Source organism: Luteibacter sp. ME-Dv--P-043b, assembly GCF_030209605.1.
In the GTDB taxonomy this organism is placed as follows: Bacteria; Pseudomonadota; Gammaproteobacteria; order Xanthomonadales; family Rhodanobacteraceae; genus Luteibacter.
Genome location: NZ_JARVRT010000045.1, coordinates 1 through 56,802 on the forward strand (window position 1 = coordinate 1; position 56,802 = coordinate 56,802).

46 protein-coding genes are annotated in these 56,802 nt (G+C 65.8%); 13 read left to right on the forward strand and 33 right to left on the reverse strand.

Features of this window, described 5'->3' with window-relative positions:
• Positions 1 to 906 precede the first annotated feature (906 nt).
• Positions 907 to 2,733, forward strand: coding sequence for a hypothetical protein (locus tag QRN34_RS18390; RefSeq protein WP_285406792.1), 1,827 nt, complete (start codon positions 907 to 909; stop codon positions 2,731 to 2,733).
• A 552-nt stretch (positions 2,734 to 3,285) separates the two neighbouring features.
• Here QRN34_RS18390 and QRN34_RS18395 read toward each other — a convergent pair.
• Genes QRN34_RS18395 through QRN34_RS18405 form a run of 3 tightly spaced genes read right to left on the reverse strand, consistent with a single transcriptional unit; the run spans position 3,286 to position 7,544 of the window.
• Positions 3,286 to 4,056: an NrdJb gene (locus QRN34_RS18395; RefSeq protein WP_285406794.1), complete on the reverse strand. Its 771-nt coding sequence runs from the start codon at positions 4,054 to 4,056 to the stop codon at positions 3,286 to 3,288.
• A gap of 59 nt (positions 4,057 to 4,115) precedes the next feature.
• Entirely contained in the window at positions 4,116 to 5,375 is a 1,260-nt protein-coding gene (locus QRN34_RS18400; RefSeq protein WP_285406796.1) for a hypothetical protein, read from the reverse strand.
• A 21-nt stretch (positions 5,376 to 5,396) separates the two neighbouring features.
• Positions 5,397 to 7,544, reverse strand: coding sequence for an adenosylcobalamin-dependent ribonucleoside-diphosphate reductase (locus QRN34_RS18405; RefSeq protein WP_285406799.1), 2,148 nt, complete (start codon positions 7,542 to 7,544; stop codon positions 5,397 to 5,399).
• A gap of 365 nt (positions 7,545 to 7,909) precedes the next feature.
• Here QRN34_RS18405 and QRN34_RS18410 point away from each other — a divergent pair, with 365 nt between their 5' ends.
• The 4 genes from QRN34_RS18410 to QRN34_RS18425 all read left to right on the forward strand — a co-directional run bounded on the left by QRN34_RS18410 (position 7,910) and on the right by QRN34_RS18425 (position 13,088).
• Complete coding sequence (locus QRN34_RS18410; protein ID WP_285406802.1) at positions 7,910 to 9,280, forward strand: Do family serine endopeptidase; 1,371 nt, start codon at positions 7,910 to 7,912, stop codon at positions 9,278 to 9,280.
• A 151-nt stretch (positions 9,281 to 9,431) separates the two neighbouring features.
• On the forward strand, positions 9,432 to 10,943 hold the full coding sequence (locus tag QRN34_RS18415) for a substrate-binding domain-containing protein (RefSeq protein ID WP_285406804.1): 1,512 nt from the start codon (positions 9,432 to 9,434) through the stop codon (positions 10,941 to 10,943).
• Positions 10,944 to 10,946: 3 nt separating this feature from the next.
• Positions 10,947 to 11,645 carry an HAD family hydrolase gene (locus QRN34_RS18420; RefSeq protein WP_285406807.1) on the forward strand — a complete coding sequence of 233 codons (699 nt, stop codon included), beginning with the start codon at positions 10,947 to 10,949 and terminating at the stop codon, positions 11,643 to 11,645.
• 66 nt (positions 11,646 to 11,711) lie between these two features.
• Positions 11,712 to 13,088 carry a leucyl aminopeptidase family protein gene (locus tag QRN34_RS18425; protein WP_285406809.1) on the forward strand — a complete coding sequence of 459 codons (1,377 nt, stop codon included), beginning with the start codon at positions 11,712 to 11,714 and terminating at the stop codon, positions 13,086 to 13,088.
• Here the strand turns inward: QRN34_RS18425 and QRN34_RS18430 are convergent.
• Entirely contained in the window at positions 13,079 to 13,396 is a 318-nt protein-coding gene (locus QRN34_RS18430; protein ID WP_285406810.1) for a hypothetical protein, read from the reverse strand. The genes QRN34_RS18425 and QRN34_RS18430 overlap by 10 nt on opposite strands.
• A gap of 99 nt (positions 13,397 to 13,495) precedes the next feature.
• Between QRN34_RS18430 and QRN34_RS18435 the strand changes: the two genes are divergently transcribed.
• Positions 13,496 to 14,494, forward strand: coding sequence for an alpha/beta hydrolase (locus tag QRN34_RS18435; RefSeq protein ID WP_285406812.1), 999 nt, complete (start codon positions 13,496 to 13,498; stop codon positions 14,492 to 14,494).
• A gap of 4 nt (positions 14,495 to 14,498) precedes the next feature.
• Here the strand turns inward: QRN34_RS18435 and QRN34_RS18440 are convergent, their stop codons facing one another.
• From QRN34_RS18440 to QRN34_RS18475, 8 genes are all read right to left on the reverse strand, one after another.
• Positions 14,499 to 15,176 carry a hypothetical protein gene (locus QRN34_RS18440; protein WP_285406814.1) on the reverse strand — a complete coding sequence of 226 codons (678 nt, stop codon included), beginning with the start codon at positions 15,174 to 15,176 and terminating at the stop codon, positions 14,499 to 14,501.
• An 86-nt stretch (positions 15,177 to 15,262) separates the two neighbouring features.
• On the reverse strand, positions 15,263 to 16,738 hold the full coding sequence (gene trpE / locus QRN34_RS18445) for an anthranilate synthase component I (RefSeq protein ID WP_285406817.1): 1,476 nt from the start codon (positions 16,736 to 16,738) through the stop codon (positions 15,263 to 15,265).
• Positions 16,739 to 16,945: 207 nt separating this feature from the next.
• Positions 16,946 to 18,943 carry an ATP-binding protein gene (locus tag QRN34_RS18450; protein WP_285406819.1) on the reverse strand — a complete coding sequence of 666 codons (1,998 nt, stop codon included), beginning with the start codon at positions 18,941 to 18,943 and terminating at the stop codon, positions 16,946 to 16,948.
• Between the two features lie 10 nt (positions 18,944 to 18,953).
• Entirely contained in the window at positions 18,954 to 19,643 is a 690-nt protein-coding gene (gene pdsR / locus QRN34_RS18455) for a proteobacterial dedicated sortase system response regulator (protein ID WP_285406821.1), read from the reverse strand.
• A 435-nt stretch (positions 19,644 to 20,078) separates the two neighbouring features.
• Positions 20,079 to 20,843 carry a hypothetical protein gene (locus QRN34_RS18460; RefSeq protein ID WP_285406822.1) on the reverse strand — a complete coding sequence of 255 codons (765 nt, stop codon included), beginning with the start codon at positions 20,841 to 20,843 and terminating at the stop codon, positions 20,079 to 20,081.
• A 121-nt stretch (positions 20,844 to 20,964) separates the two neighbouring features.
• A complete protein-coding gene (rpe, locus tag QRN34_RS18465) occupies positions 20,965 to 21,639 on the reverse strand; it encodes a ribulose-phosphate 3-epimerase (protein ID WP_036139632.1) in 675 nt (224 codons plus the stop codon).
• 386 nt (positions 21,640 to 22,025) lie between these two features.
• The gene (djlA, locus tag QRN34_RS18470; protein WP_036139630.1) at positions 22,026 to 22,838 is read right to left on the reverse strand and encodes a co-chaperone DjlA; all 813 of its coding nucleotides are present in this window, start codon (positions 22,836 to 22,838) and stop codon (positions 22,026 to 22,028) included.
• Complete coding sequence (locus tag QRN34_RS18475) at positions 22,835 to 23,149, reverse strand: c-type cytochrome (RefSeq protein WP_285406826.1); 315 nt, start codon at positions 23,147 to 23,149, stop codon at positions 22,835 to 22,837. Before QRN34_RS18475 ends, djlA begins: the two co-directional genes overlap by 4 nt.
• Positions 23,150 to 23,605: 456 nt before the next feature.
• Between QRN34_RS18475 and QRN34_RS18480 the strand changes: the two genes are divergently transcribed.
• The 4 genes from QRN34_RS18480 (at position 23,606) to QRN34_RS18495 (ending at position 25,782) form a co-directional block, all read left to right on the forward strand.
• Positions 23,606 to 24,502, forward strand: a complete 897-nt coding sequence (locus tag QRN34_RS18480) for a phosphoribosylaminoimidazolesuccinocarboxamide synthase (protein ID WP_285406828.1) — start codon at positions 23,606 to 23,608, stop codon at positions 24,500 to 24,502.
• A gap of 112 nt (positions 24,503 to 24,614) precedes the next feature.
• Positions 24,615 to 25,082 carry an Mpo1-like protein gene (locus QRN34_RS18485; protein WP_285406830.1) on the forward strand — a complete coding sequence of 156 codons (468 nt, stop codon included), beginning with the start codon at positions 24,615 to 24,617 and terminating at the stop codon, positions 25,080 to 25,082.
• Between the two features lie 13 nt (positions 25,083 to 25,095).
• Complete coding sequence (locus QRN34_RS18490; RefSeq protein ID WP_036139622.1) at positions 25,096 to 25,509, forward strand: hypothetical protein; 414 nt, start codon at positions 25,096 to 25,098, stop codon at positions 25,507 to 25,509.
• 90 nt (positions 25,510 to 25,599) lie between these two features.
• Positions 25,600 to 25,782 carry a DUF2061 domain-containing protein gene (locus tag QRN34_RS18495; RefSeq protein WP_285406834.1) on the forward strand — a complete coding sequence of 61 codons (183 nt, stop codon included), beginning with the start codon at positions 25,600 to 25,602 and terminating at the stop codon, positions 25,780 to 25,782.
• On the opposite strand, the gene QRN34_RS18500 is transcribed toward QRN34_RS18495, so the two are convergent.
• Together QRN34_RS18500 and QRN34_RS18505 are read right to left on the reverse strand one after the other, a co-directional pair.
• A complete protein-coding gene (locus QRN34_RS18500; RefSeq protein ID WP_285406836.1) occupies positions 25,765 to 27,891 on the reverse strand; it encodes a beta-agarase in 2,127 nt (708 codons plus the stop codon). The genes QRN34_RS18495 and QRN34_RS18500 overlap by 18 nt on opposite strands.
• A gap of 63 nt (positions 27,892 to 27,954) precedes the next feature.
• Entirely contained in the window at positions 27,955 to 29,274 is a 1,320-nt protein-coding gene (locus QRN34_RS18505) for an amino acid permease (protein ID WP_285406839.1), read from the reverse strand.
• A gap of 225 nt (positions 29,275 to 29,499) precedes the next feature.
• Between QRN34_RS18505 and QRN34_RS18510 the strand changes: the two genes are divergently transcribed.
• A complete protein-coding gene (locus tag QRN34_RS18510) occupies positions 29,500 to 29,988 on the forward strand; it encodes a transposase (protein WP_285406842.1) in 489 nt (162 codons plus the stop codon).
• 240 nt (positions 29,989 to 30,228) lie between these two features.
• On the opposite strand, the gene lpdA is transcribed toward QRN34_RS18510, so the two are convergent.
• From lpdA to QRN34_RS18585, 15 genes are all read right to left on the reverse strand, one after another.
• Entirely contained in the window at positions 30,229 to 32,064 is a 1,836-nt protein-coding gene (lpdA, locus tag QRN34_RS18515; protein WP_285406845.1) for a dihydrolipoyl dehydrogenase, read from the reverse strand.
• Between the two features lie 15 nt (positions 32,065 to 32,079).
• Positions 32,080 to 33,840 (reverse strand): dihydrolipoyllysine-residue acetyltransferase, encoded by a 1,761-nt coding sequence (aceF, locus tag QRN34_RS18520; RefSeq protein ID WP_285406848.1) that lies wholly within the window; start codon positions 33,838 to 33,840, stop codon positions 32,080 to 32,082.
• A gap of 253 nt (positions 33,841 to 34,093) precedes the next feature.
• Positions 34,094 to 35,008, reverse strand: coding sequence for a mechanosensitive ion channel domain-containing protein (locus tag QRN34_RS18525; RefSeq protein WP_285406851.1), 915 nt, complete (start codon positions 35,006 to 35,008; stop codon positions 34,094 to 34,096).
• Positions 35,009 to 35,134: 126 nt separating this feature from the next.
• Positions 35,135 to 37,465 (reverse strand): carboxy terminal-processing peptidase, encoded by a 2,331-nt coding sequence (locus QRN34_RS18530; RefSeq protein WP_285406853.1) that lies wholly within the window; start codon positions 37,463 to 37,465, stop codon positions 35,135 to 35,137.
• 31 nt (positions 37,466 to 37,496) lie between these two features.
• On the reverse strand, positions 37,497 to 38,495 hold the full coding sequence (gene lipA / locus QRN34_RS18535; protein WP_285406856.1) for a lipoyl synthase: 999 nt from the start codon (positions 38,493 to 38,495) through the stop codon (positions 37,497 to 37,499).
• Between the two features lie 13 nt (positions 38,496 to 38,508).
• The gene (lipB, locus tag QRN34_RS18540) at positions 38,509 to 39,177 is read right to left on the reverse strand and encodes a lipoyl(octanoyl) transferase LipB (RefSeq protein WP_285406858.1); all 669 of its coding nucleotides are present in this window, start codon (positions 39,175 to 39,177) and stop codon (positions 38,509 to 38,511) included.
• Between the two features lie 191 nt (positions 39,178 to 39,368).
• A complete protein-coding gene (locus tag QRN34_RS18545) occupies positions 39,369 to 39,659 on the reverse strand; it encodes a DUF493 family protein (RefSeq protein ID WP_285406860.1) in 291 nt (96 codons plus the stop codon).
• A gap of 14 nt (positions 39,660 to 39,673) precedes the next feature.
• A complete protein-coding gene (locus QRN34_RS18550) occupies positions 39,674 to 40,891 on the reverse strand; it encodes a D-alanyl-D-alanine carboxypeptidase family protein (RefSeq protein WP_285406863.1) in 1,218 nt (405 codons plus the stop codon).
• A gap of 36 nt (positions 40,892 to 40,927) precedes the next feature.
• Positions 40,928 to 42,310, reverse strand: a complete 1,383-nt coding sequence (locus QRN34_RS18555) for a septal ring lytic transglycosylase RlpA family protein (RefSeq protein WP_285406866.1) — start codon at positions 42,308 to 42,310, stop codon at positions 40,928 to 40,930.
• Between the two features lie 128 nt (positions 42,311 to 42,438).
• Entirely contained in the window at positions 42,439 to 43,470 is a 1,032-nt protein-coding gene (gene mltB, locus QRN34_RS18560; protein WP_285406868.1) for a lytic murein transglycosylase B, read from the reverse strand.
• A gap of 62 nt (positions 43,471 to 43,532) precedes the next feature.
• Positions 43,533 to 44,624 (reverse strand): rod shape-determining protein RodA, encoded by a 1,092-nt coding sequence (gene rodA / locus QRN34_RS18565; protein WP_285406885.1) that lies wholly within the window; start codon positions 44,622 to 44,624, stop codon positions 43,533 to 43,535.
• A 26-nt stretch (positions 44,625 to 44,650) separates the two neighbouring features.
• Positions 44,651 to 46,684, reverse strand: a complete 2,034-nt coding sequence (gene mrdA, locus QRN34_RS18570) for a penicillin-binding protein 2 (protein WP_285406870.1) — start codon at positions 46,682 to 46,684, stop codon at positions 44,651 to 44,653.
• Complete coding sequence (gene mreD, locus QRN34_RS18575) at positions 46,681 to 47,172, reverse strand: rod shape-determining protein MreD (protein WP_036139602.1); 492 nt, start codon at positions 47,170 to 47,172, stop codon at positions 46,681 to 46,683. The genes mrdA and mreD overlap by 4 nt, the downstream gene beginning before the upstream one ends.
• Positions 47,169 to 48,185 carry a rod shape-determining protein MreC gene (gene mreC, locus QRN34_RS18580; RefSeq protein ID WP_285406872.1) on the reverse strand — a complete coding sequence of 339 codons (1,017 nt, stop codon included), beginning with the start codon at positions 48,183 to 48,185 and terminating at the stop codon, positions 47,169 to 47,171. Before mreC ends, mreD begins: the two co-directional genes overlap by 4 nt.
• Positions 48,186 to 48,226: 41 nt before the next feature.
• Entirely contained in the window at positions 48,227 to 49,273 is a 1,047-nt protein-coding gene (locus tag QRN34_RS18585; protein WP_036139600.1) for a rod shape-determining protein, read from the reverse strand.
• Positions 49,274 to 49,554: 281 nt separating this feature from the next.
• Between QRN34_RS18585 and QRN34_RS18590 the strand changes: the two genes are divergently transcribed.
• The gene (locus QRN34_RS18590) at positions 49,555 to 50,490 is read left to right on the forward strand and encodes a carbohydrate kinase family protein (protein WP_285406876.1); all 936 of its coding nucleotides are present in this window, start codon (positions 49,555 to 49,557) and stop codon (positions 50,488 to 50,490) included.
• A gap of 284 nt (positions 50,491 to 50,774) precedes the next feature.
• On the opposite strand, the gene glpK is transcribed toward QRN34_RS18590, so the two are convergent.
• From glpK to QRN34_RS18610, 4 genes are all read right to left on the reverse strand, one after another.
• The gene (gene glpK, locus QRN34_RS18595; RefSeq protein ID WP_036139595.1) at positions 50,775 to 52,280 is read right to left on the reverse strand and encodes a glycerol kinase GlpK; all 1,506 of its coding nucleotides are present in this window, start codon (positions 52,278 to 52,280) and stop codon (positions 50,775 to 50,777) included.
• 8 nt (positions 52,281 to 52,288) lie between these two features.
• Positions 52,289 to 53,134 (reverse strand): MIP/aquaporin family protein, encoded by an 846-nt coding sequence (locus QRN34_RS18600; protein ID WP_285406887.1) that lies wholly within the window; start codon positions 53,132 to 53,134, stop codon positions 52,289 to 52,291.
• Between the two features lie 40 nt (positions 53,135 to 53,174).
• Positions 53,175 to 54,686 carry a glycerol-3-phosphate dehydrogenase gene (glpD, locus tag QRN34_RS18605; RefSeq protein ID WP_036139593.1) on the reverse strand — a complete coding sequence of 504 codons (1,512 nt, stop codon included), beginning with the start codon at positions 54,684 to 54,686 and terminating at the stop codon, positions 53,175 to 53,177.
• Positions 54,687 to 55,024: 338 nt separating this feature from the next.
• Positions 55,025 to 55,795 carry a DeoR family transcriptional regulator gene (locus QRN34_RS18610; protein ID WP_285406880.1) on the reverse strand — a complete coding sequence of 257 codons (771 nt, stop codon included), beginning with the start codon at positions 55,793 to 55,795 and terminating at the stop codon, positions 55,025 to 55,027.
• A gap of 292 nt (positions 55,796 to 56,087) precedes the next feature.
• Here QRN34_RS18610 and QRN34_RS18615 point away from each other — a divergent pair, with 292 nt between their 5' ends.
• Positions 56,088 to 56,651, forward strand: a complete 564-nt coding sequence (locus QRN34_RS18615) for a YolA family protein (protein WP_285406882.1) — start codon at positions 56,088 to 56,090, stop codon at positions 56,649 to 56,651.
• Positions 56,652 to 56,802 lie beyond the last annotated feature (151 nt).

Below are 56,802 nucleotides of genomic sequence, written 5' to 3' on the forward strand. Positions count from 1 at the left end.
CGTCCAATCTCCTTCTTGTGGGGGATTGAACTCGAAACCGGGGCGCTACTCAAATTTGGGGGGACGTCGAGTCGACAAAGGCACTAGCCATGCACATCGTTAATTTCCTCGAGGCCAAGTTGCCGTCCCGCTACGTTTGGACAAAGTTTAAGGGGGAGGTGACAGGGGACGTTGCATTAACCGCTATCCGGGAGGCAAACGACATATCTGCCGAATTTACCCACAACGATTCTACGGTTAATCCTATAGTAACTCGGCCCCAGCGAGCCTGGACTCATGGGACGTTGCTACACGATCCATGGACAAGTTGCCTATTAACTGTGCAAAGGCGTAAGAGAGCTATAGAGACGACTATGGGCATGAACGCGTTCGTTACACGTACAAGTTTCATCTTTTAATCATATCGCGAATTGCAGCAAAAACTCCGGCTTGCTAATAACGCCATAGGTTCGGAAGGACATGCGACCTCCAAGCCGAGCGGCGAGAGGTCGGGATACCGAAAACCGAGACGAAGATCGAGTTCAAACAAAAGAGTCGCGACTTTCCACTACATTCGCCAACACTTCACGCGTGCGACCACAGCAAAAAATAGCTGCGGATCGACACAGCAAATATCAAATTCTCTTGTTTAGATGATTGTGTTCGGCGAGTGCTCGTAGCGGGGGAGACGCCGACTGCAATGAAGTCGATATTGAAGGTTGATTAGGATTAACGAAGCTCGGAACTACTGCAATATTCGTCCAAAGCGAGTTGGCCCGTGTGGTTTTTTGGTAGATAAATCATAAGCAGTCATGGAAGGCCAAGACTAGGAGAGAAATTATCTGGACTCCACCCATAGGCACAAAACAGACCTGCTTAAATCTAGTTATTAAAGAATAGACTTTTATCGACACTGAAGGGATTCTCATGTTTTCGACTCTCGACATTACTCCGTACTTCAGCATCACTCTTCTTGAAGCGTCGCCAGATTGGCCAATCTACAGTTTAGTCGCGGCTGCGAAAAAACGATTGCATCGCGCTTACGAAAAAGTAGAATGGCTAAGCTTAGATGTCGACTACATGCCCTCAAACACACCGTTCGTGACATGCATCTTCAGTGAGACTCATCCTCCGGGATGGGCGAAATTAGCCAACCTCACCGATAAGAGCAATCATTACTTCACTTTAGCACTGACTAATGACTGCGTGATCGTGCACTCTTCGAACAACGATGCACGCGATAGAATCGTAGATGCCCTGACCGATCCTGCAATTGCAGGCTTAAGCAGAGTACCAAGAACGACTCTAAATCAAGCATTTCTAGTCGACGAGAGCGTACGGACACTTTGGCTTTTTGGCATTCACCGCAGGACTGGAATCAAGCCCGACACGAAAACCCTCACAGGTGAAAATCTTCGTCTCGCGATCAATCCACTATCCGATCAGAGCTACTCCTATAATTCAGCCAGAGCCAATCTCCACATTGGGAGGCTCAATAAAGTTGTTGGTGTGAATCTAAATGAAGCATCAATTTGGATGCATCAACTTCGTTCATGGGCCGAATTTATGAAACTAGCAAATGCTGCATCGTACGAAGTGTCTTCAGCAATGTCGAACCCGGTGGAATCCCCAATCAGTATACTGCCACATCCTATCGAAGACATTGGAGCGATGAAGGGCGCTTACGATTTCAACGTACCCAGTCACGAGTCTCATGCTCAACTGTCCGAAAGCCAAATAGATCGATTAAACATAATTCAAAGAGATATAGACTATGAGGTTGTACCGCAATTCCACAGCGATAACGTCATAAGGCTCTCAATACATGACTATGTGACGGGCGGTAAGTTTTTCATCGGCATTATCGAAGCCACCCCGATGAAAGTAAACAAAAGGCTTCGATTCAGTCTTGATTGCACAAAGGCGCAGCCCGGAACTTCCACTCGGCTGAAAAAAGCGGCTCAACTTCTTTTCGGAGACGCTTCGCTAGTTCAGGCTTGGTACGAAAGCGCACATTGTATAAGCGCTGGTCAATGCTTTCATTTGTCATATAGTGAAACTCGATTTCGTCGGTTTCATTGGGGATTCTTTAAAGGTTTTGATATCAGAAAGGAGAAGCCCCTTTCTGTGAGCGGAACCGTGGATCTAACTCTCATCGCCACAGCTGGGGAAGACTCATTATTCTCTTGGGTACATGCTGCACTGAAGCGCACCAGCTCAAATCCGCTTCTAGCTCACTTAGAACTAAAAACGGCGGACCACTGGCTTCTATGTGATGATGGAGCTGGGGAGGCCGCGGATTTTATACATGTAAACCTATCGGCAGACCGAGCTGCTGTAACCTTTATTCACGTCAAGGCGGCGTCGAGCTCAAGCATCCAGCGAAAGCTATCTGTGACCGCCCACGATGTCGTACTCAGTCAGGCGACTAAGAATCTTCACCTTTTAGACGACCAATCCTTCGTAGATCAACTAGAGGATCGCCTTAAAAAATCTGGCAATAAACTAGCTTGGGATGGTAACGGTCCGGTGAGCCCAGCTCAATTTATTGCCGCGATACGAGCAGGGACAGTAAGCAGGAGGATACAATTTCATGTGGTGGTCGTCCAACCCCACACGCTCCGATCCTTTTATAGAAAATCGAGCGGAAGTAAAATGCAACGTAGACAGCTAGATACTTTATTAATTTCAGCACGATATGCGCTAGCCGGATATGGTTCTGAGTTAGTCGTAATAGGAAGTGCTGACTTGTAATGGCGACATACCTACGCTGGACAATGCGCGGTAAATATCAAGCATGAGAAAGAAAAGCATTTCTTCCTCAAGTTATTTAAGGGACATATAAAAAGTTAGCAATCGACTAGTACACATCTCACATGCGTCCTGCAATTATATCGCTCGTTTTACTTACTTTCGTGCCGCCCCATTATCCAGCAAAAGCTAAATTTCAACACCACCAGATCATTACGCTTTTTAAAGTTGAACGAAATGATCTCACGCAGCTTGCCATAGGATTCGGCCGCCATTACTCGGATTGCCATCCCGGGCCAGAACGTGCGCGCGACTAGAATGCCGCGATGAAATCACATTGGAACCGCTCTATAAAACCTTCCCACCGCGCCAGCAACGTTAGGTAACAGATGACTTGTGGCATCGTATTGCCATCGATAAAAGAGCTCGACGGAAGCAGTTAGTTCTCGTAGTTTTCGCACACCCAAGAAGTGACTTGAATCGGCGGTCCATTCTCCAGGAATTTCACAGGCGACCATTCATCACCCACCGAACTTAGTGATGAGCTAAAAGCAATCACCCGCACTTCGAATACCCACAATTCAAACAAGTCTGGCACCCATCCATCAGCACCAGCGCCTGCGTATTGCACTTAGCACAAAGCGTCGCGCCCGCCGGGAAGCCCGAGGCATTGGTGTGCGCAGCAGCACCCTGGTTATCGCCGACATCGCCGGATCCCACGGCCGGGGTAACGGCGGCAACGGGCTTGGGCGCGTTGGCCTTCTCGTAAGCGGCGCGTTTCTCCGCGATCAGCTGGCGGGTCGCGTCGCTCATTTCCGGGTCGTGGATCAGGCCGATCGACTTCATGTGCTGCTCCACCACGCCGCCGATCTCGGCCACGATGCTGGGCATGTACACGCCGCCGGCCTTGAAGTAGCCGCCGCGCGGGTCGAAGACGGCCTTGAGCTCTTCGACGATAAACGTCACGTCGCCACCCTTGCGGAAGACGGCGGACAGGATTCGGGTCAGCGCCACGATCCACTGGAAGTGGTCCATGTTCTTCGAGTTGATGAATAGCTCGAAGGGGCGGCGCTGTTCGTGCGGGGTACCGGCGTTCAGGACGATATCGTTGACGGTCACGTACAGCGCGTGCTCGAAGAGCGGCGACTTGATCTTGTACGTGTTGCCGACCAGGGTTTCCGGACGCTCCAGGCTCTCGTGCATCTGGATCACTTCGGCAACCGGCGCAGCCTCTTTCACGGGCGCGGCGGCAGGGGCCGGGGTGGCCTTGTCCTCGGGCTTGACGACGTTGTAGCCCTTGATCTTCTTGTCGATCTTGAACGCCATGATCTCTTCTCTGTCAGGTTATCCGGCCCGGCACTGATGCCGGGCCGGATGGGTACTACTTACTTGCGACGACCACGGACGGCGGACTTGCGCGCCGACGTACGGCCGGTCTTGCTGGCAGTGGACCTCTTCACGGCGCTAGCCGCTTTCTTGCCAACCGCCTTGCGGGCGGTCGTCTTGCCGGCGGCCTTGGGAGCCGTCTTCTTCGTGGCCGGACGGGCACCGCTCCTGCGAGCGACGCTTGCGGCTGCCTTCTTGAACGCCTTGCGGGCGCCTGCGTCAGCCTTGACGACGCGGGTGCTGGCCTTCTTCGCGGTCGTCTTGCGACCGGTGGTGGCCTTCTTGGCGACGCGACCGGCCGACTTGGTGGCGGTCTTGCGGCCGGTGACGGCCGACTTGGCGACGCGACCCGTCTTCTTGACCGCAGCCGACTTGGCCGTACGGCCCGTCTTCTTGGCAGCCGCCGACTTGGTCGAGCGACCGGTGGTCTTCGACGCCGCCGACCTGGTCACGCGACCGGTCTTCTTCGACGCAGCCGACTTGGCCACCCGACCCGTGGTCTTCTTCGACGCAGCCGACTTGGCCACGCGACCCGTCTTCTTCGAAGCGGCCGCCGACTTGGCCACACGCCCCGTCTTCTTCGACGCCGCCGACTTGGCCGTACGACCCGTGGTCTTCGCCGCGGTCTTGCGACCGGTCGAGGTGGTCGCCTTGCGCGCGGTCGTCTTCTTGGCAGCCGTCTTCTTGGCCGGTGCCTTCTTCACGGCAGCCTTCTTGGCGGCAACCTTCTTCACCGCTGCCTTCTTCACGGCCTTCTTGGCGGTCGCCTTCTTCACGGCGGTCTTCTTGGCAGCGGCTTTCTTGGCCGGCGCCTTCTTGACCGCGGTCTTCTTGGCAGCAGCCTTCTTCGCCACGGCTTTCTTGGCCACGGCCTTCTTGGCCGGAGCCTTGCGCGTCGCCTTCTTCGCCGGGGCTTCCGCCTCGACCGGGGCTTCGACAGCGGCAGCCTTCGGCTTGCGCACCGCCGGCTTGCGCGGCTTCTTCGCGGCCACGACGGGTGCCGAATCGACCGAATCGGTCGCATCGTCTTCGTCGAACGCGTGGTGGTCGTGCTCGGCCGTGTCGCTGGCCGGGGTGGCCGCCGTCACGTCGATCACCTTCTTGGCGACCGGCTTGCGCTTGACGACTTTCTTGGCGACAGCCGGTGCAGCAGGCGCAACGTCAGCGGCGACTTCCGTCTCCGCTGCCGGCGTGCTGTCGGTATCGATGGTGTCGTCCGAGGGCAATTCACCCTCGACGATCTGGTTTTCACTCGACATACGTATTCCCTCTCCGCGGGGTCAGAACTTACCGTAATAGCCTTCCTTCAAGGCATCGAAAAGGTTCGCGGCGGTGTGCATTTCACCGTCGTACTCAACCTCGTCGTTACCCTTCAGTTCGACAACGCTACCGTCTTCCAATTCGAAGCGATAGAGGGTGTTCTCGAGGTCCGCTTCCTTGACCAGCACGCCCTGGAACGCGGCGGGGTTGAAACGGAAGGTGGTGCACCCCTTCAAACCCTGCTTATAGGCGTAGAAATAGATGTCCTTGAAGTCCTCGTACGGATAATCCGTGGGGACATTGGCGGTCTTGGAGATGGAGGAGTCGATCCACTTCTGCGAGGCCGCCTGGATATCGACATGCTCCTTGGGGCTGATGTCGTCGGCCGACACGAAGTAATCCGGCAGGCGGGTCTTCGGGTCGTCGGAGAACGGCAGGGCATCGCCGTTGATGAGGGCGCGGTAGGCGAGCAGCTCGTAGCTGAACACCTCGACCTTTTCCTTGGACTTCTTGCCCTCGCGGATCACGTTGCGCGAGTAATGGTGCGCAAAGCTGGGCTCGATGCCGTTGGAGGCATTGTTGGCCAGGCTCAGGCTGATCGTGCCGGTGGGGGCGATGGACGAGTGGTGGGTGAAGCGCGCACCGGTCTCGGCCAGGGCGGCCACCAGCTCCGGGGCCACGGAGGCCACGCGCTGCATGTAGCGGGAATACCTGGCGTGCAGCACGCTGCCCTTGATCGACTGGCCCACGGTCCAGCCGTCGGCGACCATCTCCGGGCGCTTGCGCAGCATCTCGGCGGTCACGGCGTACTCGCGCATCAGGATCGGGGCCGGGCCCTTTTCCTTCGCCAGCTCCAGGCCCACTTCCCAGCCGGCCACGGCCATCTCGCGCGACACCTCGTCGGTGAACGACACCGCGTCGGCGGTGCCGTAGCGCATCTTCAGCATGGTCAGCGTGGAGCCCAGGCCGAGGAAGCCCATGCCGTGGCGACGCTTGGAGATGATCTCCTCACGCTGCTGCGCCAGCGGCAGGCCGTTGATCTCCACCACGTTGTCGAGCATGCGGGTGAACACACGGACCACCTCGCGGTACTCCTCCCAGTCGAACCGGGCCTTGGGGCCGAACGGGTCGCGCACGAAGGTGGTGAGGTTGACCGAGCCCAGCAGGCACGAGCCGTACGGCGGCAGCGGCTGCTCGCCGCAGGGGTTGGTAGCGCGGATGTGCTCGCACCACCAGTTGTTGTTCATCTCGTTGACGCGGTCGATCAGGATGAAACCCGGCTCGGCGTAGTCGTACGTCGACACCATGATCATGTCCCACAGGTGCCGCGCGCGGATGTGGCCGTAGATCTTGCAGGCGACCAGGCCATCCTCGCGGGTGACGTAGTTCTCCTTCGTGGGCCACTCGCGCCAGACCACCTTGGAGGCGTCGTCCAGGTCGATCTCGTGCTTTTCCTTCACGTGCACCGGGAACACGGTCGGCCAGTCCTGATCGTTCTCCACCGCGTCCATGAAGCCGTCGGTGATCAGCAGCGACAGGTTGAACTGACGCAGGCGTCCGTCTTCGCGCTTGGCGCGGATGAACTCCTTCGCGTCCGGGTGGCTGATGTCGAAGGTGCCCATCTGCGCACCGCGACGACCGCCGGCCGACGAGACGGTGAAGCACATCTTGTCGTAGATATCCATGAACGACAGCGGGCCCGAGGTGTGGGCGCCGGCACCGGAGACGTAGGCGCCGCGCGGGCGCAGCGTCGAGAATTCATAGCCGATGCCGCAACCGGCCTTCAGCGTCAGGCCGGCCTCGTGCACCTTCTCCAGGATGTCGTCCATCGAGTCGAGGATGGTGCCGGACACGGTGCAGTTGATCGTGGAGGTGGCCGGCTTGTGCGCCAGCGCGCCGGCGTTGGACGTGATGCGGCCGGCGGGAATCGCCCCGCGGCGCAGCGCCCAGAGGAAACGCTCGTACCAGTGCGCGCGCAGCTCGTCGGTGGCTTCCACCTCGGACAGGGCGCGGGCGACGCGCTGGTAGGTGCCGTCGACGGACTCGTCCACGGGCACGCCGGACTTCGCCTTCAGGCGGTATTTCTTGTCCCAGATGTCGTACGAGGCGGGCTGAAGCGGGATGGCCGCGGTCTCAAGCCCCATGGCTTGCGCACGTGCAGTGCTCATGTATGTGTCGTCCTCGTGTCTCGGCTTCTGTAGGCCGTGTGGGTTGGGCTGAGTCGGCCCCACGCATCGACAGCCCTCCCCCCGAGTGCTGCCGACCATCCTCGCTCGCCCTGCCCGCCAGGCGGAAATGCCTTGGCGGACGCAGGTTTGTCGCTGGTACCTGACGATCCGCAACACCAGTGCTTGGTAAATAGCGAACAGCAGAACACAAGATGTTGTGGTTACGACCGGTGGGAACCTTACCGCCGCCGTGGATCGATGTAAAGTGGCGAAGACAGGCATCTCACCGTTTGAAACCCGGCGACGCGACTGTGGTCGAAAGCGGCGATCGATGTGCCTGGCGCACACAGCCAAGGAGTTCACCCATGCCGTTACCTATCCCCCGGCGGATGCCGAATCTGGTTCTCGGTGCCGCCCTGGCGATGGCCCTCGCCACGCCCGCGTTTGCCAGCCTGCCACCCGCCGTCAATGGCGAGCCCCTGCCCTCGCTCGCACCGATGCTGTCGAAGGTGACACCTGCGGTGGTCAACATTTCCACCAAGACACGCGTGCGGGCGCGCGATCCCTACTTCGACGATCCGCTGTTCCGCCAGCTGTTCGGCAACCAGGGCGCGCCGCGCGAGCGCGTGGAGCAGAGCCTGGGCTCGGGTGTAGTGGTGGATGCGGCCAAGGGCTACGTGCTGACCAACCACCACGTGGTGGGCGGCGCGGACGACATCACGGTCACCCTGCAGGATGGGCGCGACCTGAAGGCGAAGCTGGTCGGCAGCGATCCGGACACCGACGTGGCGCTGCTGCAGATTCCCGCGGACAAACTGCAGGCGCTGCCCATTGCGGATTCCTCGCAGCTGCGCGTGGGCGACTTCGTGGTGGCCGTGGGCGATCCTTTCGGGCTGGGCCAGACGGCCACCTCGGGCATGGTCTCGGCGCTGGGCCGCTCCGGCCTGGGCAAGGGTTTCCAGAACTTCATCCAGACCGATGCCTCGATCAACCCCGGCAACTCCGGCGGTGCGCTGGTCAACCTGCGCGGCGAACTGGTCGGCATCAACTCGATGATCTTCACCCCCTCGGGCGGCAACGTCGGCATCGGCTTCGCCATCCCGACCGACCTCGCCACCGGCGTCATGAAGCAGCTGCTGGCCTACGGCAAGGTGCGCCGCGGCAACCTGGGCGTGGAGGTGCAGGACATCACGCCGCGCATCGCCCAAGCGCTGGGCCTGAAGGACACATCAGGCGCAGTGGTGACCCGGGTCGACACCGGCTCCCCCGCCGAGGGTGCGGGCTTGCAGACGGGCGACGTGCTGACCGCCGTGGACGGCAAGCCCGTGCGCAGCTCGCAGGATGTGCGCAACGCCGAGGGCCTGCTGCCACTGGGCGCGAAGGTCACGCTGTCGGTGAAGCGCGAGGGCGCGGCCCGCGATGTGCAGGCCACCATCGAGGCACCAAGGCTGGCGACGCTGGATGGCGGCAAGGTGGACGGGCGACTGGCGGGCGTGGTGCTGAGCGACCTCACCCCGGAGCAGCGCGCCGCCGGCCTGTTCGGCGTGGCCTTGAGCGGGATCAAGCGTGGCTCCGCGGCCGAGCGTGCGGGGCTGCGCGACGGCGACATCGTGATCGGCATCGGCCAGCGCAAGGTGGCCTCGGTGAAAGGCCTGCCCGTCGGCACCGCCCTGGCCGGACGGCAGTTGCTGCTGACCGTGGTGCGCGGCGAGGCCGTCTATTACGCGATGCTTTGATACCGTTTGCAGGCAGGCCCATCCCGACAGGCTACGTTCCGGTTGGGGTGGGCACGATGCTGAACGACGCCAATGGTGCGCGCGCGCCCGCCTTGGCCCACAATGGCGCCCCATTGCCAACCCCGCTTCCGTCCCGAGGTTCTTGCCGTCCATGTCTCTTCGTCTTGCGCGACTGTTCACCGCCACGCTGATCGGCCTCAGTGCCTCCGCTACCGTTCTCGCCGCCGGCTCCACACTGATCTGGCGGGGTGACATCACCACCGCCCGTGGCGTGGTCAACGATGTGGCCAAGGCCTGGGAGAAATCCGGCAAGGGCAAGATCGAGCTGCAGCCCTTCAACACCGCTTCGGGCATCGATGCCGTGGCCAAGGGCTCGGCTGACATCGCCGGCTCCGCCCGTCCCGCCGTGGGCGCCGCCGAGCAGTCGCTGACCTTCACGCCGGTGGCGTGGGACGCGCTGGTCATGGTCACCTACCCGTCCAACCCGGTGAGCAACATCACGCTCATGCAGTTGCATGAGATCTACATGGGCAAGATCACCAACTGGAAGGAACTCGGCGGCAACGACCAGCCGATCAACCTCTATGCGGTGGCCAGCCCGGGCGATGGCGTGGAATACAGCCTGCGCAAGCTGCTGTTCGGCCGCGGCAACCAGCCGGTGGCCGCGCCGCGCCTGTACGTCAACGTGGCCAAGCTCGAAGAGGGCGTCACCCTCGACAAGCAGGGCCTGGGCGCCACCACCCTCGCGGGTGCGTCGTCCAACAAGAAGGTGAAGATCCTCTCCATCGACGGCGTTGCGCCGTCCATGTCGACGGTCGGCAGCGGCGCCTACCCGCTGTACACCGAGCTTTACCTGGTCTCCAACAGCACCGGCCCCAAAGAGGCCGACGTCAAGGATTTCATCGCGTTCGTCACCTCCGGCGCTGGCAGCTCGCTGCTGCGCTCGCATAGCCTGGTGCCCTACGCCGATGGCGCGTCGCTGGCCTCCGGCGATGCCGCCCGTCGCGCGAAGATCGCTTCCACGGTGGGCACCCGTGCCAACGTGGGCCAGGCGATGACCACGCCGACCGTGGCCGCCGCTACGCCGGCCGCCGAGGCCGCGAAGGAAACCGCCGTCGCCAAGGCGCAGGTCACCGGCAAGGCCGGGAAGGGTGCCAAGGTCGCGAAGGAAACCAAGGCCTCTGTCGCCACCACGGCCGAGCCGTCGCAGTTCGCACATGTCGCCGCCAGCGTCAGCACCTCGGCGCACATGGGCTTCTCCGGTGTTCGTTCGGAAGCGGTCACGGTGTCCGACAACGCGAAGGTCGGTGGCAAGTTCGCCAAGGTCACGGCCGATGCCGTCACCGTGAAGGGCAAGCCGGTCGCCAAGCCGGCGGCCCCGGTGGACGCCACCGAGAAGTCGACGCGCGTCGAGACGCCCAAAGTAGCCGAGGCCCCCAAGGCCAAGGCACCGGCCGCAAAGGCGGAGAAGGCTGAGAAGGCAGAGGCGAAGTCCGAGAAGAAGTCGGCCGCCGCCTCGCGCACCTACAAGGTGTCGGCTGGTGACACGCTGTACTCCATCGCCAAGAAGAACGACGTCGAGGTCGACAAGCTCCGCGCCATGAACGGCCTGAAGGACAACAATGTCCATCCGGGCCAGGTGCTGAAGGTCGGCGCCCGCTAAGTCGTGCTCGTCCGCGCCGTCTCCCTCGACCTCGACGACACCCTGTGGCCGGTACTGCCGGCCCTGATCGAGGCCGAGCACTGCGTGGACCGGTGGCTGCAACAGCACCATCCCGATGTCGCCCGCGCATGGCCCCTGGAGGCCATGCGCGAGCTTCGCGAGCAGATCGCCCGCGACAACACGCACCTCTCCCACGATTTCAGCGAACAGCGCCGGCTGACCATTCGCCACGCGTTCGCCGCCTGCGGCATCGATGACGCCCCGGTCGACGAGACCTGGCGCATCTATTTCGCCGCCCGCAACAACGTCGAGCTTTACCCCGATTCCCTGGCCGCGCTGGAGCGGATCGTCGAGCGCGTGCCGCTGGTGTCGATCTCCAACGGCAACGCCGATCTGGAAGTCATCGGCCTCCACCACCTGTTCCACACCCGCCTGAGCGCCTCGGGCGTGGGGGTGGCCAAGCCCGATCCGCGCATCTTCCTGGCCGCGGCCGACGCGCTGGGCCTGCCGCCGCACGAGGTTCTTCACGTCGGTGACGATCCGCTGCTGGACGTGGTGGGCGCGCGCGAGGCCGGCATGCGCACCGTGTGGCTCAATCGCGACGGCGCGGTGTGGTCGCATGGGCCTGCACCGGACCTGGAATTCACTGACATGACATCCCTTGCCGACTGGATAGAAGCGTCGACGGCCGCTGACAGCTAGAATAGCTGTCATACCGTTCACCACCTTCCCATACGCGGTGTCACACCGCGGGGCACGGGAGCCCTGATGTCGTCACTGATCGATACCAAGCCCGGCAAGCGCCGCTCTATCCCGATCGAGATGATCGATGCTTCCAGCGCGCCTGCGCTGGAAGCGCGGCTTACCGCGGCGCACCGACAGTGGATGACCTCGACCAGCTTCCGCCCCAGCCCCGGCTCGGTACTCCTGCTACCTGACGCCCACGGTGCGATCGAGCGCGTACTGGTGGGCGTGGACGCCTCCGAACCGCTGATGGCACTGGGCGCCTTGCCCTACCGTCTGCCGGAAGGCAACTACGAGATCGCCAAGGAGAGCGTGGCGACCGATACCGACCTGGTGGCGCTGGGCTGGGCCCTGGGCGCGTATCGCTTCGAGCGCTATCGCGCGCGCGGCCGGGCGCCGGCGCAGCTGGTGGTGGACACGGCCACGTCGCGCGCGTTGCAGCCGATCATCGATGCGACCTACCAGGTGCGCGATCTGGTCAATACGCCAGCCGAGGACATGGGCCCCGAGCAGCTGGCCGAAGCCATCCACGCGCTGGCCGCCCCGCACAAGGCCAAGGTGCGCGAGTGGATCGGCGACGACCTGCTGGCCGCCAACTTCCCCACCATCCATGCCGTGGGCCGCGCCAGCCATCGCGCGCCGCGCCTGATCGAGCTGACCTGGGGCAAGAACACCAACCCCCGGCTGGTCATTATCGGCAAGGGCGTGTGCTTCGACACCGGCGGCCTGGACATCAAGCCGTCCGACGGCATGCGCTGGATGAAGAAGGACATGGGCGGCGCCGCGCACGCGATCGCGCTGGCGAGCCTGGTCATGAAGGCCAAGCTGCCCGTGCGGCTGACCTTGCTGGTGCCGGCCGTGGAAAACGCGATCAGCGGCAGCGCCATGCGCCCCGGCGACATCATTCGCACGCGTGCGGGCCTGACCGTCGAAGTGGACAACACCGATGCCGAAGGCCGGCTGGTGCTGTGCGATGCCCTCGCGTTCGCGGTGGAGCAGACGCCTGACCTGATCGTGGATTTCGCCACGCTGACCGGCGCCGCGCGCGTCGCGCTGGGGCCCGAGGTGCCGGCGCTGTTCACCAACCGCGATGCACTGGCCGACCACGTTATCGGTGCAGCCGAGGTGTCCGCCGATCCGCTGTGGCGCCTGCCGTTGTGGCGGCCGTACCGGCGCATGCTGGAATCGCACGTGGCCGACTTCGCCAACTCCGGCGCGTCGCGGCACGCGGGCGCGATCACCGCGGCGCTGTACCTGGAGCGGTTCGTGCCGGAGAACCAGAACTGGATGCACCTCGACACCTACTCGTGGAACGACGCCGACCGACCGGCGCATCCGCGCGGCGGCGAAGCCCAGGGGCTTCGCGCGTTCTTCCGGTTTTTGTCCGAGCGCTACGCCTGATCGCTGGCCGGGGCGACGGGTGCGTCGTTCCTGGCCTTCTTCCACGCGACCATGGCGCGGAGGTTGCGCTCCAGCTCCGCGATGGTCAGCGGGAAATAATCTTCATCGCGGTCGCCGACCTGCCAGCTGGCCACGCGCTTGTCGGTGGCACCGACACCCATCGCATTGAGCGCCTTGCGCACGTCGACCGGATCCAGATCCGTGGCCTGCACGATGAGTTGCCATAGCCAGTTCATGCGCTGCGGGTCCACACCGCGCGTCAGCGGTGGCTTGGCATACTCGCGCAGCGGCGGATCGATCTCGGACATGAGGGGGCACTCCCTGTAGGACTCAGGCGAACGAGTATGCCACCGGCCTTCACACCGGGGTGTCCTACGATGGCCGATATCCCTTGTCGGAGTATGGCGATGCGTCGCGTGTTTCTTGCCCTCTCTCTACTGCTTCCCGCCCTGCCCGCGTTTGCGGACGACACCCCGCGCGTGGAGGCGTTGGGCGCACGCCTGGAGCGCACGCCCTACCCCTACCCGGTGACGATGTTCACCGTACGCAGCGAAGGCCGCGCGTTCGAGATGGCGTACATGGACCTCACGCCCGCCCATCCGAACGGCCACACCGCGGTGCTGCTGCACGGCAAGAATTTCTGCGGCCCGTACTGGGTGGCCACCGCCGAGCGCCTGCGCGATCGTGGCTACCGCGTGGTCATTCCCGACCAGATCGGCTTCTGCAAATCGTCCAAGCCGCGCGAATACCCCTACGGCATCCACCAGCTGGCCGCCAACACGCATGCGTTGCTCGCCAGCCTGGGCGTGGACAAGGCCACGGTGATCGCCCACTCGATGGGCGGCATGATCGGCGCACGCTACGCGCTGATGTATCCGGAGGGCGTGGAGAAACTGGTGCTGGTCGACCCGCTGGGCCTGGAAGACTGGCGCGCCAAGGGCGTGCCCTGGCGCAGTGTGGACCAGTGGTATGCGGGCGAACTGAAAACGTCCTACGCCAGGATCAAGGCGTACCAGATGAAGAGCTACTACGACGGCAAGTGGAAGCCGGCGTACGACCGCTGGGTGCTGATGCAGGCGGGCCAGTATGAAGGCGACGGACGCGAGACGTCATCGTGGGCGGGTGCGCTCACCTACGAGATGATCTACACGCAGCCGGTGATCTACGAGTTCCCGCTGATCCGCGTGCCTACCGTGCTCATCATCGGCCAGGCCGATCGCACGGTGATCGGCAAGGACGGCACCCCGCCGGCCATCGCCGCCACACTCGGCGACTACCCCACCCTGGGCAGGGAAGCCGCCGCGAAGATCCCCGGCGCCCGATTGATTCCGCTCGACGGGCTGGGCCATGCGCCCATGATCGAGGCGCCGGAGCGTTTCTACCAGGCGCTGGACCAGGCCCTTTGAGGGCTCAGCGACGACGCCCGAAGGCCAGCACCTCGGAGGTGTAGGTCTCGACCAGCAGGCTAAACGGCTGGTTGGTGCCGGTGAACAGCACCGCGTGGTGCTGCAGCACGTCGTGCGGGATGTCCAGCGGGCCGAACTTCGGCGGCGGCAGCGGCGCGTCCATCTCCCAGCCCTTGGGCAGCGGCGCCCAGAGCAGGTCGGCGCTGGTGGTCTGGCGACGGAAGTTCAGCGCCTGCACCACCTTGCCGAACGGCTGGTCGGTGGTGTCCAGGATCTGGTTCATCTCCGGCGTCAGCCGCGACGGCACGTACCAGTTATCCGCCTCGGACAGCACGCGCTCGCCGCAAACCAGCTGCACGTGGCGGTAGCGCACCGGCTCGTCGGGGCCGATGCCCAGCGTCTGCCGTGCGTCGTCGGGCAGCGGCTTGTCCTGACCCTTGACCCGGCGCGCGACGATGGTCGGCACGGCGGCCAGCTGGTGGTCGCCGCACCAGCGCTCCAGCGTCAGCGTGGCGCTGGGATGGCTGAGCAGGTCGGCGTTGAGCGTCTCGATCAGCGCCAGCGCTTCCGTGCGCGACGCGATGTCGTCGCAGAAGGGCTCGCGGGCCAGGGACGGCGTGGCAGTAGCGGCAGCCATGAAGGCCAGGCTGCCGGCAGCGATAAGCGTGCGTGGGTTGATCATGGGGCTCTCTCGTTCCGTGGGGGCGGATGCGCCGGACGTAGGTGCCGTTTCCGGCGCAACCGGTTGCAAGCGGGACGAGGTGGACATTACAGCCCCTTGGCGGCCTGCGCCACCGCACGAAATAGCGCCCTGCCCTTGTTCATCGTCTCTTCCCACTCGGCCGCCGGGTCGGAGTCGTAGACCACGCCGCCGCCCGCCTGCACGTGCAGGCGGCCATCCTGGATCACGGCGGTGCGGATCGCGATGGCCGTGTCCGCGTCGCCCCACCAGCCGAGCCAGCCGATGGCGCCCGCGTAGATGTTGCGCTTGAACGGCTCCAGCTCCTGGATGATCTCCAGCGCGCGGACCTTCGGTGCGCCGCTGACCGTGCCCGCCGGGAAGGTCGCCTTGATCACATCCATGTAGGAGAGGTCGCCACGGATGTCGCCTTCCACCTGGGAGACGATATGCATCACGTGCGAGTAGCGCTCCACCACGAAGGATTCGGCCAGCTCCACCGTGCCCGTCTGGCTGACCCGGCCCACGTCGTTGCGGCCCAGGTCGATCAGCATCAGGTGCTCGGCGCGCTCCTTGGGGTCGGCCAGCAGTTCGGTTTCCAGTGCCATGTCCTCCGCCTCGTCCTTGCCGCGGCGACGCGTGCCGGCGATGGGACGCAGCACCACGCGGCCGTTCTTCAGGCGCACCAGGATCTCCGGCGACGAGCCGACGATCTGGGTGGGGCCCATGTCGATGAAGAACATGTAGGGCGACGGGTTGGTGGCGCGCAGCGCGCGGTACACGTCCACCGGACGGGCGTTGAAACCGACGCTCAGGCGCTGCGACGGCACCACCTGGAAGATGTCGCCGGCCAGGATGTATTCCTGCGCCTTGCGCACCATGGCCTCGTATTCCTCGCGGGTGAACGACGACTTGAAGTCGGATTCATCCAGCGCGGCCGGCTGCAGCAGCTGCGGATACGACACGCCGCCCTGGCGCAGGCGGAACGTCAGGGCATCCAGTCGCCGCATGGCTTCCGCGTAGGCCTGCGGCTTGGACGGGTCCGCGTGCACGATGAGGTACAGGCGGCCCTTGAGGTTGTCGAACACCGCGATCTCGTCCGCCAGCATCAGCAGGACGTCGGGCGTGCCCAGCTCGTCCTTCTTGTCCCACTGCGCCAGCCGTTCCTCGATGTAACCGATGGTCTCGAAGCCGAAGTAGCCGACCAGGCCGCCGGTGAAGTCGGGCAGCCCCGGCAGCTTCGGCACCTCGTACTGCTTGCGCAGCACCTCGATCTCGGCCAACGGATCGTCCAGGTGGCGCCGCTCGATCACCTCGCCGCTTTCCTCCACTTCCAGCTCATGCCCGCGCAGGCGATACACCCGCCGCGCCGGCAGCCCGATCATCGAGTGACGACCCCAGGTCGCCCCGCCTTCCACCGATTCGAAGAGGAAGGTGTACGGGCCATCCGCCAGCTTGAGGTACACCGACAGCGGTGTATCGAGGTCGGAAAACACCTCCCGTACCAACGGGATGCGGGTAAAGCCCTCGGCGGCGTAGGCGTCGAATTGTTCGCGGGAAATCATGGGTCGTCAGCGGTGACCTTGGGATGACCCGCGATTGTAGGCCCAACATGACGGGGATGGGGCTGCGACCACCCTCCCACCCCCCGGTAGGAGCCCACGATGTGGGCGATGCTGTTCCTCACCGCGACGCAAATACGATGCGGTGATCGCTCACATCGTGAGCTCCTACAACAAGACGCTCGGGGGATCGCCCCACATCGTGGGCTCCTACCCCAGGCGTTGGCGGGGGAGGCCGCGGAGGTGGAGGGTGAAGGCCACGCCGTCGTCGAGGTTGCGGGCGCTGGCGCTGCCCTGGTGACGTTCGGCGACCAGCCTCACCACGTACAGCCCCAGACCCAGGTGCGGTGCATCGCCGGGGGTGGCCTTGTCGCGCAGGCTGACCAGCGAGTCGAACAGGCGGCCCTGCATCGCTGCGGGTAACGGCGGGCCCTGGTTGGCCAGTTCGATGTCGGCGCCATCGGGCGTGGCGCGTAGGGCGATGCGCAACCAGCCATCCGGCGCGGTGAACGACAGCGCGTTGTCGAACAGCTTGTCGAGCGCCTGCGCGATGAGTTCCGGCGAGCAGTGCATGAACACGGGCGTGGCCGGCATATCGGCGTCGAGGCGGCGCTCGCCGGCCAGGGCGCGATAGCCTTCGGCGCAGCCGCGCACGACAGCCGCCAGGTCGACGTCTTCCGCCTCCGCCGACGCGATGGCGCGCTCCATGCGGCTGGCTTCGCTCATCGCGCGGACCAGCTGGCCCAGGCGTGCCACGCCATCGCGCGCCCGGGCCAGGTAGGGTGCGGCTTCCGGCGGCAGGCCGGCATGATCCAGGTTATCCAGCGACGACTTGACGATCGCCAGCGGTGTATTGAGTTCGTGCGACAGCTTGGACGCCAGCGTGCGCAGGTAATCCGTATAGCCGCCCACCACGTCGAACAGGCGCTCGAAGCTGCGTGCCAGGTCGCCCAGTTCGTCGGTGGCGTCGGTCAGCGGGAACGGGCCGTCCAGACGGCCGTCGTTGGCTTGTGCCCGCTCGGCCGCGTTACGCAGGCGACGCAGGCGGAAGGTGAGCCGCGTGGCGAACAGCAGCAGCACGCCGCCGGCCACCAGCAGCACGGCGAAGCTGGTCAGCAGAAGGCCGAACAGCGCGCGGTTGGCCAGCAGCGGCACCGAGCGGCTGGGCTGCTCCAGCAACACCACGCCGTGGCTGCGGCCGCGCATCTGCAACGGCATCGCGGCGGCCAGCACCACGCTGCCGCGTGCCTCGCCCGCACGCCATGCCGTGGCGGTCTTGCCCCGCATCGCCTCGCGCACCTCGGGCAGATCCACCCGGGGCGCGTCTTCCGCCCACGCGCTGTCGCTGTCCATCCGCGTCGCCAGCAACGATCGATACACCAGTGACGCAAACCAGCCGGGACGATCGCCGGCGGGCAGGTCCGGCAACGACAGCTTGCCGCTCTGCGCCACCAGCCAGGCATCGGGCGACAGGATGCGGACGCGCACGCCATCGGGCGCCAGCCGCGACACTTCCTGCGACAGCGACGTGGAGAAATCCAGCAGCGGGCGGTTGTCGGCGGTCAGCGGCTCGCTGTCGCCGTCGGCGGCGATGTGGACGCCGAGCCCGAAGCGGTCCAGGCGCAGGCCGCGCGGCAGCTTGAACTCCACCCGGAAGCCGCTGCCGTCTTCCTGCCACTGCGCATTGATGCGGTCGGGCAAGACGCCGGCATCCGCATCCAGGGCGATGGCCGTCGTCGCACCCGGCGCGGCACTGGCCATGAGGTAGCGCTGGGTGTCGTCGCCGCTGGCGATGGAGACGATCAGGTGATCGGCATTGAGCGCGAGACGGTCCGCGGCATCCGCACGGCGGCGCTGCGGGGCGCGCACGTCCACGTAGAAATACATCCAGCGGTCGTCTTCGGCCAGCATCACGCGCGTGGCCTTGCCCAGCGTCTGCGCCCACGGGCTGAGCGAGGCCCAGTCGTCGGCGTAACCGTCGACCGTGATCGGCACACTGGTGCGCTGCACGTACCAAGCCGGCCCCGCGGGCGGCAGCGGCGCGTCGACCACCACCAGGCTGCGGGCCATGGCGCGCGCGGAGGCCACCAGGGCCTGCGCCTGGCCTTCGCGCAGCAGCGTTTCCATCTGGCGCACGTACAGCCACCCCGCCACCGGCAGGGCCAGCGTGCACAGGGCGACCAGCAGCAGCTTCTGGCGCAGGCTCATGCGCGGGGCGTCACGGCGTCCAGCGGTAGCCCACGCCGTGCACGGTCTCGATGGCGTCGAAATCCGGCGCCAGCGCGATGAACTTCTTGCGGATGCGCTTGATGTGCGAGGTGATGGTGGCATCGTCCACCACCAGCTCGGCTTCGCGCATCAGCTGGTCACGGTTCTTCACGTGGCCGGGAAAACGCACCAGCGTGTGCACCATCCAGAACTCGGTGACGGTCAGCGGAATCTCGATGCCGTTCCACAGCACGCGCATGCGCTCGGATTCGAGCTTCAGCGGCCCGTGCTCGATCACCGTCTCGCTGGCCGCGGGCGTCTTCAGCGACTCGATCCGCCGGAACAGCGCGGCGATGCGTGCGGCCAGCTGGTGCAGGCTGGTGTCCTTGGACAGGTAATCGTCGGCGCCCAGGCGCAGGCCGGAGATCACGTCGAAATCCGAATCGCGCGCGGTCAGGAAGATGATCGGCAGCGTGGCCGACTTGGCCCGCAGTTCACGGCACAGGTCGAACCCGCCCTCCGGCTCGTCGCCCAAGCCGATGTCGATGATGACCAGCTCGGGCAGGCGCATGGCGAAGGCGGTGGAGGCATCGCGACGCGAGCCGTAGCCCCGCGTTTCATAGCCGAAGCGGTTCAGCGCCTCGACGTAGTTGGCGCGGATGAGGGGTTCGTCTTCGACGATGGCGATGCTGCGGGCCATGGGTGTTCCGGTGTGGAGGATCGGCGTGCGCAGGGTGCTATGGGGGGCCCGCCGGCGCAAGGCCCGCCCGTCGATTGCCCGCGTTTCGCCCTATCCCCGGCCCTTGAGCGCCGTGCACGAACCCTTTGCCTTCGGTTTGCCATAAACCATCCGCGGATTGCCCCTTGTCGGACGCTCCGTCCGCCGCGCGCGGCATTCAACTAGGCATGACGGTGCGCTTGTGGCGCCGATGGAGATACGACGATGACGACCAAACCCGACGCGGACAACACCGAACTCGAGCGCGACTTCGAGCCGCTACGCGTGGCCCTGGCGCTGGGCGCCCTCGTGCTGGGTGTGTTGTTCGGCCTGCACTGACCGTTTCCCCCGAATGCTCCTGCCGGAGCTTCCTTCGCTCCCCTGTCCTGACGGCCAGGGGAGATTTTTATGCGGGCGTCACTCGGCCCGCGCGGTCGGCTTGGTCACCACGCTGCCCAACTGCACCATCTGCGGATCGCCGACGGTCACGCTGCCGTTGAGGCCGCGAAAGTAGTCCTCGCCCGTTGCGGCGATCAGTCGTTCCATCGAGAAACCACGCATGCCACTGCCGACGCGTGAGCCGCCGCCGGCATTGAACTGGCCGATCTCGTCGCCGTTCTGTGGCGACAGGCCGTCGATGAAGATGGAGCCGCCGAACATGGCCGCCGCCTCGAGGTTGCGCATTTCCGCGAGGTAGATGCGATGCGCCCGGTTGCCGGCCGTCGCGTCGGCGTACTTGGCGCGCAGGTCGGCCCAGTAGGCATCCGCCTGTGCCTTTTCCGCTGGCGACAACTCCAGGTAGGCCTTGGCGAAGGCGGGCTCGAAACGCGGGTCGTGACGCTCGGACGCCAGCGCCAGCCAGGCCACGCCCAGCGGGCGGTTGGCCGGGCCTTCGTCGCCGTTGTAATACATCAGGCCCAGCACGTACTGGGCGGGCTTGTTGGCCCAATAGGCCGCGTCGCGCAGGCGTTCACGGGCACGACTGTTGTGCCCATACCCGAAATCGCGGGCGGCGGCGCAGAAGTAGTACTCGCCGGGCAGGATGCGCTGGATGCCGCCGGGGCAGTAGGCGTTGACCTTGCGCAACAGGGCGCGCGGGTCGGCCGGCTCGGCCACGGTGTCGGCGACCGCGCTGCCCATGGCAAACGTGGCGAGTATGGCAAACGAAAGCGTACGGAACATGCGCATGAGCCTGTCTCCCGAGCGGTCGAATCGATCCCTTTCAGGCGGCCCCTCGTGTGGGGCTACCCTTACCCTGCCATTACCATACTACCGGGTTTGCTATTACATCGTGAAAATGGGCTCAACCGCCATCGATGGCAGCGTGCATCCGGCGGATCACGTCGGCGTAGTCCGGCGCGGTGAAGATGGCCGAGCCCGCCACGAAGGTGTCCGCGCCCGCGGCGGCGATGGCGCCGATGTTGTCCGCGTTGACGCCGCCATCCACTTCCAGGCGGATGTTGCGGCCGCTGGCGTCGATGCGCTCGCGCACATGGCGGATCTTGTCCAGCGCGCCGGGGATGAACTTCTGGCCGCCAAAGCCCGGGTTGACCGACATGATCAGCACCATGTCGATCTTGTCCAGCACGTAGTCCAGCCAGTTCAGCGGCGTGGCCGGGTTGAACACCAGGCCGGCCTCGCAGCCCTCGCCCTGGATCAGCTGGATGGTGCGATCGACGTGCTCGCTGGCCTCCGGATGGAAGCTGATGCTGCGCGCGCCGGCCTTGGCGAAGTCCGGCACGATGCGATCCACCGGCTTGACCATCAGGTGCACGTCGATGTGCTCGGTGATGCCGTAATCGCGCAACGCCTTGAGCACCATCGGCCCGATGGTCAGGTTGGGCACGTAATGGTTGTCCATCACGTCGAAGTGCACCCACTGCGCGCCGGCATCGAGCACCTTGCGGGTGTCCTCGCCCAACCGGGCAAAATCGGCCGAGAGGATGGACGGAGCGATGACGGGGGCTTGCTTGGGCATGGCGAATACCGTGGTCGTGTCGACGGAAGCCGGCAGCTTAACCCGGCGGCCCTAAAAGCGGCGTACACGACCCCGCCACGACACGGGCCGTACACAACCCCACCGCCCGCCACGACACCCGCCCGCCACGACACCCGCCCGCCACGACACCCGCCCGGTAGGAGCGCACGCACGTGCGCGACATCTTTTCGCGACAACCACCGAGCTGGCGCGCCAGCTCCCAGTCCCGGCCTCAACACATGTCGCGCACATGCGTGCGCTCCTACGCGCGGCCGGACGCGTTCATGCACCGCCGGATGTGTTCTGCGCACCGCCGGATGCATTTTGCGGACAGCCGGATGCATTTTGCGCACCCGCCGGCCGCGTCTTGGACGCCACGCGACGCCTTACTTGAAGCCCTTCTCCGCCTTGATCCGCTCGTACGCCGCATTGATTTCGCTGGCCCGCGATTCCGCGCGGCGGCGCATGTCGTCGGGCAGGTCGCCGAGACGGTCGGGGTGGTGTTCCGAGATCAGCTTGCGGTAGGCGCGCTTGATGGCGCGATCGTCCGCACCACGCTGGATGCCCAGCACGGCATAGGGATCGGGGCCGGCCGTGTTTCGCTGCGGCGGCACGTAACCGCCGCCACCGCCGCCGGGGTTGCCGTAGGCCCGGCCGCCGCCCGTGGCGTTCCAGGCATAGCCCTTCATCGCCATCAGCGCCATCAGCTCCATGTCGCTGACCCGCAACGCGAAGGCCAGCTGGCGCAGGATGCCCATTTTCTCCGTGGACGGATTGCCGCCCTCGGCCAGCACGGTCTCGATGACTACGTCGATCACCGGAAACGCGTGGTCGCGACGGTGGCCCACCCACTGGCGCAGCTCGTCGATGACCTCGGTGGCATTGAATTCGGGCTGCTTGCCCTCGTTGAACGCGTCGATAGCCTGACGGCGCTGCTCCTGGTCCAGGCTCATGCGGGCCATCAGCCGCTCGGCGATGGCGATCTCCGCCTGCGAGATGTGCCCGTCCGCCTTGGCCACCGCGCCGATCAGCGCGAACAGCGGCGCGATGTAGCCGCCCTGCGCGGGCGTGCGTCGGCGCTGCTGCTGGCGACTGGCGTCGAACATGAAGCCGAGCGCGCCGCCGATGAGCGCGCCGAGCAGGTTGTGGGTAGCCCACATGCCCAGGACCGCGCCGATGAGAGTGCCGGAAAAATTCATGGAGCGGCCCTGGAGGGGGGCTGTGCGGAAAACCACTGGGCCAGCTGGTCAAGCTCCGCATCGGTGAGTGGGCCGGTGGCCGCGCGCATCACGGGGATGTCGCGGCGGCCGTCACGGTATTGGCGCAACGCATCGCGCAGGTAATCGAGCTTCTGTCCCGCCAGGTTCGGCGCACCCGGTATCCGCGCCATGCCGTCCTCACCATGGCACGCCGCGCACAGCCCCAGTCGCGCCGGCCTGGCAGGCGGCGTGGCGGCATGGGCAGTGGCGGAAACGGCCAGGAGAAGCGCCGCGTGCAGTAGGAATCGCATGGCAAGGTAATAAGGGCAGTAACCGGGAATTCTAGCAGGCGGACTACGTCCGCCTGCGGGTAGGAGCGCACGATGTGCGCGAATCCTCAGCTACGTCCGCCTGCGGGTAGGAGCGCACGATGTGCGCGAACCCTCAGCCCCCACGCTGCGAATGAAGCGGGACGTCGGCACAGGCAGGCGCTTCCGTGAACCCGGTTGTGAGGGTCGGTGTTGCTTCGTTTGGCGTTTGGAAACGCCTTGCCCATGGCGGGGGTGGCTTCGTTCGCCATAGGTGACGTAGACGGATCGCGCACATCGTGCGCTCCTACCCCCGAGGCCCATTGGCAGGTCTCATGGGTAGGGACGCCCGAGGCCCATCGGTCAGACCCATCGCCCGGAACGCCAGGGCCGCCGGTAAATACGCGAAGGCCGCCGTACAATGGCGGACTTCGAACCGTCCCCTCCGGAGCTTTCGCCGTGCCGACCACCCTCTCGCAATCCGACCTGCCCGGCCTCGAGCTCATCCATCGCGGCAAGGTGCGCGACGTCTACGCCCTGCCCGGCAACCGCCTGCTGATGGTCGCGACCGACCGGCTGTCGGCGTTCGACGTGGTGCTGCCGGACCCGATCCCCGGCAAGGGTGAAATGCTGACCCAGATTTCGAACTTCTGGTTCGAGAAGACCCGGCACATCATTCCGAATCATCTCACCGGCGAAGACGTCGCCTCGGTGCTTCCCGCCGACGTGGACCCCGCGCTTTATGCGAAGCGCGCCGTCATCACCAAGCGGCTGAAGCCCGTGCCGGTCGAGGCGATCGCCCGCGGCTACATCATCGGTTCCGGCTGGAAGTCCTACCAGGCCACCGGCGAGATCTGCGGCATCCGCCTCCCCGAAGGCCTGGAGCAAGCGCAGCAGCTGCCGGAACCGATCTTCACCCCGTCGACCAAGGCCGCCGTGGGCGACCACGACGAAAATGTCAGCTTCGACGTCGTGGTCGATGCCGTGGGCGAAGACCTGGCCAACGCCGTACGCGAGGCCACCCTGGCGATCTACGCCTTTGCCGCGGCCTACGCTGCCGAGCGCGGGGTGATCATCGCCGACACCAAGCTGGAGTTCGGCACGGACGAGCACGGGGTGCTGCACGTGATGGACGAGATGCTGACCCCCGACTCCTCGCGGTTCTGGCCGGCGGACAACTACCAGCGCGGCATCAGCCCGCCCAGCTACGACAAGCAGTTCGTGCGCGACTACCTCGAAGCCCTGGGCTGGAACAAGACGCCGCCCGCGCCAAAGGTGCCTGCCGACGTCATCGAAGGCACGGCCGCCAAGTACGCCGAGGCCCTGGACAAGCTGGCCGGCATCCGCCTGACCTGAGCCTTGCCGCACCGCAAGGTTGACGTGCAGCGTCCCAGGCTCAACGCTTGCCTTCCACGCCCAGGCCGGAGCGCCATGCCCGGCCTGGGACGCCACGCTTCCGGGGGTTTCCATGCGCGACGCGGCACGCTGGTTCGGCAACTACGGCCGTGACCACCAGAACGAGACCAACCAGCTGATCCACTGGATATGCGTGCCGGCCATTACCTGGTCCGTGGTGGCGTTGTTCTGGCTGCTGCCCGTGCCGGGCTGGCTCGGGCGCCCGGGACTGTGGGCGGTGCTGGCGATGTTCCTGGCCTTCTGTTTCTACTTCTACCGGCTGTCGCGCAAGATCGGCCTCGCCATGGCGGGTGCCTTCATCATCCTGGCCCTGGTGACCGATTCGCTCTACCGCAGCATCGGCAGCAGCGGCCTGTTGTGGTCGGCCATCGTCGTCTTCGTGGTCGCGTGGGTCGGCCAGTTCATCGGTCACCGGATCGAGGGCAAGCGGCCCTCCTTCCTGACCGACCTGCAATACCTGCTTATCGGGCCCGCCTGGCTGATGAGCAAGGCGCTGTCCCGCTTCGGCACACCGTACTGATCTCGGCGCCCACGTGACCCAGACCCTCCTCACCCTGTTGTCGGCCATCATCTGGCTGGTGCTCTACGCCAGCGTCGGCGCGGTCGTGCCGGCCCTGATCGGCTGGTCGGCCCTGCGCTGGCTCGAACGCACCCCGGTGGTGTTCAACCGCACCTATCTCGCCATGCTGGTCTGGCTGCTGATCGCGCTGGGTGTGGGCGGGGCGGTGCTTTTGCTGACACGCCATGGGCAACCGCTGGATGCCTCCCTGCTCGAGTTGGCCTGGGTCCGCGGCTGGCTGGTGCTGGACATGCTGCTCGGCGCATTCCTGATCTGGCGATTGGTCCCACGCGTCGATGCGCGCCGGGTCAAGCCGACCAGCGCATGCATGACCGTGGCCATCCTGATGGTGGTCGGCATCGTGGGATTCATGGCCCTGCATCGATAGTCGCGTGCTATCGAAAACATCAAAACGATCACTTGGACATCACCCGCGGCACCCCCATAATGAGATCCATTCCCATCTGAGGATTTCGTCATGGCCCGCACCATCAAGTACGCCGCGACGCATTTCAGCATCGCGTTTTCCATGAGCTACGCCGTCAACCAGAACCTGGCCGTCAGTGCCCTGGTGGGCGTGGCCGAGCCCATCGCCTTCGCTCTTGGCGGGGACCTGTTCCGGCAGCGCCGGGTCGACCTGCCGCTACCGCGCGCCGCCTGAGCCCCCGCCGACCCGGGCATTGGTGTCGGTAACGGCCCGGGTGAAGTCCTTGAACGGGATATCGGTAATGCCGACCAGCCCGATGTGCGAGTTTTCCCCGTCGAGCACCCGGCCGGTGACCGGCTGGTCGATGTACTGGAACCAGTGCGTGCCCACAATGACACCCGACGCGACGGCGGCGTCCACGAAGCGCGCGTAGGCCTTGCCCCGCTCTTCCTCACTTCCCACGGCCGCCACGCCGTTGCCGAACGGCCCGCGATCGGCCGACCCGAAGTGGAACTCCGTGATCATCACGGGCTTGTCCATCTTGCGAAAGGCCGCCACGTCGAAACCGTGCTCCGGCACATCCGTGTAGGTGTTGATGCTGGTGACGTCGGCGTAGGCGGCGCTGGCCTGCTCCACTTCCGGGGTACGGACGGCAAGCCGGCCACCGAGGAACAGGTGATGCGGATCCGCCTTCTTCAGCGTCTGCGCGACGGTGCGGAAATACTGATCGGCGAACAGGCGCAGGAAGGCGATGTTGTCCGCGGCCACGGCGGGATGTGCTTCGCTCGGGTCCGGCGCCTTGAAGCCCTTGGCGGCTACCTGATCCCAGGTGGTGACGTTCACGCCCCACGCCTTGGCGAAGCTGGCGGCGTCACCGTGAGTTTTTTTCAGGTAGGCGAGGAAGGCTTGCTTGGCCGGGCTTTCCGGCCCCTGGGCGAGCGAGCCCACCGCCAGCGCCCACCGCCCTTGCGGCCCCTGCCCCGCCCAGGCCAGTTCGTTGTCGGCAAAGTAACCGAGCAACCACGGGTCGTCCGTCACGCCCTTGCTCGCGTTGGCGACGGCCGCCTGCGTGGCCTTGAGGAAACGTGGATCGAACGGGTCCGGCATCCGGCCCCAATAATCGTAGCCCGTGCTTACCGTGTTGAAATCGCCCTTGATAAGGATCGGCACCGTGTAGGCGATCCGGTGGTCGGTGGCGAAGGCCGGGTCGCTCCAGTTGCCCAGGGTGTTGAAGCGCCAGCTGCGCAGTCGATCGACACTGCGCTTGCGCCACGCCGAGGCGAAGTCGTTGCCCAGGCTGCGCGACACGTTCTGCGAATAGATGTCCCACCAGCGCCCGTGGTTCATGCCGTTGTCGCGCTGCGAGCCCTGGTCGCTGCGGCTGTCGGCCACACCGCTAAACGTGCCGTGGTCCACGCCCGGATCGAGGAACATGAATTCGCGACCCTGCACGTAGGTGCGGGCATCGGTGAGGTTCACCGCATTCACGCCCAGCGAGAAGAATGCGTGGCCCTCCGGCGTCACCAGCCACCAGCGGTCGCCCTGCTTCTGCGTGTGGAAGAAGCCGGTGACCTTGAGTGCCGGCCGATCGAGGCGGCCACCGAAACGGTCGAGACCCGGCGACGCCGCCGCGGCGTCCTTCGCGCCGGCGGGTAGGGCCGCGCGCTCCTTCAAGGCCGCATCGCTGTCGATCTTCTCCGGCCATGTCGCGCGGGTGTACTGCCCATACCGATCGACGATGCCGGTGTACGCCTTGCGCAGGTCACCATCTCCCGCCACCGTGTCCAACGTGCCGAACAGCAGCGTTTGTGCAGCACCCGGTTGCGGCATGGACAAGGTCACCGAGGTGATGGCGCCGGCATCCACCGCGCCGTCCACGGCGGTGGCCACCAGTCGTTTGTCCTTGCCATCGTCGAACGGCATCGGCGGGCCCACCTGCATGCCGAACGCACGCGGCGAGGTGGCTTTCAGTGTCACCGACAGCGTCTGCGGTGGCCCCGGCGGCAGACCGACCACCGTCTTCAGGTGCTTCTCGCCCGAAGCGATATCGACGATGAGCGTGACCGGCCAGGGCATGCCGTTCTGTAGGCGCAGGCGCAGCGTGCCATCCGGCTGCCATGCCCACGTGCCTTGCGCCGGCGCGATCACCAGCGATGGCGCGGCGGACGGTTTGAACGTCACCGCCACCAGCTCGCCGCCATCGGCCGCCTTGCGTGGCGTGGCATCGAGCGTGGCGTCGCGCGTGGTGACATGCGTGGCGGATGTCGGGTGTACGAGGTCGACCGTGGTCGCCTGGGCGGAGACGGCGGCTGTCAGGAGCAGCAAGGGCAGATAGGTACGCATGCCCCGAATCTGCCACGGAACGTTTGAACGAGGGTTACACGGGGCGACTGTCGAGGCGAGCGCCTACGCGCTTTTCCGCCGCCACAGGTAATACACCGGCACACCGACGGCAATGATGAGCAGGCTCATCCCGGCATCGCCCGGCTCGGTAATCGCGGTGGCGGCAATCACGCACAACACCGTCGTCGTGAACACCAGCGGCAACACCGGATACCCAGGCACGAGGTAGGGCGAGGGCTCATCGCGTAATTTCCTGCGATACCAGAAGATGGTCGCGATGCCGAACGCATGCGACAGCCATTCGCCCACCGTGGTGTAGTTGAGCAGCGCCTTGAAGCTGCCCGACAGGATCAGCACGATCGCCCAGCCGCCCAGTGCCGCCAGTGCGAACTGCGGCGCGCCGGTCTTCGCGTCGATGCGCGCGATCGGACGAAAGAACATGCCGTCCGCGCTCATCACCTGCAGCACGCGTGCGCCGCCGGCGATGGCGATGCTGCAATAACCGAAGGTCGAGCAGGCAATGCCCACGGCGATGATGGTCGCGCCGGATTCGCCGAACACACGACGCATCAGGTCCGCCGCGGGCGCCGTGCTCGCGGCCAGGCCGGCATGTCCCAGGCCGGCCATGTAGGCGATGTTGACCAGCACGTAGCAGACCACGACGGCGAGCATGCCCAGGCCCAGCGCCCGGGGCAGCGTGCGTTGGGGCTCACGCACTTCGCCGGCCAGGTCGTTGAGGTAATGGAACCCGCCGTAGGCGAACAAGGCCGGGAGGATGGCACCGATCACCGTGCTGGCCGGCACGTCGTGTGTGGGATCGGCCACGAACGCCGCGCCCAGGTGCCCGCGCGCCAGGTAGAGGCCCACGACGATCAGCAACGCGACAGCGCCCAGTTTCAGCACGGTGAAGATGTTCTGCACCCATGCGCCGGCACGGATGCCGAACAGGTTCACCGCCACGATGAAGGCGATCGCCCCCACCGCCAGCGGCTTGACCCACTCCTGCGGCAGGCCGGTCGCACGACACGCGTAGTCGGCGAACGTGGTGGCGACGGCGGCGACGCTGCCGGGGTAATTGATCAGCGCCATCGTCCAGCCAAACAGGAACGCCGGTAACTGGCCGAAGGCTTCGCGCAGGTACACGTAGGTGCCGCCCGCCTGTGGCCGACGCGCACCCAGCTCGGCATAGCAGAGCACGCCGGCAAGGGTGAGCAGGCCGCCGAGCGTCCAGAGCAGGATCACTTCCGTACCCGAACTGGTCAGCTGAGCCACGGTGGCCGGCGTGCGGAAGATGCCTGCCCCGATCACGCCGCCGATGACGATCATCGCGGCATCCCAGATGCCGAGGCGACGGAGGTAGTGAGCTGGCTGCGGTGCTGGCATCACCGGACGATGCCACAACCGCTCGCGCGATGCGATGTGCCGTTGTCGATGATCGCGGGGTAGAGCGCCCGATGTGCGCGATGGGGCTTGCCGCGTCGCCGCGTTGTTGGCTTTTAGCGCACATCGTGCGCTCCTACCCCCGGACGTCGGGTTTCGGGCACGGGGCATCTTGCGATGCGGTGGGCGCCGCTGTTTCGACGGTGTCGACGTCGGGACGATGGACGAATGACATCGCACCCTGGCAACAAGGCACTTCGTCGCGGTCGGGTTTCCGAAGCCGGCCGCATCTACCTCGTCACGGCCGTGGCCTGGAATCGTGCACCGATCTTCGGCGACTACCGCATCGCGCGGCGGATAGCCCGCATCGTCCACGCACCGGCCACCTGGCGACACGCCGAATGCCTGGCCTGGGTGCTGATGCCCGATCACTGGCACGGGCTGGTGCAACTCGACGACCATGCCGATGCCGACCTGTCGAAGATGGTCAGGAAGCTGAAGTCACTGGTGACGAAAGCGCTGCGCGATGAAGGGCGCACCTCACCCGTGTGGCAGAGGGCGTTCCATGACCGGGCGTTGCGTGCCGATGAGGATGTCCGCGCGGCGGCGCGCTACATCGTGGCCAATCCGATACGCGCGGGGCTGGTGAGGCGCGTGGGGGATTATCCGTATTGGAATGCGGTTTGGGTGGGGGCGGGTGAGGGGCGGGATGTCTGATGGCGGTCGTGCGTGTCGGATGTTTCTGCACGGACGATCGGGTACGTCGTGCGCTTCTACGCGGCGGTGATCGCGCACATCGTGCGCTCCTACAACGGCTATCGCGCACATCGTGCGCTCCTACACAACGGCCATCGGGTACATCGTGCGCTTCTACACAACGGGTATCGCGCACATCGTGCGCTCCTACAAGGGCGGGTGTAGGAGCGCACGATGTGCGCGATGCGGGTCGCCGAAACGCTATTTCTTCTTCGGGATGTAGAGGTCCGTGATCGTTCCTTCGTACACCTCGGCGGCCATGCCCACGGACTCGCCCAAGGTCGGATGCGGGTGCACGGTGCGGCCGATGTCGCCGGCTTCCGCGCCCATCTCGATGGCCAGGACCAGTTCGGAGATGAGGTCGCCCGCGTGCGGGCCGACGATACCGGCGCCGACGATACGGTGGGTTTCCTCGTCGAAGATGAGCTTGGTGAAGCCTTCGGTGCGGTCGATGCCGATGGCGCGACCGGAGGCTGCCCAGGGGAACTTGCCCACCCCGACCTTCAAGCCCTTCTCCTTCGCCTCGCGTTCGGTCACGCCGACCCAGGCGATTTCCGGATCGGTGTAGGCCACCGACGGGATGACGCGCGCATCGAAGAAACTCTTCTGCCCGGCGGCGGCTTCGGCGGCCACCTTGGCCTCGTGCGTGGCCTTGTGCGCCAGCATGGGCTGGCCGACCAGGTCACCGATGGCGAAGATGTGCGGTACGTTGGTGCGCATCTGGCGATCGACGGGGATGAAACCGCGCTCGCTCACTTCCACGCCAGCCTTGTCGGCCCCGAGCTTGTTGCCGTTGGGCGAACGGCCCACCGACACCAGCACGCGGTCGTACACCGTGGTCTCGGGGATGCTGTCACCCTCGAAGGTAATCTCGATACCTTTCTGCGTGGCCTTGGCCGCGACCACCTTGGTCTTGAGATGGATGCCCTTGTAGCGCTTGGCGATCCGGCCCTGCAGCGGCTTGACCAGGTCGAGGTCGGCGCCCGGCATCAGCTGGTCGGCCAGTTCCACCACCGTGACTTCCGAGCCGAGGCCCGCGTACACCGTGGCCATTTCCAGGCCGATGATGCCACCGCCGACGACCAGCATCTTCTTCGGCACGTCGCGCAGTTCCAGCGCGCCGGTGGAATCGATGACGCGCTCGTCGTCCCACGGGAAGGACGGTAGCTTCACCGGCTGCGAGCCCGCCGCGATGATGGCGTTCTCGAAGCGGATCAGCTTGGTGCCCTCGGCCGTCTGCACTTCCAGCTCGTGGGCGGAGATGAAACTGCCCACGCCGGTGACGGTGCGTACCTTACGGGCCTTGGCCATCTGCGCCAGACCGCCGGTGAGCTTGCCGACTACCTTGTCCTTGAACGAGCGCAGCTTGTCGAGGTCGATCACCGGCTTGCCGAACGCGATGCCGTGCGCCTCGATGGCGGCGGCTTCGTCGATCACGGCAGCCGCGTGCAGCAGCGCCTTCGACGGGATGCAGCCGACGTTGAGGCAAACACCGCCGAGCGACTCGTAGCGCTCCACCAGCACCACATCCAGGCCGATGTCCGCACCACGGAACGCGGCGGTGTAGCCGCCCGGGCCCGAGCCGAGCACGACCAGCTGGCACTCGATGTCGGCCTTGCGACCGGAATCCCCGGCGGCCTTCGCCGTCGACGACGGCGCAGCGGCGGGCGAGGCAGCCGCAGGCGCTGCGGCAGCCTTCGGCGGTGCCGGTGCGGGGGACGGCGTAGCCGGCGGGGGAGCGTCCTTGACTGTCGACTGGCCGACGGCCTTGCCGGCGTCGGACGACACGTCGCTACCGGAGGCCTCGATGAGGGCGATGACGCTGCCGTCGTTGAGCTCGTCGCCGATCTTGACCTTGATCTCGACGATGGTGCCGGCCTGCGAAGCAGGCACGTCCATCGTGGCCTTGTCCGACTCCAGCGTGACCAGGCTCTGGTCCTTGGCGACGGTGTCGCCGACCTTCACCAGGATCTCGATGACCGGCACATCGTGCGAGCCGCCGAGGTCGGGTACTTTCAGTTCGATCGTGTTAGCCATGCGTATCGCCTCCGGTCAGAGCAACAGGCGACGGATATCGCCGAGCTGCTGGGCGAGGTACACGGCGAAGCGTGCGGCCAGGGCACCGTCGATGACGCGATGGTCGTACGACAGCGACAGCGGCAGCATCAGGCGCGGCGCGAATTCCTTGCCGTTCCAGACAGGCTTCATCTGCGCCTTGGACACACCCAGGATCGCCACTTCCGGCGCGTTGACGATCGGCGTGAACGCCGTGCCGCCGATGCCGCCGAGCGAAGAGATGGAGAAGCAGCCACCCTGCATATCGGCCGCGGTGAGCTTCTTGTCGCGTGCCTTCTTCGAGATCTCGCCCAGTTCGGCGGCGAGATCGAGCAGGCCCTTGGTATCCGCATTGCGGATGACCGGCACGACCAGGCCATCGGGCGTATCCACCGCAATGCCCACGTTGTAGTACTTCTTCAGCGTCAGCGTTTCACCGGCCGCATCGAGCGACGCGTTGAACTGCGGGAATTTCTTCAGCGCCGCGACCACCGCCTTGATCTGGAATACCAGCGGCGTGACCTTCAGGTCCTTGTTCTCTTCGCCGAGCTTCTTGCGGAAGGCTTCCAGCTCGGTGATGTCGGCGTCTTCGAACTGCGTGACGTGCGGGATCATGGCCCAGTTGCGCGCGAGGTTCGCCGCCGAGATCTTCGGGATGCGGCCCAACGGCTTTTCTTCCACCTCGCCGAACTTCGAGAAATCCACCTTCGGCCACGGCAGCAGGCTGAGCCCGTTGCCACCACCGGCGGAAGCGCCACCCGCGGACGGCGCAGCGCCCGAGGTCATCACCTGCTTCACGTAGCTGGACACGTCCTCGCGCTGGATGCGGCCACCGCGTCCGCTACCCTTGACCTGGGCGACATCGACGCCGAGCTCGCGGGCGAAGGCACGCACGGCCGGGCTGGCGTACGGGGCGTTGCCCGGCATGATGACGCTGGCATCGAACGACACCGGCGGCGTGCGCGGCGCACCGCCGACCGGCTCCGACTTCGAGGCGCCGGAGGCCGACGACGAAGCGGCTTCGCGCTTCGGTGCCTCGGCGGGCGCCTCGGCGATCCCGGGCTTGTCGGTGGAGGCGGCGGGCTGGGCGTCTGCCGCAGCGGCCTCGGCGGATTCACCGCCCTGCCCTTCGAGCACGGCGATCAGGTCGCCGTCGTTGACCTCGTCGCCAACCTTGACCTTCAGCTCCTTGATGACGCCCGCGGCCGGAGCCGGGATGTCCATCGTGGCCTTGTCGGATTCCAGGGTCATCAGGCTCTGGTCCTTCTCGACCGTGTCGCCCACCTTGACCATCAGCTCGATGATCGGCACCGGCTTGCCGCCGATGTCGGGCACGGTGACGTTGACCGGGCCGGAGGCCTTCGTCGCCGACGGCGCCTTGGCGGCAGCCGGTGACGGGGCGGCGGCAGGCGCCGCGGCGGGCTTGGCGTCGTCGGCCTTCAGGGCCGCCTGGGTAGCCGCCGGTTTGGAGGCGTCGGCCTTCGGCGTTTCGGCCTTGGCCGCCTCGGCCGGGGCGTCGCCGTCGGCTTCGACCAGCGCAATCACGTGGCCTTCGTCCACTTCGTCGCCGACCTTGACCTTCAGCTCCTTGATGACGCCAGCGAACGGCGCCGGCACTTCCATCGTGGCCTTGTCGGATTCGAGCGTCACCAGGCTCTGGTCTTTCTCGACGCGATCGCCGACCTTGACCATGATTTCGATGACGGGGACCGCGCTACCACCAATATCGGGTACGCGGGCTTCTTTGACGTCGGCCATGGAACCTCCAGAAAAACAGGCATCGGCGGGCGGCTAACCCTCCGGCGGGGGAATACGGGCGCCCATGCTGCGGCGCAACCGGAAGATTGTAATCCCTCGCGCGACTTTTCCCACGATTCAAACGATCGTTGGGCCAAAAGCCCCGGGAGCGCCCGATTCACCGGGCGCCGCTACGCTCATGTAGGAGCGGACGATGTCCGCGAACCCGCATGCGAAAACGACCGTGGCGCCTTATCGCGGACATCGTCCGCTCCTACAACGGCGGTGTCGCGTCAGAATGCGGTTTCGTGTTCGACGGCGGTGTGGCGTTCGACGGCGGTGTGGCGGTCATCTGCTCGATCGCGGGGGCGCCCACCACGCGGATCTCGCTCTGCGGGTAGGGAATGGTGATGCCTTCCTCGTCGAAGCGCTCCTTGATCCGGCGCAGCAGGTTGGTCTGCGCGCCCTGCATGTCGGCCACGGTGGTCCAGGCACGGATGACCAGGTTGACGCTGGAATCGCCCAGGGCGTCGGTCCAGACGCCGGGCGCCGGGTCCTTGAGGATGCGCGGGTCGGCCTCGAACAGGTCGGTGATGACCTTCATAGCCTTGCCGATATCGTCGCCGTAGCCGATGCCCACCTTGAACTCGAACCGGCGGGTGCCGCGCACGTTGTAGTTGATGATCGCGTCGCCGCCCACCTTGGCGTTGGGCACCACCGCCTCGCGATTGTCCGGGGTGATCAGGAACGTGTGCATCAGGTTGACGCTCTGCACCGTGCCGTCGATACCGCCCACGGTGACGTAGTCACCCACGCGGAACGGGCGGAACAGGATCAGCAGCACGCCCCAGGCCAGGTTGGACAGCGAGCTGGTGAGCGCCAGGCCCACGGCCAGGCCGGCGGCACCGATGGCCGCGATGAACGAGGCGGTGGGGATGCCGATGGTGCCGAGCACCTGGATGAACAGCAGCGCCAGCAGCACGCCGTAGATGGCGTTGCGCAGGAACAGCGCCAGGGTGACGTCGACCCGCGCCCGCTCCAGCGCGCGCCGGCCCAGGTTGGCGAGCCGCGCAGCGATCCAGAAGCCGATCACCAGCAGCACGATGGCCAGGCCGATGCGGATGGAGTACGTGAGGATCAGCGCACGCATGGCGGCGTCTACGCCGACACGGTCGAGAAAATCGTTCATGGGCCTGCCTTCGGGCGTTGGAAAAATGCGCGTCGAGGCTAGCAGCGGACGGGTGAAGAGGTGGTTTTGGCGCATAAAAAAAACCCGCGCCCTGGACGGGCGCGGGTCATGCGGCAGCCCTCACCCTCAGGGCGTGGGCGTACCCGCGGCCGGCGCCACGGCCTTGTGCGGCACCTGCGCGGTCTGCGGGGCGTCGATCTTGCGACCGCCGTACGGCAGTACCTCGGCGGCGACCTTCGGATCCGCCTTGATCATCGCCACTTCGTCGCTGACGATGTGGGCGGCCTCGTCCAGCGGCGTGTCCTTGGCCTTCTTCGCGTCGGCTTCCTGCTTGATCTCGGACTTCAGGCTGCGCTCGTTGGCGTTGAGGCCGTCGTCGCCCGTGCTGTCGTCAGACGCGTCCGACGCACTGCCGTCGCCACCGAAGATGGCCTTCCGGCGGTTACGGAAATCCGTCTGCATCGCTTCGTACTGCTTGCGCTCGGCCTGGCGGGCCGCGAAGTTGAGCGAGATGTCGGTCTTGTCGCGCAGCTTCTTGTACTGGGCCATCTCATCCAGCATCAGCTTCCACGCCGGCGAGGTGGCCACGCGGGCGTCGTGCTTCTGGTTGAGCGGACCGAAGATGGGCTTCAGGTCGGCGACCGGCTTGTAGTCGGCCGGGTCGATATGACGCCACGGCAGCGCGTTGTCGTAGGTGGACTCGCCGAATTCCTTCGCGTCGCCGTTCTGCGGGAACTGCACGTCCGGGGTGACGCCGCGCAGCTGCGTGCTGTCGCCGTTGATGCGGATGAACTCCGCGATCGTCATCTTCAACTCGCCGTACTTGGCGTCCTCGCCCGTCTGCGCCTTGCCGAAGCGGTCGAGATCGACCAGGTTCTGCACGGTGCCCTTGCCGAAGGTGGGCTCGCCGATGATGATGCCGCGGCCGTAATCCTGGATGGCGGCGGCGAAGATCTCCGACGCCGAGGCCGAGCCGCGATTGACCATGACGGCCATCGGGCCGTCCCAGGCCATGCCCGGGGCGTCGTCGCCCTGTGCGTCGATCTGGCCGCGCGCATCGCGCACCTGCACCACGGGACCGGTGTCGATGAACAGGCCGGTGAGCTCCGTGGCTTCCGACAGCGAGCCGCCGCCGTTGTTGCGCAGGTCCATGATGACGCCGTCGACCTTCTGCGCCTTCAGCTCGGTGAGCAGCTTGGAGACGTCGCGGGTGGCGCTCTTGAAGTTGGTGTCGCCGTTACGGCGTGCGCCGAAATCCTGGTAGAACGTGGGCAGGTCGATCACACCGATCTTGCGGGTGACGTCGCCGTCCTTGACCTCGATGACCTTGGACTTGGCGGCCTGCTCTTCCATCGTCACCTTCTTGCGAACCAGGGTGACGATGTCGTGCTTGCCGTCCACGCCGGCATCGGCGGGCAGTACCTCGATGCGGACCGTGGTGTCCTTCTTGCCGCGGATCAGCTTGACCACGTCGTCCTGGCGCCAGCCGACCACGTCGACCATCGGGCCGGTCTCGCCCTGGCCGATGGCCACGATGCGATCGCCCGCCTTCATCTTGCCGGATTTGAACGCGGGGCCGCCGGGCACCAGTTCGCGGATGGTGGTGTAGTCGTCGCGCGCCTGCAGCACGGCGCCGATGCCCTCGAGCGACAGGCGCATGGCGATGTCGAAGGCATCCGCGGCGCGGGGGCCGAGGTAATCGGTGTGCGGATCGGTGGAGTTGGCGTAGGCCGTCATGAAGGCCTGGGTGGCGTCTTCATTGTCCAGCTGGCGCACGCGCGAGATGTACGTGGCGTAGCGCTTGTCCAGCGTCTTGCGGATGTCGTCGTCGGTCTTGCCGGCCAGCTTCAGGCGCAGCCAGTCATTCATGGTGCGCTTGCGCCACACGTCGTCCAGCTCGGCCTGGTTCTTCGGGGCGGCGGCCTTCTTGCGGTCGAAGTTGAAGCTTTCGTTGCCGCTGAAGTCGAAACCCTTGGCCAGCAGGCCGCGCGCATAGTTCATGCGATCCACGGCGCGGGTGATGTACAGGTTGAACACCGAGAACGGGGCGGTCAGGTCCTGGTTCCAGATCGCGTCGTCGAGCTGGGTTTTCATCGGCTCGAACTTGGCCAGGTCTTCCTGGGTGAAGAAGACCTTCTCGCTGTCCAGCGACTCGATGTAGGCCTTGTAGATCTTGGCCGACATGGCGTCGTCCAGGGGCTGGGCCTGGTAATGGAAGCGCGTGAGGAACCGCGCGGACAGCTGCGATGCCTGGGCTTCGGCCGGGGTGGGCTTCAGCGGCAGGGTGGATTCCTTGCGCTGCGGCTCGGGCGAGGTCGCGGCTTCCGAGGCATCCTTCGGCTGGGGAGCGGCCGATTTGGTCGCGGGCGCGGTGTCCGGCTGCGGTTTGGCGTTCTGGGCGTGGATACCTGCCGTCGAAAGGGCGAGCAGGAGGGCGAACGCGGGACGAAGGATCATGTAATCGCAGCCTCGGAGTGCGTTGAAACGTTTATTCGACGACACCCGCGGCGTGAGCCATGAGGTCGGCATGGTAGGAGGATCGCACTAACGGGCCCGAAGCGACATGGCCGAAACCCATCGCCTCACCCGCCACGCGCAGTGCATCGAACTCGTCCGGCGTCCAGTAACGGACCACCGGGTGGTGATGCGCCGTCGGCTGCAGGTACTGGCCGATGGTGATCATGTCGACGTCATGGTTGCGTAGATCGCGCATGGTCTCCAGCACCTGGTCCATCGTCTCGCCCAGGCCCAGCATGATGCCGGACTTGGTCGGGACCTCCGGGTGCTGCGCCTTGAACCGCTTGAGCAGGTCCAGTGACCACTGGTAGTCGGCGCCGGGCCGGACCTCGCGGTAGAGGTGGGGCACCGTCTCCAGGTTGTGGTTGAAGACATCCGGCGGGAAATCCTTCATGACCTCCAGCGCGCGCTCCATCCGGCCCTTGCCGCGGAAATCCGGGGTGAGGATCTCGATGCGGATGTTGGGGCTGGCGTGGCGCACGGCACGGATGCAGGAGGCGAAGTGCTCGGCACCGCCGTCGCGAAGGTCGTCGCGGTCCACCGAGGTGATCACCACGTACTTCAGCCGCATGTCGCGGATGGTCTCGGCCAGGCGGGCGGGCTCCAGCGGATCAGGCGGCTGCGGGCGGCCGTGGGCCACGTCGCAGAACGAACAGCGCCGCGTGCAGACCTCGCCCAGGATCATGAAGGTGGCCGTGCCCTTGGAGAAGCACTCGTGGATGTTCGGGCAGGAGGCTTCCTCGCACACCGTGACCAGCGAGTTCTCGCGCAGGCGTGCCTTCAGTTCCTGCACGGCGTTGCCCTGCGGCAGGCGGACGCGAATCCAGCCCGGCTTGCGCAGCGTGGGCACGTTCGTGTCGAAGCCCGCGCGGTTGAGCGCGATCTTGTCGTTGCCGAGCATCTTTTCGCCGGGTTTGTCGACGACGGCGATGGGGATGCTGCGTGGGGAGAGGGAAGAGGTTTGGCTCATGACGGCTACGTCCTCAGACCGCGACGCGGGCGGGGAGTTCGGGAAGGGTAGGATCGGCGGCGACGGCGGAGAAGCCGAACTGCTTACAGAATTCCTGCACCAGGACGTCTTCCACGTCCACCAACCGCGACGGACCGCCCAAGTCTAACACCTGGGTGACTTCCAAACCCTTGTACCCGCAGGGATTGATGCGGTGGTAGGGGGCAAGATCCATGTCGACGTTGAAGGCCAGGCCATGGAAGCTGCACCCGCGCCGGATGCGCAGGCCCAGCGCGGCGACCTTGGCCCCGGCGACATAGACCCCGGGGGCGCCCTCCTGCCGTTCCGCCCCGATGTTCCACTCGCCCAGGGTATCGATGATGGCCTGCTCGATGCGGCAGACCAGCTCGCGGACGCCCACGCCCACCCGCCGCAGGTCGATCATGGGGTAGGCCACGATCTGGCCCGGGCCGTGGTAGGTGACCTGGCCGCCGCGATCCACGCGCACCACCGGGATATCCCCCGCGGCCAGCACGTGCTCTTCCTTGCCGGCCTGGCCCAGCGTGAACACGGGATCGTGCTCCAGCAGCCACAGCTCGTCGACCGTGTCGTCCGTGCGGTTGTCCGTGAAGGCGCTCATGGCCTTCCAGGTGGATTCGTAGGGAACACGCCCCAGCCGGCGGACGTTGAGGGGGAAGGTCATGGGAGGGGACGGTTCGTAAGGACTATCGGAAAGTTGTGGGCCCCGGGCCGGCGAATCAAGGACCCGCCCGGCACCCGTGTAGGAGCGCACGATGTGCGCGAAAGGGCGCGTTGCCGCGTCCCCGCCTTGTTGGCTTTTCGCGCACATCGTGCGCTCCTACCCGCGGCAAGCCCCAGCCCCGCGCAGACGGGTCACATCGTGAAACGGATGTTCTCGTCCGCGCGGAGGGTGCTGTGGGCCTCGAGGTATTTCTCGCGGCTGGGGGCGACGAAGCTCACCGTGACCGACTGGTAGTTGCCGGCGGGGGTGAGCTTGGTGGACAGGGTCTCGTGGAGCACTTCCAGGCCGATGCCGTGCAGCAACGCCGGGATGTGCTTGTCGAGGCCGGCGGCGGCGTTGCCGATCGCCGTGATCTCGAACTCGCCCGGGAACTGGAAGCCCTTGCCGTCCTTCTGTGCGTCGCTGAAGTCGATCTCGCGCATGGCCGGATGCCCTCTTACTTCTTGTCGCCGTCGCTGTGGAACCACAGCATGATGGTGTCCCACAGGCGGGAGAAGAAGCCGCCTTCGGGCGCGTCGTTCAGTGCCACCAGGGGCGCCGTGAGCACCGGCTGGCCATCGAGCGTCACGCGCAGCGTGCCGACCTGCTGGCCCTTCTTGAACGGGGCGATCAGCGTGGTGGGAATGTCGAGGTTGGCCTTGAGCTTGTCGTAGTCGCCGCGCTTTACGGAGACCAGCGCGTCTTCCGTGAGGCCCAGCGGCACGGTGTTCTCGGCACCCTTCCACAGCTTGGGCGTGGCCAGCGGCTTGTTGGCCTCGTAGAGCTTGTGGCTTTCGTAGAAGCGGAAGCCGTAGTTGAGCAGCGCCAGCGCGGCGTCCGCGCGACCCTTCTCGCTGCTGGCGCCCATGATGATGGCGATCATGCGGGCGTCGCCCTGCTTGGCGGACGCGGCCAGGCAATAGCCGGCAGCGGCGGTATGGCCGGTCTTGATGCCGTCCACCGTGTTGTCGCGCCACAGCAGCAGGTTGCGGTTGTGCTGCTTGATGCCGTTCCACTCGAACTCCTTCACGGCCGAGATCGCGTAGTCCTCGGGGAAGTCGTGGATCAGGGCGCGGGAGAGGATCGCGATGTCGTGCGCGGTCGTGTAGTGATTGGCCACCGGGTAGCCGGAGGCGTTCTGGAACTGCGAATGCGTCATGCCGATCTGCTTGGCATAGGCGTTCATCAGGTTGGCGAACGCCGGCTCGGAGCCCGCGGTGTGCTCGGCCAGTGCGATGGCGGCATCGTTGCCCGACTGGATGATCATGCCGAAGAGCAGGTCTTTCAGCGGCACCTGGCTGTTGAGCTTGAGGAAGCTGGTGGAGCCGTCGGTGCTGGCACCGCCGCCACGCCAGGCGTTCTCGCTGATGGTGACCGGATCGGTCATGTGGATCTTGCCGTTACCGAGTTCGGCCGACACCACGTAGTCCGTCATGATCTTGGTGATGGACGCCGGCTCGAGCTGCACGTCCATGTCCTTGGACGCGATGATCTGCCCCGTGTTGTAGTCCATGAGCACCCAGCTCTTGCCCTCGACTTCCGGCGGCGGCGGCACCGGCGCCTCGGGCACCGCCGGGCGGGGCACGACGGTCGGACGGGGGGGCTGCTGCGCAGCGACGCCCGCGACGAGCGCGGCGGCGGCGAAGGCAAGGAGGGAGCGGGGCAGGAGCTTCATCGTTTCAACGGTCCAGTGAAATGCAAAAAAAGAAGGTCAGTCTACCGCGACCGACGGACGGGGCAGACCCATGCCGGCGATCTGGTCGGTCACGCGATCGGCGGTGTCGACGTCGGCCAGCGGCCCGACGCGAACGCGGCGCACACTGCGGCCGCCCACGGCGGTCTCGATGACACTGACCGGCCCGAGGCCGGCCTTGTTCAACTGCTCGGCCACCCGGTTGGCGTTGGCCGCGTCGGAAAACGCGCCGACCTGGAGGTAGATGGTGGGTTTGCCGGGAATGGCGGCCGTGATCGGCCCCTGGGCGGCGCCTGCGGACACGCCGGTGGCACCTGCGGCGGCACTGCCGGCAGGCGCGTTCCACGGCACGGTGCCGGAGGGCCGGCTGGCCGTGCCACGGGACGCCGACGGGCCCGCCGCGGCAGCGCCCGTCGTGGCCACGCCTGTACCCCTGGTGGCACCCGTGCCGGTACCGGCGCCCGCCAATGGCGGCAGCGCTTCCGCTGGCGAGATGCCGGTCATGCCTGGCACGTGGTTCTCGTCGTCGTTGCCGGTGGACGCCGCGCCGGTCGCCGGCGTGGCGCCGCTGACCGGCCGGGCGCTGCCCACTGCGGCGCTCCCGACCACGGCGCCACCCACGGGCGCGCTCCCCACGGGCGCGGCAATCGCCGAGGACGGCGGCCGGGTCACGGCGCGCTCTGGCGTCGGCGCGGTGCGCGCGCCCACCGGCACGGCCGCGACGAACCGCCCCGCAGGCGGCGGTGGCGCGGTGATCGGCGCGGGCTTGGGCGCCGTGTTGACGTACGGCGCCCCGCGATCGCTGTTGGCCTCCGTCGGGTCGATGGCGCGGACCTCGACCAGGCCGGTGCCCTTGGGCCACACGCCGATCTTGACGGCGGCGGCGAAGGAAAGATCGATGATGCGGTTCTCGTGGAACGGGCCGCGATCGTTGATGCGCACGATCACGCTCTTGCCGTTCTCGAGGTTGGTGACCCGCGCATAGCTGGGCAGCGGCAGCGTCTTGTGCGCGCCCGAGAACTGGTACATGTCGTATTCCTCCAGGCTGGAGGTCTTGTAGCCGTGGAACTTGTTGCCGTAGAACGAGGCGATACCGCGCTCCACGTAACCGCGCGGGGTCGGCAGCACGTTGTAGGTCTGGCCCAGCACGGAATAAGGGGTCTTGTTGCCGTAGATCGACCGCGGCTCCACCTTCGGCACCGGCTCGGGCAGCTTGCTGACGTCCGGGATCTCGGTGGGCACGCTGTCGGCACGCGAGCGATACCGCGACCCCTGCGACTTGCGGATATCGTCGTAACCACCCCGCGACGACGAAGACGACGACGAGCCCCCGCCGCTGCTACCCCGCGACGCCGGCCGCGTGTTCTTCCCCCCGCCACACGCCGACAACAGCACCGCCATAAACACCACCAAGCAGAACCGCCACCCGGTAGGAGCCCACGATGTGGGCGATCCCAAGGCCACGAGCGACCCCAAAGCCACAGGCGATCCCCAACCGGTAGGCGATCCCAACGACGGCACCCCCTCCCTCATCGCGGCGCAGCACCACCCGCGCGCTCGCGGATCGCCTGGGCGAGCTGGTTCACGGCCATGGCATACATGGGACTGCGGTTGTACGTGGTGATGACGTAGAAGTTCTGGAAGGTCAGCCAGTATTCGTCCCCGGCCGGCCCATCCAGCCGAACCAGTTGGGCCTCACGCCCCGGATTGAGGTGCTGCACCGGAGCGAAGCCATCGGCCACGAACGATTCCACCGGCGCGACGGGACGCCAGTCCTTGGGAACCTCCGGCGCGGCCACACGGCCATCCGGCTGCATGCGCGCGGCCACCGGGCCGCCCCGCTCCCAGCCGTGCTCGACGAAATAATTGGCGATGCTGGCGAAGATGTCGCCCATCGAGCCCTTCATGTCGATCCGGCCGTCGTGGTCGTAGTCCACACCCCAGTCGCGAATGGACGAAGGCATGAACTGGCCCCAGCCCTGGGCACCCGCGTAGGAGCCGGTCAGCGTGTCGATCGGGCCACCGAGGTGGTGGGGCGGCAGCTCCAGCAAGGTCTTCAGCTGCTCGCGGAAGAACGGCGCGCGCTTGGGGTAATAGAAGGCCAGGGTGCTGAGCGCGTCGATGACTTTCCACTTGCCGGTGTTCTTGCCGTAGAACGTCTCGACGCCGACGATGGCCACGATGTATTCCGGCGGCACGCCGTACTTGCGACCGATGCCGTCCAGCAGGGCACGATGTTCCTCGTAGAACGCGGCGCCCGCGGCGATCCGCTGCTCGGTAAGGAAGATGGGGCGGTAATCGCGCCACGGCTTGCCCTCGGCGGGGCGGCTGATCGCATCGAGGATCGCCTGCTGTTTCTTCGCGTTGTCCAGCAGCGCGTTCAGCGACGCGGGGCTCTTGCCCGTGTCCTTGGCCACCTCGCGGACCAGTGCGTCCTGGCCGGGATGCGTCTCCGCATGCGCCGACGCGGCAAACAGCAGGGGGAAGGCGATCAACGCGCCGGCGAGGCGCGGAAGACGACGTACGGGGCGTGCGCAGCGCGCTGTCAGGGCTTCATCCATGCACCGAAGCGTAACACGCGGTCGTGACGCGTCCGGGGCAGGCCTGGGCCACTGTTCAGCCATCAATCGTGCAACTTGCGGTTCGCATGGATCGACATAAGCACGCCGAATCCGGTGAGCAGCGACACGGCCGAGGTGCCGCCGTAACTGACCAGCGGCATCGGCACGCCGACCACCGGCAGGATGCCCGCCACCATGCCGCCGTTCACCGCCACGTACACGAAGAAGCTCATGCCGATGGCGCCGGCGAGCAGGCGCGAATAGGTGTCGCGCGCGTTCATCGCGATCCACAGGCAGCGGCCGATGATGAACGCGTACAGCAGCATGATGCCGATGACGCCGATCAGCCCGAACTCCTCGGAAAACACCGCGAAGATGAAGTCGGTGGTGTGCTCGGGAAGGAATTCCAGGCGCGACTGCGTGCTGTGCTGCCAGCCCTTGCCGAACACGCCGCCGGAGCCGACGGCGATCTTCGACTGGATGATGTGCCAGCCGTTGCCCAGCGGATCGGACTCCGGATCGAGCAGCGTGCGCACGCGGTTGCGCTGGTATTCGTGCAGGAACTGCCAGGCCACGGGAATGGCCCCGCCCACCGCGCCCACGATCAGGCCGATGCGCCACCAGGCCATGCCGGAAAGGAACAGCGCGAACGCGCCCGCGCCGGCCACCAGCAGCGCGGTGCCCAGGTCGGGCTGTTCCGCGATCAGGCCGGCTGGCACCGCGATCAGCAGGCCTACCACCACGATGTCTTTCCAGCTCGGCGGCAGCTGGCGCGGGTGCAGGTACCACGCCACCATCATCGGCATGGTCAGCTTGAGCAGTTCGGACGGCTGGAAGCGCATCACGCCCAGGTCCAGCCAGCGGTAGGCGCCCCTGCCCTCGCCCAGCACGGCCACCACCACCAGCAGCGCGGTGCTGCCCATGTATAGCCACGGTGTCCACGAGCGCAGCACCGGCGGCGGAATGCGGGAGATGACCAGCAGCAGCACGCCGCCCAGCGCGAAGCGCGCCGCCTGCCCCGTCACCAGGCCGACATTGGCGTTGCCCGCGCTGTAAAGCGTGGTCAGGCCCACGCCCGCCAGCACCATCAGCGCCAGCAGCAAGGGAATATCCAGGCGCGGCCGGCTGATCAGGCGCACGCCGAAACGCTTCATGCGCAGGCTAAGGTTCTGGATGGCGCTCACTGGTCCTCACCGTTGTCGTCGGGGGGTGGTGCGCTGCTGGCGCCATCGGCGGGCTGGACGCCCTGCACGGGAGAGGCCTCGGGATGCTCGTCCGGATGGGCATCCGGCGACGCGTCGGGCGGTGCGTCGGAGATGACGATCGGGCCCGGCGGCAGATCGGACGGGCGTGGGCCGCCCTCGTCCACCACCCACTGGTCGAGGATCTTGCGCGCGATGGGGCCGGAATCCGCGGCGCCCCAGGCGCCGGCTTCCAGCACCACGGTCGTGGCGATCTTCGGATCGTCCGCCGGCGTATAGGCGATGAACAGCGCACGGTGGCGCGTGGCCAGGTAGGCGGTGTTCTTGTTTTCGTTGTAGGCGTTGGTGGTGCGCGAGAAGCGCTCGGCGGTGCCGCTCTTGCCGGCGATCAGGTACGGGAAGCCGATGCCCAGCTTCCTGCCGGTGCCGGCGCCGGAGTTGATCACCGCCTTCATGCCTTCGTTCACGGCGTCCCAATCCGCCTGCTTGCGCACCACGGACGGCCCGCTGGGCGGAAACGCCTGGCGCACGCGCGGGCTGTCCACGCCGTCCTGCGTGTCCAGCAGGAAATGCGGCGTGTAAGGAATGCCGTGGCCCGCGAACGTGGCCACCGCGTGCGCCAGCTGCAGCGGCGTCACCGCCCAGTAACCCTGGCCGATGCCGGCGATGATGGTTTCGCCGGGGTACCAGCCGGCCTTGCTGCGCGTGGCCTTCCATTCGCGCGACGGCAGGATGCCGGGCACCTCGCCGACCAGGTCGATGCCGGTCTTCTTGCCGAAGCCCAGGCTGCCCATCCACTGCGACAGGCGATCGATGCCCATGTCCAGCGCCAGCCGGTAGAAATAGGTGTTGGTGGACAACTCGATGGCGCGGATCATGTTGACCGTGCCGTCGCCGCCGCGCTTGTCGTCGCGGTAGCAGCGCGACTGCCCCGGGATACAGAACTCGCCCGTGGACAGCACCGTGTCCGACGGCCGGCGGATGCCCATGGTCAGTCCACCCAGCGCCAGGAACGGCTTCACCGTGGAGCCGGGCGGATACACGCCGCGCAGCGCGCGGTTGTACAGCGGCTTGTCGGGCGAGGTGGTCAGCGCCTTGTAGTCGGCCGAGCTGATGCCGTTGACGAACAGGTTGGGGTCGAAGCTGGGCACGCTGGCGAAGGCCAGCACCTGCCCGTTGCGCGGATCGATGGCGATGGCCGCACCGGAGCGTCCGTTCAGGCCGTCCTCCGCGGCCTTCTGCAGGCGCACGTCGATGCTCAGGTAGATGTTCTTGCCCGGCGTCGGCGGCGTGGTGTCCAGCACCGCCTGCGTGCGCCCGTCGGCGTTCACCTCGACCAGCTCGTAGCCGGGCGCGCCATGCAGCAGTTTTTCGTAGGAACGCTCGATGCCGATGCGGCCGATATGCGTGGTGCCCTTGTAGCTGGCCTCCTCGTCCTCGTCCATGCGGGCCAGGTCGTCCACGTCGATGCGGCTGACATAGCCGATGACATGGGCCAGCGACGCGCCCAGCGGGTAACGCCGGGTAAGGTAGGGCACCACGTCCACGCCGGGGAAGCGCCAGCGGTTGACGTCGAAGCGGCCGATCTCGTCCTCGGTCAGCTTGAGCTTCAGCGGCACGCCCTCGAAGCGCCGGCTGCCCTTCACCTGCTTGCGGAAGGTGGCGATGTCCTCGTCGCTCAGCGGCACGATGGCACCGAGGTTGGCCAGCATGGTGTCCATGTCGGCCACCTGTTCCGGCGTCACTTCCAGGCGAAAGGCCGGCACGTTATCGGCCAGCAGCACGCCATTGCGGTCGAAGATCAGCCCGCGGGCGGGTGGGATCGCGCGCGGCTTTACCCGGTTCTGCTCCGAGCGCGCGGCGAACTCGTCGTGGTGGTTCACCTGCAGGTTGACGTACTGGCAGCACACGGCGACCAGCCCGGCCAGGATCAGTGCGAACCCGGCCAGGGCACGGCGCCGGAACAGCGCCACCTCGCCCCGCACTTCCTTGATAGAGGCGCGCCGCTTCATGTCTCGTGGATGCGCAGCCGGGCGCGGAGGTCGTCCAAGATCAGGAACACGAACGGCCACAGCGCTGCGCCCACCAGCGGCGAGATCCAGTATTCCGCCGGCGGCGCCGGGTCGCCACCGAGTACGCGGATCAGCAGCAGCAACACGCGGTCGTTGAGCAACAGGCCCAGCACGGCCAGCGACTGCTGCCACATGGGGAAGAAGCGCAGGCGCGAGCGGAAGCGCAGCGCGATGAACACCATGGCGGTCAGGCGCAGGGCCTGCTCGCCCAGCAGCACGCCGTCGAACAGGTCGGCGCCCACGCCCAGGCAGAACGCCATGCCCAGCGTCACGCGGTCACCCGACTGCAGGCACCAGTACAGCAGCACCAGCGCCGGCCAGTAGGGCTTGAACGGCGTCAGCGGCCCGGGCAGCGGGATCAGCATCAGGAACAGCGACAGTAGCAGCGTGGCGGCGAACCACAGCTGGCGAACCCGGATGCGGTTCATGGCGTGCTCCCCGTGGACGCGGCGCGCGCGGGAACGCGGCTGGCGGTCGGCGAGGTGACCGACGGCAGCGTCGGCGCCGCGGCGGCGGGCGTCGTGGGCGCGGCATTGGGATCGGGCGCCAGGCTGTTCGACGGACCGACGTTCGGAGCGAGCGGCGGCGGCCCGGCCGGCTCGGCCAGGTCGTGCAGCAGCAGCACATCCTCGCTGCGATCCAGGTCGGCGGCCGGCTTGGCCTGCGCCGAGAGGAACGTGCCGGACGGCGTCTGCGCCACGTCGCGGATCTCGCCCACCGGGAAACCGGGCGGGAAACGACCGCCCAGGCCGGAGGTGACCAGCTTGTCGCCGGCCTGCACGTCCGCCGAGACGGGGATGGTGGGCAGGGTCAGCATGTCGCCCGCGCGCGAGCCGTAGGCCACGGTACGCAGCCCGGTGCGCTCGATGGTGACGGGAATGGCGTGGTTGGGATCGGTGATCAGCATGGCCACCGAGGTGGTGGGCATCACGTCGACGATCTGGCCCATCACCCCGCGGGCGTCGATCACCACCTGGCCTTGCCGCACCTTGTCGCGCGCGCCCAGGTTGAGCACGATCCGGTGCCGGAACGGCCCCAGGTCCACGCCGACCAGGCGGGCCAGCTGCACGTTGAGCGACAGGCTGTGCTGGGTGTCCAGCAGTTCCTTCAGGCGCTGGTTCTGCTCGGCCACCGAGGCCATGCGGTTGAGCTTGGCGTTGGCCAGCAGCAGGTCTTCACGCAGCCGCTGGTTCTGCTCGGTCAGGCGCTGGCGGTCGGCGAACGCCACCGTGGCCGCCTGGAAACCCTGCGACGGCAGGCCGGCGATCCGGTAGATGGGCTCGATGACGATGGACAGGCCATAGCGCACGTTGCCCAGCCACCCGCCCCGATGGTCCAGGACCATCAGCACGCAGGCCAGCGCCAGGTAGACGATCAGGCGCAGCGTTCCCGCCACGCCCGGTGCGAACAGCGGCGACGATTCGTCGCGATTGAGGGCCATGGTTCAGCGCGCTCCGGCCAAAGCGCCGCGCGCGGCCGCCATCATTCGAACGCGAAGAAGTCGCTGCCGTGCTGGTCGATCATCTCCAGGGCCTTGCCGCCGCCGCGCGCCACGCAGGTGAGCGGGTCGTCGGCGACCTGCACGTGCAGGCCGGTTTCCTCGGAGATCAGGCGATCCAGATCGCGCAGCAGCGCGCCGCCGCCGGTGAGCACGATGCCGCGCTCGGCCACGTCGGAACAGAGCTCCGGCGGGGTCTGTTCCAGCGCCGCCTTGACCGCCGCCACGATGCCGGACAGCGGCTCGTGCAGGGCTTCCAGCACCTCGTTGGAGTTGATGGTGAACATGCGCGGCACGCCCTCGGCGAGGTTGCGGCCGGAGATTTCCATCTCCCGCACTTCGCTCTGGGGGAACGCGCAGCCCACTTCGAGCTTGATCCGCTCGGCGGTGGACTCACCGATCAGCGTGCCGTGGTTGCGGCGCACGTAGTTGATGATGGCTTCGTCGAAGCGATCGCCGCCCACGCGCACGGACTGCGAGTAGACGATGCCGTTGAGCGAGATGACCGCGACCTCGGAGGTGCCGCCACCGATGTCCAGCACCATCGAGCCACGGGCTTCGTGCACCGGGATACCGGCACCGATCGCGGCGGCCATCGGCTCCTCGATCAGGAAGACGTCACGGGCGCCGGCGCCTTCGGCCGATTCCTTGATGGCACGACGCTCCACCTGGGTGGAGCCGCAGGGCACGCACACCAGCACGCGCGGGCTGGGCCGCAGCATGCGCGAGCGGTGCACCTGCTTGATGAAGTGCTGCAGCATCGCTTCGGTCATGGTGAAGTCGGCGATGACGCCGTCCTTCATCGGGCGGACCGTGGCGATGTTGCCGGGGGTGCGGCCGAGCATGCGCTTGGCGTCGCCACCCACGGCGGCGACGGTACGGGGACCACCGGGGCCACGATCCTGGCGGATGGCCACGACGGACGGCTCATTCAGGACGATGCCCTGTCCACGAACGTAGATGAGCGTATTCGCCGTGCCGAGATCGATGGAGATGTCGTTCGAAAAGAGTCCGCGGAACTTCTTAAACATGTGCGGCGGGCGCCCGTTGCGGCAAAAAGTAAGCATGGAAGTCTAGATTGGCGCCCTCCCCCACGCAAGGGCGAAGCGGAGGCGAAGAAGTTAAGAAAGTCTTGTAAGTCCGAAGGATGCGAGCGGAAGCTGCGGCATTCCCGTAATTCTGTACGTGTTGGCCTGTCGCCTAAGGCGACGAATTTGGGTACGATCCGTCGGTTTGCCGAACCCCTCGCGTTCGGCGCTCGCGGCGGCCGGTTCACGGTCGTGCCATCACATCCTTCAGGGTTGCCCAACGCATGACTGCCGTTATCTGCGGATCGCTCGCCTACGACACCATCATGGTGTTCCAGGACCAGTTCAAGAACCACATCATTCCGGATCAGGTCCACATCCTGAACGTGTCTTTCCTGGTGCCGGCCATGCGTCGCGAGTTCGGCGGCTGCGCGGGCAACATCGCCTACAACCTGAAGCTGCTGGGCGGCGAGCCGATGCCGGTGGCCACGGTCGGCCAGGACTTCGCGCCCTACCGCGCGCACCTGGAGAAATTCGGCATCCGCCTCGACGGCGTGCGCCAGTTCGACGACCAGTTCACCCCGCAGTGCTTCATCACCACGGACCTGGACAACAACCAGATCACGGCTTTCCATCCCGGTGCGATGTCCAGCGCGCACGAGAACCACGTGCGCGACATCCCGGACTACCAGTTCGGCATCGTCGCGCCGGACGGCCGCGAAGCCATGCTGCAGCACGTGGACGAGTTCGCCGCCCGCGGCGTGCCCTTCATCTTCGACCCGGGCCAGGCGATGCCGCTGTTCAACGGCGACGAGTTCCGCTCGATGATCGAGAAGTCCACGTACGTCATCGTCAACGACTACGAGTCGCAGCTGCTGCAGCAGCGCACCGGCTGGAACGCCGCGGACATCGCCTCGAAGGTCACCGCGTACATCGTCACGCAGGGCCCGCGCGGTTCGCAGATCCACGTCAACGGCGAAACGATCGAGATCCCGCCCGCCCGCGAGCACAAGGTGGTCGATCCCACCGGCTGCGGCGACGCGTACCGCGCCGGCCTCATCTTCGGCATCATGAAGGGCTACGACTGGCCCACCGTCGGCAAGATGGCCTCGCTGATGGGCGCGCTAAAGGTCGAGCACCCGGGCACGCAGAACCAGTACTTCACGTACGATCAGTTCGCCGCGGAGTTCGAAAGCCAGTTCGGTTACACGCTGGGCTGAGGCGCCAATAGGTGGCTTTTCGCGCACATCGTGCGCTCCTACATGGTCTGTGGCACGCCAGACGGTACGTGCGTTTGTAGGAGCCCACGATGTGGGCGATGGATGTGAGCGATGAACCTTGCCGCATAACCCATCGCGCACATCGTGCGCTCCTACAAGATCCATCGCACGCCAAACGCCACACGCTCCTGTAGGAGCCCACGATGTGGGCGATGCACCATTCCGCACGCCAAACGATACGTGCCTCTGTAGGAGCCCACGATGTGGGCGACAATCGCAAAGCCTCAATTCCGCGGCTTGAATCCCATTGTCGCGGTCACCGCCTGCTTCCACCCTTCATACAGATCGTCGCGCGTTTCCTTGGTCATCCCGGGCTTGAACTCGCGATCGACAGCCCAGCGCTTGGCGATGTCCGCACGATCCTTCCAGAAACCCACGGCCAAGCCGGCAAGATACGCCGCACCCTGCGCGGTGGTCTCTTGCACCTTCGGGCGCAGTACCGTCACGTCGAGGATGTCGGCCTGGAACTGCGCCATGAAATCGTTGGCGATAGCGCCACCGTCGGCGCGCAGTTCCTTCAGTTCGATGCCCGAGTCGATCTGCATCGCTTCCAGCACGTCGCGGGTCTGGTAGGCCATGGATTCCAGCGCGGCACGGATGAACTGCTCCTTGGTGGTGCCGCGTGACAGGCCGAACACCGCGCCGCGCACGTCGCTTCGCCAATAGGGCGCACCCAGGCCGACGAAGGCCGGCACGAAGTACACGCCATCGTTGTCCTTGGCGCGCTCGGCATACGACTGCGAATCCGCCGCCTTGCCCAGCATGCGCAGGCCGTCGCGCAGCCACTGGATGACCGAGCCGGCTACGAAGATGCTGCCTTCCAGCGCGTATTCCACTTTGCCGTCCACGCCCCACGCGATGGTGGTGAGCAAACCATTCTTCGAACGGACGGCTTTCTCGCCCGTGTTCATCAGCATGAAGCAGCCGGTGCCGTAGGTGTTCTTGGCCAGGCCGGGCTCGAAGCAGGCCTGGCCGAACAACGCCGCCTGCTGGTCGCCCGCGATGCCGGCGATCGGCACTTCACGACCGAAGAAATGCTTGGCCAGCGTGTTGCCGTACACCTCGCTGGACGACTTCACTTCCGGCAGCATGGCGCGCGGCACGTTGAGCATCGTCAGCAGTTCGTCGTCCCACTCGCGCTTGTAGATGTCGTACATCAGCGTGCGCGAGGCGTTGGTGTAGTCGGTGACGTGCACCTTGCCGCCGGTAAGGTTCCAGATCACCCAGGTATCGATGGTGCCGAACAGCAGCTCGCCCGCTTCGGCACGCGCCTGCGCACCCTCCACGTGGTCGAGGATCCAGCGCACCTTGGTGCCGGCGAAATAGGCGTCGATCAGCAGGCCGGTCTTCTCGCGCACCATCTCGTCATGGCCGGCGGCCTTGAGCTTCTCGCAGATGTCGGCGGTCTGCCGCGACTGCCACACGATGGCGTTGTAGATCGGCTGGCCGGTCTTCTTGTCCCACACCACCGCCGTCTCGCGCTGGTTGGTGATGCCGATGCCCTCGATGCAGCTGGCATCGATGCCGGAGCTGCTGATGACTTCGGTCATCGTCGATAACACGCTGGTCATGATCTCGCGCGGGTTGTGCTCCACCCAGCCCGGTTGCGGGAAGATCTGCGGGAACTCGCGCTGCGCCGTGCCGGCGATGTTGCCGTCGTGATCGAACAGGATGGTGCGCGAGCTGGTGGTGCCCTGGTCGATGGCGAGGATGTATTTCTGCTTGTCCATCTGGGGCCTCACTGAATGGTCGAATGGGAAGACGTGCCACGCGCGGCGGCCTGGCGGGCTTCTTCGAGCGCGCGCTGGCGGGCCGGCAGGAACGGGTGGATCAGCAGTTGGTAGGCACCGCCACCGACCACGCCGCCGATCAGCGGGCCGACGATCGGCACCCACCAGTAGTTATCCGGCGACGGCAGCGCGGACGAACCCCAACCGGCGAAGTAGGCGAACAGGCGCGGGCCGAAGTCGCGCGCCGGGTTGATCGCCCACGCTTCCAGGTAACCCATCGACGCACCGATGGTGGCCACCAGCAGGCCGATGATCAGCGCACCGTTGTTGGCACCCGGGGCGGTCTCGTTGTACTGCTCGGTGATGGCGAAGATGCCGAACAGCAGGAAGGCGGTGAGGATGATCTGGTCAGTCAGCGCATGCATGGGCGTGACGGCCAGGCCCGGATGGGTGAAGAACACGCCAGCGGCGCCGCCCGCTTCACGGGTGAGGTTGTGCGTGGCGTTGAAGTGATCGATCACCGGCCCGAACAGGGCGTAGACGATGGCCGCACCGAGGAACGCACCGATCACCTGCGCGATCCAGTAAGGCACCACCTTATTCCACGAGAAGTTGCGGAAGACGGCCAGCGCCAGGGTCACCGCCGGATTGGCGTGCGTACCCGACACCGATGCCGTGGCGTAAATCGCGATGGTGACGGCAAGGCCCCACGCGATACACACGCCCCAGTAGGCGTTGAGGTAGGGACTGGGATCGTAGAGCACATACATGCACGCTACGGAATCGCCGAAGGCGATGATGATGAACATCGCCACGGCTTCGGATATCAACTCACCAATATTTTGTCGCATGATCCGTCTCTCCATCGGTTTCATGGCTGGCAGCGCGCTAGCGCTACGGTTGGGTGGCGCGCCCCTGCGGGACCCGCTGATTGAGGTACTCGGTAAGGCGTTGCACGTCGTCCTTGCCGACATGCAGGCCGATCTTGCTGCGACGCCAGAGGATGTCCTCCGCCTCGGTAGCCCATTCGTGACGGATCAGGTAGTCCACTTCGGCCTGGTAGAGGTCCGCACCGAAATGCGTGCCCAGCGCCGCCAGGCCATTGGCTTCGCCCAACAGGTCGCGAGCTCGCGTGCCGTACAAGTGTGTCAAGCGCCAGGCAAAGCGTTCGGTCAGCCACGGCCGCGACGCACGGAGATCGTCCGTCAGCGCGTCGATGTCACGCTCGCCACCACCGGGCAGCGGACGGGCATCCGCCGTCCAGGCCGGCTTGTCGTTGCCCAGCAGCGGAGCCAGCTTGTCGACGGCTTCCTCGGCCAGCTTGCGGAACGTGGTCAGCTTGCCGCCGAAGACGTTGAGCAGCGGCGGGCCGTTCTGGTCGATGTCCAGCAGGTAGTCGCGCGTGACTTCCGACGCACTGCCCGATTCGTCCTGCAGGAGGGGCCGCACGCCGCTGTAGCTCCACACGACGTCGTCAGGGGTGAGCTGCTTCTTGAAGTAGCGGTTGGCCGCCTCGCAGAGGTACTGGATTTCCTCGGCATCGATCTTGGGCTTCGACGGGTCGGCCTTGTATTCGATATCCGTGGTGCCGACCAGCGTGAAGTCGCGCTCGTACGGAATGGCGAACACGATGCGACGATCCGGCTGCTGGAAGATGTAGGCGTAACGGTGATCGTAGATCTTCGGCACGACGATGTGGCTGCCCTTGATCAGGCGCAGCGAGTGCGAATGCTTCAGGTGGGCCACGTCGTCGAGGAAGCTGGCGGCCCAGGGCCCCGCCGCATTGACCAGGGCACGGGCCCTGACGAAGTGACGGCTGCCGTCGCGCGACTCCAGCTCGGCGATCCACCCATCGCCGTCACGGCGCGCGCTCACACAGCGCGTGTGGGTCTCGACCTTGGCGCCACGCTGCACCGCGTCCATCGCGTTGAGCACCACCAGGCGGGCATCCTGCACCCACGCATCGGAATACACGAAGCCCACCGAGAAATCGTCACGCATCGGCTCGCCGGTGACATGCTTGGCAAAACGCACGCGGCGCGAGCCCGGCAGCGTGCGCCGGCCACGGCCCAGGTGATCGTAGAGGAACAGCCCGATACGGATCATCCAGGCGGGACGCAGGTGCGGCTGGTGCGGCAACACGAAGCGCAGGGGCCAGATGATATGGGGCGCCGCGCGGAGCAGCACCTCGCGCTCGGCCAGCGCCTTGCCGACCAGAGCGAATTCGAACTGTTCGAGGTAACGCAGACCGCCGTGGATCAGCTTGGTCGACGCACTCGACGTATGGGACGCCAGATCGTCGCGTTCGCACAGCCACACCGAGAGCCCACGGCCCACGGCGTCACGGGCGATACCGACGCCATTGACGCCGCCGCCCACCACCAGAACATCGACCTGCTCGACCATTGCACCACCCCACTTGGCTGGAGGCGTTGCCCTACCGAAACGAGGACACCCTACGCTCGGGTACGTTCGTTCGCAACGGGCCAGAGGGCCTGACGGAGCGAAAACGAACAATCCATGACTCGGCAGGGCGACACCTGCGTTGAAATGAGCATATTCGAACACAAACGAACATCGCACGCTGCAGTGCAGCGTACGGATGCGTGTTCTCGACGCGGGTAGTACGCACGAGCGTTGGCAACGGCGGGCTGCAATACGGCCGCCCGCCGCTGATAGGGGGGCTAAACCGATGTTTATGTGGGCCTACGAGGCGCCTTGGCCTCGCGACGGCACGGCCCGGCTCAGTCCGCGACGTAGAGCCGTGTGCCCGCCGCTTCCAGCACAGGCAACAAGGCCTCGGGCGGCGGCCGGTCGGTAAACCATGCGTCCACACGGCTGAAGTCGCCGAGGCGCACCATGGCGTTACGGCCGATCTTGGTATGGTCGGCGCCGAGGAGCACCTGGCGGGAGTGTTCGATGATGGCCTGGGCCACCCGCACTTCGTGGAAGTCGAAATCCAGCAGCGTGCCGTCGAGCTCGATCCCCGATATACCGATGATGCCGAAGTCGACCTTGAACTGGCGGATCAGCTCGATGGTCGCCTCGCCGGTGACGCCGTGGTCCCGGCCGCGCACCACGCCGCCGGCGACGATCACCTCGAACGTGGGGTTGTCGCTCAGCAGCAGCGCGATATTGAGGTTGTTGGTGATGACACGCAGGTCGCGGTGCTCGAGCAACGCGCGGCCGACTCCCTCGTTCGTGGTGCCCAGGTTGATGAAGAGGGATGAGCCATCCGGGATCTGCCGTGCGATGGCCGCGGCGATGCGGCTCTTTTCCACCGCCTGCAACGTCTGCCGTGCCGCGTAGGCCACGTTCTCGACACTGCTGGCCGGCACACTGACACCACCGTGGTAGCGGCGGATAAGGCCGCCGTCGGACAAGAGGTTGAGGTCTCTACGGATCGTCTGCGGCGCCACGTCGAAATGGCTGGCCAGTTCGTCGACACCGACGAAGCCTTCGCGCTGCACGATCGCGACCAGTTCCTCCTGCCTGCGGTTGAGACGTGTATCCATGGCGTTTTCCTTGCTGCACGACGCGCCAACATCATGCCGACTAATCGCGCGGGTGTCATGTTGCACCGGCGATCCACGCAAACCCTTAGCGATTGAACGGACGTTTGCCCATTCAGCGCAGCACTGATGCCCGTATCCGACATTCGCACGCGACATGGCGGGCGATCCTTATCGCGCAGTGCATGGGCAGTTGCCGTGCACCGTGTAGCGCAACGACAAGCGCGCTATGTCCGCACGCTGCCCACCGATCAGGCGCGCAGCGTATGTTTCGCTTTATGGAAAGGAACCACGTTTGAACTCCGTACGTTTTGCACTTTGTACCCTCGCGTTCGCCGCCACCGCAGCCACGCGTATTCAGGCTCAGGAAGGCGCCTCAGCCACGTCGCGCGTGATGACCGCACTGCCTTCGCTCGCCGCGGAGGGCCGTGTCCTGCCCACGCCGATGGATTTCGCCGTGGTACCGGTGCCTCGCGCACCCGCGCCTGCCCTGTCCAGCATCCGTGTCTACGCGGTCGGTTCGACGGCTTGCGGTTGGGAATACACCAACGGCAACAGCAGCACGACCTGTAATCACGCCGGTGGCGAGCTACGTGTGGCGATCATCGAGATCGGCTACGGCGCCAACCCGATCGCGTCGATGAATGGCGGTCAGCTGCCACGCTCAGCCCGCTACGCAAGCACCGGTATCTGCATCACGGGCACGCAGTACACCTGGCCATGCACGCCGGGCCAGACCGTCGTTGGTTGGCTCGACGAGTACAACGTGGACGGTCATGAGTCGGGGTACTTCCAGTACCAGAACACGTCGACCAACGCGCCGTACAACACGCTGTATACGCAGATCAACATCCTTTGATCACATAAAACAAAGGCCTCCCCGGGTGGGGAGGCCTTCTGGTCGGTTGGCTGGAGCACGTTCGCGATGACGTACTGCAGTCTTGCGCTTTGCGCGGACAAAAAGAAAACCCGGTCTCAAATGAGACCGGGTTTCCGGGATAAAGCCCCTG

Coding starts and splice junctions, on each gene's coding strand:
- QRN34_RS18390 (WP_285406792.1), top strand. CDS start 907: ATGTTTTCGACTCTCGACATTACTCCGTACTTCAGCATCACTCTTCTT.
- QRN34_RS18395 (WP_285406794.1), bottom strand. CDS start 4,056: ATGGCGTTCAAGATCGACAAGAAGATCAAGGGCTACAACGTCGTCAAG.
- QRN34_RS18400 (WP_285406796.1), bottom strand. CDS start 5,375: ATGTCGAGTGAAAACCAGATCGTCGAGGGTGAATTGCCCTCGGACGAC.
- QRN34_RS18405 (WP_285406799.1), bottom strand. CDS start 7,544: ATGAGCACTGCACGTGCGCAAGCCATGGGGCTTGAGACCGCGGCCATC.
- QRN34_RS18410 (WP_285406802.1), top strand. CDS start 7,910: ATGCCGTTACCTATCCCCCGGCGGATGCCGAATCTGGTTCTCGGTGCC.
- QRN34_RS18415 (WP_285406804.1), top strand. CDS start 9,432: ATGTCTCTTCGTCTTGCGCGACTGTTCACCGCCACGCTGATCGGCCTC.
- QRN34_RS18425 (WP_285406809.1), top strand. CDS start 11,712: ATGTCGTCACTGATCGATACCAAGCCCGGCAAGCGCCGCTCTATCCCG.
- QRN34_RS18430 (WP_285406810.1), bottom strand. CDS start 13,396: ATGTCCGAGATCGATCCGCCGCTGCGCGAGTATGCCAAGCCACCGCTG.
- QRN34_RS18435 (WP_285406812.1), top strand. CDS start 13,496: ATGCGTCGCGTGTTTCTTGCCCTCTCTCTACTGCTTCCCGCCCTGCCC.
- QRN34_RS18440 (WP_285406814.1), bottom strand. CDS start 15,176: ATGATCAACCCACGCACGCTTATCGCTGCCGGCAGCCTGGCCTTCATG.
- trpE (WP_285406817.1), bottom strand. CDS start 16,738: ATGATTTCCCGCGAACAATTCGACGCCTACGCCGCCGAGGGCTTTACC.
- QRN34_RS18450 (WP_285406819.1), bottom strand. CDS start 18,943: ATGAGCCTGCGCCAGAAGCTGCTGCTGGTCGCCCTGTGCACGCTGGCC.
- pdsR (WP_285406821.1), bottom strand. CDS start 19,643: ATGGCCCGCAGCATCGCCATCGTCGAAGACGAACCCCTCATCCGCGCC.
- QRN34_RS18460 (WP_285406822.1), bottom strand. CDS start 20,843: ATGTTCCGTACGCTTTCGTTTGCCATACTCGCCACGTTTGCCATGGGC.
- rpe (WP_036139632.1), bottom strand. CDS start 21,639: ATGCCCAAGCAAGCCCCCGTCATCGCTCCGTCCATCCTCTCGGCCGAT.
- djlA (WP_036139630.1), bottom strand. CDS start 22,838: ATGAATTTTTCCGGCACTCTCATCGGCGCGGTCCTGGGCATGTGGGCT.
- QRN34_RS18475 (WP_285406826.1), bottom strand. CDS start 23,149: ATGCGATTCCTACTGCACGCGGCGCTTCTCCTGGCCGTTTCCGCCACT.
- QRN34_RS18485 (WP_285406830.1), top strand. CDS start 24,615: ATGCGCGACGCGGCACGCTGGTTCGGCAACTACGGCCGTGACCACCAG.
- QRN34_RS18495 (WP_285406834.1), top strand. CDS start 25,600: ATGGCCCGCACCATCAAGTACGCCGCGACGCATTTCAGCATCGCGTTT.
- QRN34_RS18500 (WP_285406836.1), bottom strand. CDS start 27,891: ATGCGTACCTATCTGCCCTTGCTGCTCCTGACAGCCGCCGTCTCCGCC.
- QRN34_RS18505 (WP_285406839.1), bottom strand. CDS start 29,274: ATGCCAGCACCGCAGCCAGCTCACTACCTCCGTCGCCTCGGCATCTGG.
- QRN34_RS18510 (WP_285406842.1), top strand. CDS start 29,500: ATGACATCGCACCCTGGCAACAAGGCACTTCGTCGCGGTCGGGTTTCC.
- lpdA (WP_285406845.1), bottom strand. CDS start 32,064: ATGGCTAACACGATCGAACTGAAAGTACCCGACCTCGGCGGCTCGCAC.
- aceF (WP_285406848.1), bottom strand. CDS start 33,840: ATGGCCGACGTCAAAGAAGCCCGCGTACCCGATATTGGTGGTAGCGCG.
- QRN34_RS18525 (WP_285406851.1), bottom strand. CDS start 35,008: ATGAACGATTTTCTCGACCGTGTCGGCGTAGACGCCGCCATGCGTGCG.
- QRN34_RS18530 (WP_285406853.1), bottom strand. CDS start 37,465: ATGATCCTTCGTCCCGCGTTCGCCCTCCTGCTCGCCCTTTCGACGGCA.
- lipA (WP_285406856.1), bottom strand. CDS start 38,495: ATGAGCCAAACCTCTTCCCTCTCCCCACGCAGCATCCCCATCGCCGTC.
- lipB (WP_285406858.1), bottom strand. CDS start 39,177: ATGACCTTCCCCCTCAACGTCCGCCGGCTGGGGCGTGTTCCCTACGAA.
- QRN34_RS18545 (WP_285406860.1), bottom strand. CDS start 39,659: ATGCGCGAGATCGACTTCAGCGACGCACAGAAGGACGGCAAGGGCTTC.
- QRN34_RS18550 (WP_285406863.1), bottom strand. CDS start 40,891: ATGAAGCTCCTGCCCCGCTCCCTCCTTGCCTTCGCCGCCGCCGCGCTC.
- QRN34_RS18555 (WP_285406866.1), bottom strand. CDS start 42,310: ATGGCGGTGCTGTTGTCGGCGTGTGGCGGGGGGAAGAACACGCGGCCG.
- mltB (WP_285406868.1), bottom strand. CDS start 43,470: ATGGATGAAGCCCTGACAGCGCGCTGCGCACGCCCCGTACGTCGTCTT.
- rodA (WP_285406885.1), bottom strand. CDS start 44,624: ATGAAGCGTTTCGGCGTGCGCCTGATCAGCCGGCCGCGCCTGGATATT.
- mrdA (WP_285406870.1), bottom strand. CDS start 46,684: ATGAAGCGGCGCGCCTCTATCAAGGAAGTGCGGGGCGAGGTGGCGCTG.
- mreD (WP_036139602.1), bottom strand. CDS start 47,172: ATGAACCGCATCCGGGTTCGCCAGCTGTGGTTCGCCGCCACGCTGCTA.
- mreC (WP_285406872.1), bottom strand. CDS start 48,185: ATGGCCCTCAATCGCGACGAATCGTCGCCGCTGTTCGCACCGGGCGTG.
- QRN34_RS18585 (WP_036139600.1), bottom strand. CDS start 49,273: ATGTTTAAGAAGTTCCGCGGACTCTTTTCGAACGACATCTCCATCGAT.
- QRN34_RS18590 (WP_285406876.1), top strand. CDS start 49,555: ATGACTGCCGTTATCTGCGGATCGCTCGCCTACGACACCATCATGGTG.
- glpK (WP_036139595.1), bottom strand. CDS start 52,280: ATGGACAAGCAGAAATACATCCTCGCCATCGACCAGGGCACCACCAGC.
- glpD (WP_036139593.1), bottom strand. CDS start 54,686: ATGGTCGAGCAGGTCGATGTTCTGGTGGTGGGCGGCGGCGTCAATGGC.
- QRN34_RS18610 (WP_285406880.1), bottom strand. CDS start 55,795: ATGGATACACGTCTCAACCGCAGGCAGGAGGAACTGGTCGCGATCGTG.